Annotated in this window: 47 protein-coding genes, 1 tRNA gene and 5 pseudogenes (2 of these 53 running past the window's edge); 29 read left to right on the top strand and 24 right to left on the bottom strand. The window is 33.9% G+C overall.

Annotated elements, in window-relative coordinates; all coding sequences use genetic code 11:
• From GKR88_16040 to GKR88_16060, 5 genes and pseudogenes are all read right to left on the bottom strand, one after another.
• Nucleotides 1–718, bottom strand: a pseudogene (locus tag GKR88_16040) (IS3 family transposase); it reaches 447 nt to the left of the window's first position.
• Between the two features lie 258 nt (nucleotides 719–976).
• Nucleotides 977–1,543 carry an IS3 family transposase gene (locus GKR88_16045; GenBank protein ID QMU65641.1) on the bottom strand — a complete coding sequence of 189 codons (567 nt, stop codon included), beginning with the start codon at nucleotides 1,541–1,543 and terminating at the stop codon, nucleotides 977–979.
• A gap of 11 nt (nucleotides 1,544–1,554) precedes the next feature.
• Nucleotides 1,555–1,767 carry a hypothetical protein gene (locus GKR88_16050; protein QMU66755.1) on the bottom strand — a complete coding sequence of 71 codons (213 nt, stop codon included), beginning with the start codon at nucleotides 1,765–1,767 and terminating at the stop codon, nucleotides 1,555–1,557.
• A 750-nt stretch (nucleotides 1,768–2,517) separates the two neighbouring features.
• Nucleotides 2,518–3,537, bottom strand: coding sequence for an RluA family pseudouridine synthase (locus GKR88_16055; protein QMU65642.1), 1,020 nt, complete (start codon nucleotides 3,535–3,537; stop codon nucleotides 2,518–2,520).
• A 12-nt stretch (nucleotides 3,538–3,549) separates the two neighbouring features.
• On the bottom strand, nucleotides 3,550–4,101 hold the full coding sequence (locus GKR88_16060; GenBank protein QMU66756.1) for a PASTA domain-containing protein: 552 nt from the start codon (nucleotides 4,099–4,101) through the stop codon (nucleotides 3,550–3,552).
• A 361-nt stretch (nucleotides 4,102–4,462) separates the two neighbouring features.
• Between GKR88_16060 and GKR88_16065 the strand changes: the two genes are divergently transcribed.
• From GKR88_16065 to GKR88_16095, 7 genes are read left to right on the top strand one after another with little or no spacing between them, the layout of a single operon-like run.
• Nucleotides 4,463–5,437 (top strand): D-alanine--D-alanine ligase, encoded by a 975-nt coding sequence (locus GKR88_16065; protein QMU65643.1) that lies wholly within the window; start codon nucleotides 4,463–4,465, stop codon nucleotides 5,435–5,437.
• Nucleotides 5,438–5,442: 5 nt separating this feature from the next.
• Entirely contained in the window at nucleotides 5,443–5,916 is a 474-nt protein-coding gene (gene coaD / locus GKR88_16070; protein ID QMU65644.1) for a pantetheine-phosphate adenylyltransferase, read from the top strand.
• A complete protein-coding gene (locus tag GKR88_16075; GenBank protein ID QMU65645.1) occupies nucleotides 5,900–7,204 on the top strand; it encodes a GHKL domain-containing protein in 1,305 nt (434 codons plus the stop codon). The genes coaD and GKR88_16075 overlap by 17 nt, the downstream gene beginning before the upstream one ends.
• Nucleotides 7,201–8,949 carry a hypothetical protein gene (locus GKR88_16080; GenBank protein ID QMU65646.1) on the top strand — a complete coding sequence of 583 codons (1,749 nt, stop codon included), beginning with the start codon at nucleotides 7,201–7,203 and terminating at the stop codon, nucleotides 8,947–8,949. Before GKR88_16075 ends, GKR88_16080 begins: the two co-directional genes overlap by 4 nt.
• A gap of 19 nt (nucleotides 8,950–8,968) precedes the next feature.
• Nucleotides 8,969–10,741, top strand: coding sequence for a T9SS type B sorting domain-containing protein (locus tag GKR88_16085; protein QMU65647.1), 1,773 nt, complete (start codon nucleotides 8,969–8,971; stop codon nucleotides 10,739–10,741).
• A 53-nt stretch (nucleotides 10,742–10,794) separates the two neighbouring features.
• Nucleotides 10,795–11,259, top strand: a complete 465-nt coding sequence (locus GKR88_16090) for a 2Fe-2S iron-sulfur cluster binding domain-containing protein (protein ID QMU65648.1) — start codon at nucleotides 10,795–10,797, stop codon at nucleotides 11,257–11,259.
• Nucleotides 11,256–13,445, top strand: coding sequence for a molybdopterin-dependent oxidoreductase (locus tag GKR88_16095; GenBank protein ID QMU65649.1), 2,190 nt, complete (start codon nucleotides 11,256–11,258; stop codon nucleotides 13,443–13,445). The genes GKR88_16090 and GKR88_16095 overlap by 4 nt, the downstream gene beginning before the upstream one ends.
• Before the next feature lie 33 nt (nucleotides 13,446–13,478).
• On the opposite strand, the pseudogene GKR88_16100 reads toward GKR88_16095, so the two are convergent.
• Both GKR88_16100 and GKR88_16105 read right to left on the bottom strand, forming a co-directional pair.
• Nucleotides 13,479–13,784 (bottom strand): annotated as a pseudogene (locus GKR88_16100) (transposase).
• A gap of 202 nt (nucleotides 13,785–13,986) precedes the next feature.
• Nucleotides 13,987–14,604 carry a hypothetical protein gene (locus GKR88_16105; protein ID QMU65650.1) on the bottom strand — a complete coding sequence of 206 codons (618 nt, stop codon included), beginning with the start codon at nucleotides 14,602–14,604 and terminating at the stop codon, nucleotides 13,987–13,989.
• A gap of 62 nt (nucleotides 14,605–14,666) precedes the next feature.
• Here GKR88_16105 and GKR88_16110 point away from each other — a divergent pair, with 62 nt between their 5' ends.
• Entirely contained in the window at nucleotides 14,667–15,197 is a 531-nt protein-coding gene (locus GKR88_16110; protein QMU65651.1) for a TraM recognition domain-containing protein, read from the top strand.
• A gap of 127 nt (nucleotides 15,198–15,324) precedes the next feature.
• Here the strand turns inward: GKR88_16110 and GKR88_16115 are convergent, their stop codons facing one another.
• Nucleotides 15,325–15,717 carry a hypothetical protein gene (locus GKR88_16115; GenBank protein QMU65652.1) on the bottom strand — a complete coding sequence of 131 codons (393 nt, stop codon included), beginning with the start codon at nucleotides 15,715–15,717 and terminating at the stop codon, nucleotides 15,325–15,327.
• A 464-nt stretch (nucleotides 15,718–16,181) separates the two neighbouring features.
• Between GKR88_16115 and GKR88_16120 the strand changes: the two genes are divergently transcribed.
• A complete protein-coding gene (locus tag GKR88_16120; GenBank protein QMU65653.1) occupies nucleotides 16,182–16,487 on the top strand; it encodes a hypothetical protein in 306 nt (101 codons plus the stop codon).
• A 227-nt stretch (nucleotides 16,488–16,714) separates the two neighbouring features.
• Nucleotides 16,715–18,292 (top strand): resolvase, encoded by a 1,578-nt coding sequence (locus tag GKR88_16125; protein ID QMU65654.1) that lies wholly within the window; start codon nucleotides 16,715–16,717, stop codon nucleotides 18,290–18,292.
• Here GKR88_16125 and GKR88_16130 read toward each other — a convergent pair.
• The 3 genes from GKR88_16130 to GKR88_16140 form a co-directional block, all read right to left on the bottom strand.
• The gene (locus tag GKR88_16130; protein ID QMU65655.1) at nucleotides 18,287–18,748 is read right to left on the bottom strand and encodes a DNA repair protein; all 462 of its coding nucleotides are present in this window, start codon (nucleotides 18,746–18,748) and stop codon (nucleotides 18,287–18,289) included. The two genes, GKR88_16125 and GKR88_16130, sit on opposite strands and share 6 nt — an antisense overlap.
• 311 nt (nucleotides 18,749–19,059) lie before the next feature.
• A tRNA-Met gene (locus GKR88_16135) sits at nucleotides 19,060–19,134 on the bottom strand.
• Nucleotides 19,135–19,226: 92 nt separating this feature from the next.
• The gene (locus GKR88_16140; GenBank protein QMU65656.1) at nucleotides 19,227–20,318 is read right to left on the bottom strand and encodes a hypothetical protein; all 1,092 of its coding nucleotides are present in this window, start codon (nucleotides 20,316–20,318) and stop codon (nucleotides 19,227–19,229) included.
• 479 nt (nucleotides 20,319–20,797) lie between these two features.
• Here GKR88_16140 and GKR88_16145 point away from each other — a divergent pair, with 479 nt between their 5' ends.
• From GKR88_16145 to GKR88_16170, 6 genes and pseudogenes are all read left to right on the top strand, one after another.
• The gene (locus GKR88_16145) at nucleotides 20,798–21,679 is read left to right on the top strand and encodes a GTPase Era (protein ID QMU65657.1); all 882 of its coding nucleotides are present in this window, start codon (nucleotides 20,798–20,800) and stop codon (nucleotides 21,677–21,679) included.
• Between the two features lie 71 nt (nucleotides 21,680–21,750).
• Nucleotides 21,751–23,061 carry a ribosome biogenesis GTPase Der gene (locus GKR88_16150; GenBank protein ID QMU65658.1) on the top strand — a complete coding sequence of 437 codons (1,311 nt, stop codon included), beginning with the start codon at nucleotides 21,751–21,753 and terminating at the stop codon, nucleotides 23,059–23,061.
• A 284-nt stretch (nucleotides 23,062–23,345) separates the two neighbouring features.
• Nucleotides 23,346–25,112, top strand: coding sequence for a GAF domain-containing protein (locus GKR88_16155; protein QMU65659.1), 1,767 nt, complete (start codon nucleotides 23,346–23,348; stop codon nucleotides 25,110–25,112).
• Between the two features lie 27 nt (nucleotides 25,113–25,139).
• Entirely contained in the window at nucleotides 25,140–25,511 is a 372-nt protein-coding gene (locus GKR88_16160; GenBank protein ID QMU65660.1) for a transposase, read from the top strand.
• Nucleotides 25,511–26,368 carry an IS3 family transposase gene (locus GKR88_16165; protein QMU65661.1) on the top strand — a complete coding sequence of 286 codons (858 nt, stop codon included), beginning with the start codon at nucleotides 25,511–25,513 and terminating at the stop codon, nucleotides 26,366–26,368. The genes GKR88_16160 and GKR88_16165 overlap by 1 nt, the downstream gene beginning before the upstream one ends.
• A gap of 41 nt (nucleotides 26,369–26,409) precedes the next feature.
• Nucleotides 26,410–27,051, top strand: a pseudogene (locus GKR88_16170) (GAF domain-containing protein).
• Between the two features lie 30 nt (nucleotides 27,052–27,081).
• On the opposite strand, the gene GKR88_16175 reads toward GKR88_16170, so the two are convergent.
• The gene (locus GKR88_16175) at nucleotides 27,082–27,225 is read right to left on the bottom strand and encodes a hypothetical protein (protein ID QMU65662.1); all 144 of its coding nucleotides are present in this window, start codon (nucleotides 27,223–27,225) and stop codon (nucleotides 27,082–27,084) included.
• Entirely contained in the window at nucleotides 27,225–28,424 is a 1,200-nt protein-coding gene (locus GKR88_16180; protein QMU65663.1) for an HD domain-containing protein, read from the bottom strand. Before GKR88_16180 ends, GKR88_16175 begins: the two co-directional genes overlap by 1 nt.
• Nucleotides 28,425–28,846: 422 nt before the next feature.
• Here GKR88_16180 and msrB point away from each other — a divergent pair, with 422 nt between their 5' ends.
• Genes msrB through GKR88_16205 form a run of 5 tightly spaced genes read left to right on the top strand, consistent with a single transcriptional unit; the run spans nucleotide 28,847 to nucleotide 36,350 of the window.
• Nucleotides 28,847–29,299 carry a peptide-methionine (R)-S-oxide reductase MsrB gene (gene msrB, locus GKR88_16185; protein QMU65664.1) on the top strand — a complete coding sequence of 151 codons (453 nt, stop codon included), beginning with the start codon at nucleotides 28,847–28,849 and terminating at the stop codon, nucleotides 29,297–29,299.
• The gene (gene msrA / locus GKR88_16190; protein QMU65665.1) at nucleotides 29,296–29,832 is read left to right on the top strand and encodes a peptide-methionine (S)-S-oxide reductase MsrA; all 537 of its coding nucleotides are present in this window, start codon (nucleotides 29,296–29,298) and stop codon (nucleotides 29,830–29,832) included. The genes msrB and msrA overlap by 4 nt, the downstream gene beginning before the upstream one ends.
• Before the next feature lie 24 nt (nucleotides 29,833–29,856).
• On the top strand, nucleotides 29,857–31,413 hold the full coding sequence (locus GKR88_16195; GenBank protein ID QMU65666.1) for a YdiU family protein: 1,557 nt from the start codon (nucleotides 29,857–29,859) through the stop codon (nucleotides 31,411–31,413).
• 18 nt (nucleotides 31,414–31,431) lie between these two features.
• Nucleotides 31,432–32,652, top strand: a complete 1,221-nt coding sequence (locus tag GKR88_16200; GenBank protein QMU65667.1) for an alpha/beta fold hydrolase — start codon at nucleotides 31,432–31,434, stop codon at nucleotides 32,650–32,652.
• A 17-nt stretch (nucleotides 32,653–32,669) separates the two neighbouring features.
• Entirely contained in the window at nucleotides 32,670–36,350 is a 3,681-nt protein-coding gene (locus GKR88_16205) for a phosphoesterase (GenBank protein ID QMU65668.1), read from the top strand.
• Between the two features lie 324 nt (nucleotides 36,351–36,674).
• Here GKR88_16205 and GKR88_16210 read toward each other — a convergent pair whose 3' ends face one another.
• From GKR88_16210 to GKR88_16230, 5 genes are all read right to left on the bottom strand, one after another.
• Nucleotides 36,675–37,628, bottom strand: a complete 954-nt coding sequence (locus tag GKR88_16210) for a hypothetical protein (GenBank protein ID QMU65669.1) — start codon at nucleotides 37,626–37,628, stop codon at nucleotides 36,675–36,677.
• A gap of 577 nt (nucleotides 37,629–38,205) precedes the next feature.
• Nucleotides 38,206–39,066 carry an AraC family transcriptional regulator gene (locus GKR88_16215; protein ID QMU65670.1) on the bottom strand — a complete coding sequence of 287 codons (861 nt, stop codon included), beginning with the start codon at nucleotides 39,064–39,066 and terminating at the stop codon, nucleotides 38,206–38,208.
• A gap of 27 nt (nucleotides 39,067–39,093) precedes the next feature.
• The gene (locus GKR88_16220; GenBank protein ID QMU66757.1) at nucleotides 39,094–39,885 is read right to left on the bottom strand and encodes a hypothetical protein; all 792 of its coding nucleotides are present in this window, start codon (nucleotides 39,883–39,885) and stop codon (nucleotides 39,094–39,096) included.
• A 115-nt stretch (nucleotides 39,886–40,000) separates the two neighbouring features.
• Nucleotides 40,001–40,330, bottom strand: coding sequence for a MerR family transcriptional regulator (locus GKR88_16225; GenBank protein QMU65671.1), 330 nt, complete (start codon nucleotides 40,328–40,330; stop codon nucleotides 40,001–40,003).
• A 185-nt stretch (nucleotides 40,331–40,515) separates the two neighbouring features.
• Nucleotides 40,516–41,484 (bottom strand): peptidoglycan DD-metalloendopeptidase family protein, encoded by a 969-nt coding sequence (locus GKR88_16230; protein ID QMU65672.1) that lies wholly within the window; start codon nucleotides 41,482–41,484, stop codon nucleotides 40,516–40,518.
• A gap of 162 nt (nucleotides 41,485–41,646) precedes the next feature.
• Here GKR88_16230 and alaS point away from each other — a divergent pair, with 162 nt between their 5' ends.
• Nucleotides 41,647–44,277 carry an alanine--tRNA ligase gene (alaS, locus tag GKR88_16235; GenBank protein QMU65673.1) on the top strand — a complete coding sequence of 877 codons (2,631 nt, stop codon included), beginning with the start codon at nucleotides 41,647–41,649 and terminating at the stop codon, nucleotides 44,275–44,277.
• A gap of 52 nt (nucleotides 44,278–44,329) precedes the next feature.
• Nucleotides 44,330–45,281 (top strand): annotated as a pseudogene (locus GKR88_16240) (GSCFA domain-containing protein).
• Nucleotides 45,282–45,294: 13 nt separating this feature from the next.
• On the opposite strand, the gene GKR88_16245 reads toward GKR88_16240, so the two are convergent.
• The 3 genes and pseudogenes from GKR88_16245 to GKR88_16255 form a co-directional block, all read right to left on the bottom strand.
• A complete protein-coding gene (locus tag GKR88_16245) occupies nucleotides 45,295–45,588 on the bottom strand; it encodes a rhodanese-like domain-containing protein (protein ID QMU65674.1) in 294 nt (97 codons plus the stop codon).
• Nucleotides 45,589–45,598: 10 nt separating this feature from the next.
• The gene (locus GKR88_16250; GenBank protein ID QMU65675.1) at nucleotides 45,599–47,347 is read right to left on the bottom strand and encodes an aromatic amino acid hydroxylase; all 1,749 of its coding nucleotides are present in this window, start codon (nucleotides 47,345–47,347) and stop codon (nucleotides 45,599–45,601) included.
• A gap of 361 nt (nucleotides 47,348–47,708) precedes the next feature.
• Nucleotides 47,709–48,798: pseudogene (locus GKR88_16255) on the bottom strand (IS4 family transposase).
• 231 nt (nucleotides 48,799–49,029) lie between these two features.
• On the opposite strand from GKR88_16255, the gene GKR88_16260 reads away from it, so the two are divergent.
• Nucleotides 49,030–50,082, top strand: coding sequence for an IS110 family transposase (locus tag GKR88_16260; GenBank protein QMU65676.1), 1,053 nt, complete (start codon nucleotides 49,030–49,032; stop codon nucleotides 50,080–50,082).
• Between the two features lie 353 nt (nucleotides 50,083–50,435).
• Here GKR88_16260 and GKR88_16265 read toward each other — a convergent pair whose 3' ends face one another.
• The gene (locus tag GKR88_16265; protein QMU65677.1) at nucleotides 50,436–50,834 is read right to left on the bottom strand and encodes an ankyrin repeat domain-containing protein; all 399 of its coding nucleotides are present in this window, start codon (nucleotides 50,832–50,834) and stop codon (nucleotides 50,436–50,438) included.
• Between the two features lie 216 nt (nucleotides 50,835–51,050).
• Here GKR88_16265 and GKR88_16270 point away from each other — a divergent pair, with 216 nt between their 5' ends.
• From GKR88_16270 to GKR88_16285, 4 genes are all read left to right on the top strand, one after another.
• Nucleotides 51,051–52,568: a 2,3-bisphosphoglycerate-independent phosphoglycerate mutase gene (locus tag GKR88_16270; protein QMU65678.1), complete on the top strand. Its 1,518-nt coding sequence runs from the start codon at nucleotides 51,051–51,053 to the stop codon at nucleotides 52,566–52,568.
• Nucleotides 52,569–52,578: 10 nt separating this feature from the next.
• The gene (locus GKR88_16275) at nucleotides 52,579–53,103 is read left to right on the top strand and encodes a thioredoxin (GenBank protein QMU65679.1); all 525 of its coding nucleotides are present in this window, start codon (nucleotides 52,579–52,581) and stop codon (nucleotides 53,101–53,103) included.
• 215 nt (nucleotides 53,104–53,318) lie between these two features.
• The gene (gene map, locus GKR88_16280) at nucleotides 53,319–54,137 is read left to right on the top strand and encodes a type I methionyl aminopeptidase (GenBank protein QMU65680.1); all 819 of its coding nucleotides are present in this window, start codon (nucleotides 53,319–53,321) and stop codon (nucleotides 54,135–54,137) included.
• A 94-nt stretch (nucleotides 54,138–54,231) separates the two neighbouring features.
• Nucleotides 54,232–55,038 (top strand): methyltransferase domain-containing protein, encoded by an 807-nt coding sequence (locus tag GKR88_16285; GenBank protein ID QMU65681.1) that lies wholly within the window; start codon nucleotides 54,232–54,234, stop codon nucleotides 55,036–55,038.
• Nucleotides 55,039–55,051: 13 nt separating this feature from the next.
• Here the strand turns inward: GKR88_16285 and GKR88_16290 are convergent, their stop codons facing one another.
• The gene (locus tag GKR88_16290; GenBank protein ID QMU66758.1) at nucleotides 55,052–56,032 is read right to left on the bottom strand and encodes an FAD:protein FMN transferase; all 981 of its coding nucleotides are present in this window, start codon (nucleotides 56,030–56,032) and stop codon (nucleotides 55,052–55,054) included.
• 131 nt (nucleotides 56,033–56,163) lie between these two features.
• Between GKR88_16290 and GKR88_16295 the strand changes: the two genes are divergently transcribed.
• Nucleotides 56,164–57,009, top strand: a complete 846-nt coding sequence (locus GKR88_16295; protein QMU65682.1) for an OmpA family protein — start codon at nucleotides 56,164–56,166, stop codon at nucleotides 57,007–57,009.
• A gap of 108 nt (nucleotides 57,010–57,117) precedes the next feature.
• Here the strand turns inward: GKR88_16295 and GKR88_16300 are convergent, their stop codons facing one another.
• Nucleotides 57,118–57,671: the 3' portion of an acetyl-CoA carboxylase carboxyltransferase subunit alpha gene (locus tag GKR88_16300; protein QMU65683.1), read on the bottom strand. The gene runs 400 nt beyond the window's last position; 554 of the gene's 954 nt are visible here — the last part of the coding sequence; its start codon lies beyond the right edge, outside the window; its stop codon occupies nucleotides 57,118–57,120.

Here is a 57,671-nt window from a genome sequence, read left to right on the forward strand (position 1 = left end):
CCATCCTTGTGCAGTCTTTAAATAGGTAATATCAGAAACCCATTTCTGTGCAGCAGCGGTAGCTTTAAAATCTCTATCCAATACATTATCAGCTACTGGATATTGATGCTTAGAATCTGTCGTGACAACAAATTTCTTTTTACGAACTGCTTTAATCCCGTGTTTTTTCATCAATCGTGCTACCCTAGACCTAGATACTTTAAACCCTTTAGCTTTGAGTTCCTCTGTAATTCTAGGACTTCCATAAGTAGATTTACTTCGCTCACAGATACGGTGAATCTCAGAGAGTAGCATACGATTTTTTCCATCTCTATCTGATGGAACATAATTCTTACTCCTGTAATAACTGTTTCTACTAATTTTAAAAATTTTACACATCTTCCCAACCGGATATTCTCTACTGTAATCTTTGATAAATTTCAATACTTCCGATCGCTCTTGGAGAAGATGCTCACGGCCTTTTTTAAGATATCCCGCTCCATGGTAACATCCTTGAGCTGTTTACGTAATCGCTCTAACTCTTTCTGATCTTCTGTGAGTTGTTGACGCCATTACCGCTAAAAGCTAAATCAGGACGCTGTTCTAATTCTCTACGCCATCTGTAAATAAGATCTGCACTGATTCCCAATTCCATGGCAATCTGCTTTGTGTTACCTCGTACATTGCTTAATTCTACTGCTTTAATTTTAAACTCTTTACTGTATTTTCTTCGTTTCATATGGTTAAGTTATTTTAGATAAAATTAGCTTAACTCTTTGTCACTCTAAATGTAGCAAGTCCAAAGTTTCTATCCATTCAAAAATGGAGAGTTCTGTTTGAGATTTTGTTGATAATTGTGCTTGTATACCCATTCTACTTTTAAAGACTTAAAGAAAGATTCTGTTCCTGCATTATCCCGGCAATTTCCTTTTCTGCTCATAGATTGCTGAACTCATCCATTATAGTTTTTTAGAATATTTCTAAAACATTCACTGGGTTACTGACTACCTCTGTCAAAGTGAAATATGAGTTTTTTAGTTATAGGATTATTGGCTACAGCCATATTCCAAGCTTTTACAAAGGTGTCTTCTTTGATTACGTTATCGCTTAAAGACCATCCTACTATTTTACGACGGTATAAATCAATAATAACGGTTAAGTACAACCAGCCCTGTTTGGTATGGATATAAGTAATATCACTTACCCATACTTGATTTTTGCGTTTAACTTTAAAATTTTGATTTAGTAAATTAGGCGATATGAGGTAATTGTGTTTTGAATCTGAGGTAGCCTTAAATTTACGTGTCCTTACAGCATGCAAATGATTTGCTTTCATAATATGGGCTACAGGTGGTTTTGATACGTTATAGTCTAAAGCTTCTAATTCTGTTTTTATTCTTGGAGACCGATAACTGTGATGACTCATTTCAAATATAGCATGTATTTCGATGGACAGCTTTTGGTTCTCTAACCATAATTTACTAGTACCTGAGCTTAACCAATTATAATAACCGCTTTTACTTACACCTAAGATTTGACACATCTTTTCAACAGGAAATTTCATTTTATGCTTTTTTATAAATCTAAATTTTTCCTGTCGCTCGTTGAAAAGATGCTGATCGCCTTTTTTAGAATATCACACTCTAATTCCATATCTGGTAATTGTTTCTTTAAACGAGCTATTTCTTTTTCCTCGTCTGTTTGCTTGGGATTACCCTTTCCCGGAAAACTATTTTTGCCATACTTTTTTTCTTCTCTACGCCAACGAAATAGAACCGAATAAGGAATATCTAATTCCTGGCAAACCTGTTTTACATTGCCGCGGGCATAACTGTAATTCTACAGCTTTTTGTTTAAATGTGGGACTGTAATTACGTTTTTGTTTTTTCATAATTCAAAGTTAATTACGTTAACTCTAAATCTCGCTCCTTTATGTCCAGGCTAATGTAGTAAGTTCACATATTCAAAAAACTAAAAAAATATACTCAAAAATCGATTATATTATAAATGAGACCTTTGCAAAATTGATTTGGCAAAAAAGTTCAACGCTCGAAGAAAATTTTGAATCGGAATAACCTGTTGGTTTTGAGAATTTAAAATTTTCGAGAAGGAAGAAATTTGAAGCCAAATCAATTTCAATACGGAATATACCACTATTTTGCAAAGGTCTCAAATTATGATTTTTTCAAAGGGATTTATTTTTTCTTTTGACTACACGCTGTACGATTATAAAAACAAAGCATTAAATCAAAGAAATAGATTTGATATAGCTAGGCTTCACATTTTCATACCGAAAGGAAAATAGTGCATGGACGTATAAAGTTTTCTCAAACAATCTTTTCAATACCGGTTTTAAAAGGAATAGCTCTTTTTCTGAATATTTAATATCAGATACAAAAACTTTCATATTACTTAGAGTCCTAATGTTAGGAATTAGCTATAATTTGTAATTATCCAAGACAATAATTTTTCTTTTTATATATAAGAGCGAATATAAATAAGGTACATCAGGGTACTGTTAATCCTTGCATAGGATAATTATTCTTTAAAATGTTCTGCATACATACGCCATTTCTCCAAACAGGTTTTCATATCTTCGGGAATTTCAGAATCAAATTGTAAGAATTTTCCGGTAATAGGATGTGTAAATCCCAGTGTTTTTGCATGCAATGCCTGTCTGGGCAACACGTGAAAACAGTTTTCTACAAATTGTTTGTATTTGGTAAATGTAGTTCCTTTTAATATTTGATCTCCACCATAACGCTCGTCGTTGAAAAGCGGATGCCCGATATGTTTAAAATGAGCGCGGATTTGATGTGTTCTTCCGGTTTCCAATTTGCACTCAATGAACGTTACATAAGTCAACCGCTCTATAACTTTAAAATGTGTAACGGCGGGTTTTCCATACTCGCCGTCAGGAAATACATCCATTTGTAGCCGATTCTTAGGATTACGTCCGATATGGCCTTTAATGGTACCTTTATCTTCTTTAATATTACCCCAAACTAAGGTATAGTATAAACGCTCGGTAGTCCTGTAAAAAAACTGTTTAGCTAAATGTGCCATAGCAGCATCTGTTTTGGCAACTACTAACAGACCACTTGTGTCTTTATCAAGGCGATGTACCAAACCCGGGTAATGATTGCCGTTAACAGGTAAATTTTCTATATGATTCATAAGACCATTTACCAAGGTTCCCGAATAATTTCCGTGACCGGGATGTACCACCATTCCTGGCGGCTTATTTACAACAATTAGAGATGCATCTTCAAAAACAATATCCAGAGGGATATCTTCCGCGACCAGTAAATTCTCATGAGGGGGATAGAAAAAAACCACACGGACAATATCATTGGGTTTTACTTTATAATTGGATTTTACGGAAACTTCATTTACCAGAATATTACCGGCTTTTGCAGCGAGTTGAATTTTATTTCGGGTGGCATTTTCTATAAAATTTATTAAAAATTTATCAACTCGCAATGGTGCTTGTCCTTCACGAGCTGTAAAGCAATAATGTTCGTATGCTTTTTCGTTGTCTAATTTCTCTTCATTCACTTTAAAATAGTGCTATCTTTTTCCGTCGCCTAAAACTAAATCTATAGTTGAGTTTTTAGGTAATTTTACTCCCGGATTTAATTTTTGACCATTATACCTTAGGCCACGAACTACATCTTTTCCAATATCATGAACAAAATAAAATTCCCCTATGTTGAAACCAATAGATTGTAGCTGTGTCATTGCCTGTCTTTTGGTACGTCCGTTTAGATCGGGAATCATAATATCTCTGTATTTGGAAGGATTTATGACCAAATAAATTTTACGTTTTTCTTTTACAAAATCACCTGCTTCGGGCAATTGTTCCATAACAGATTTAGCAGGATAATTCGGATTATATCTGCTGGAGTCCTGAATGATATAGCCCAGATTCAATCCTCTTAAAGTTACCTGCACTTCTGCTAAAGAAGACCTGTTTAAATCCGGAACTTCTATTTTTTGATCGTGATTTGTCGTATAATTCAACCATCGTTGTAGCATAAAAATAAATAATATAAAGCACCCGATAGCAATGCCTATTTGTATAAAAAAAGATTTACTTTTTAAAAATACAGTCAAATTCATATCATAGGTATATATAGAGACCTTTGCAAAATAGTGATATATTCCGTATTGAAATTGATTTGACTTCAAATTTCTTCCTTCTCGAAAATTTTAAACCCTCAAAACCAATGGGTTATTCCGGTTGAAAATTTTCTTCGGGCGTCGAACTTTTTTGTCAAATCAATTCAAAGGTCTCATATATTGAACTTGTTTAAACTTTTTGAGTTTGCTAAAAACTTCTAATTTTCGCCTAAACCCCAAAAGTCTAAATGAGTTCATTGAGAATGTAGCAAATGTACAGCAAAAATAGGAGATATTAATTTTTGATTCTGTACAAATTCAGAAGATTTTTTTAATTAAGTTTGTATAAATCTCTGTCTTTATGAGCAAAAAGAATATTGCTATCGTTATGGGAGGATACTCCTCCGAAAGTAGCATATCCGTTAAAAGTGGTATGGTTGTCTATAATTACCTGGATAAAAATAAATACAATCTTTATAGTGTTCTGATTTTAAAAGCAGGGTGGTTTGTAGAAACAGAAACAAAAAAATACTCAATAGATAAGAATGATTTTTCGGTAGTTATTGATAGAGAAAAGATTATTTTTGATTGTGTTTTTAATGCCATTCACGGAAGCCCGGGCGAAAATGGACTATTATCGGCATATTTTAATCTAATAGGGATGAGACATACATCGGCTCCTTTTTATCAAATGGCGTTGACTTTCAACAAAAGAGATTGTCTGAGTATAGTTAGTGCATATGGCATCCCTACTGCGGTTTCTTATTACTTAAATAAAGGAGATGAGATACAGGTTGATAAAATTATCGAAAAAGTGGGTTTCCCTTGTTTTGTAAAACCCAATCATGCAGGTTCAAGTTTTGGCATCTCTAAGGTATATAAAAAAGAAGAATTGATTTATGCTATAGAAAAGGCATATCAAGAAGATTCCGAAATTTTAATCGAATCTTTCTTAAACGGAACAGAGGTATCAGTTGGAGTGATTTCTTATAAAGAAGAAACTATCGTATTGCCTATTACCGAAATTGTGCCTGAAAATGATTTTTTTGATTATGAGGCAAAATATGAAGGAAAATCACAAGAGATTACCCCGGCCGGAATAACTGAAGATACCAAGAAGAAAGTAGAAGCAGTAGCTAAAAAAGCCTATCATATTCTAAACATGAGCGGATTTACACGATCCGAATATATTTTAGTAAACGGTATGCCGCATTTTATAGAAATGAATACCGTTCCCGGTTTTACTGAAGAAAGCATTTTGCCACAGCAAGCAAAAGAAGCAGGTATTAGTTTAACCGAACTGTTTGATAATGCCATTAAAATGGCACTAAATTAACTTATATGAAAAAAGCAGTTTTCCCCGGTTCATTTGATCCGATTACTTCCGGACATGTGGATATCATAAAAAAGGCTGTTTCGTTATTTGATAAGATTGTGATTGCCGTTGGAATCAATTCTGAAAAAAAATATATGTTCTCTACAGATCAACGAATAAAACTTATTGAGGATACTTTTTCTGCCGAGAAAAAAATAGTTGTAGATACATACAGGGGACTAACAGTTGATTATTGTAAATCTATCAGTGCGCAATTTATCGTTCGCGGATTAAGGAATCCTGCTGACTTTGAATTTGAAAAGGCAATTGCGCAAAGCAATAGAAAACTTTCGGGTATAGAAACCGTATTTTTACTGACCAGCGCAGAAACCTCATTTATTAGCTCGTCTATTGTAAGAGATATTATACGTAATGGAGGTAATGTTGCTTCTTTTGTTCCAAGCTCTGTAACTAACCTAACACATGTTAAAAAAATATAATAGTGTAATGCTTATCAATAGAATAAAAGAACCTGCTAAACTAGAACCTTATCTTATTAAAAACTATGCACAAATCTCTTTACTAGTTGCAGTAGGATCATGTGTTTATGGGATGATTATCCATTATTATAACGCAAACGCTGTTGAACCAAAATTCAGTAGAGAAATTTTTTCATTGATTTTCCTAATATTAGCAGCACTTTATTTAACTAAAATAGAGAAAGTGCTAAAATACTATGAGCATTTTTTCTTTGGATTAATTTTCTTATTTATCCACTACCTTATCTATATAAGTTATCTTAATAATTTTACCGTAGATTATTTATTAGGCACATATATAACCATATTTGGTTCTCTTTTGATGCTTAATTCCAGAATGTTGATAATTATTTTTATTAGTTTGGAGTTTATCCATATTGTAGAAAAAGTATTCAGGTCAAATATGGATATAATATCTACAAGTGCAGTTATTACCTCTATGGGAACTATCTTGCTATTTTCTTTCTTTATGCTAACCGCAAACTTAAGACAAAAGAAAAAGCTTAAAGATGTAAATAATGAATTGGAAGAAAAAGTAAGCTTGAGGACTAAAGATTTGGAAAAAAGAGCTAATGAACTCCATGAAAAGAACGAAGATTTACGGGATTTTGTTTATGTAATTTCACATGATTTAAAACAGCCTCTAAAAAATATTGTTACGCTTTCCGACTGGTTAATTGAAGAAAATACGGGAACTATAAATGACAAATTAAAGTTAATAAAAACACAAGTATCTCAAATGTATCTACTCATAGAAGGAATCCTGGATTATTCTTTACAAAACAAAGTATACGGAAAAATTACTATGGTAGATATAAACAAGTTGGTCAAAGAATTAATTACATTAAATACGGCTAATTGTGTCATTACCATAAAGAATAAACTCCCTAAAATTCCTTTTAATAATTCTCAGATGATACAAGTATTTCAAAATTTGATACAAAATGCTATAAAATATAATGATAAGAAAGATATACGCATCGCTATAGATTATCAGGAGCAAGAAGAAAATCATCTATTCTCGGTAGCTGATAACGGGATAGGGATTGAGAAAAAATACTATAACAAAATATTCGGATTATTTGAAAGGCTGGAAGTAAATTTTGACGAAAATTCTACAGGTATCGGATTGGCATTGGTAAAAAAAATAATTACCAAAAACAATGGAAATATTTGGGTGGAAAGTGAATTGAAAGTAGGAACTACTTTTTTCTTTACTCTATCTAAAAATAATAATGTGAACGTGTGAAAAAAATAACTTTTTTTCTAATTCTTCTGAATCTCCTCTCCTGCGAGGAACCAAAGAAGGAAGAACAACATCATTTGATAACACCATTTGAAAAATCCAGCGGAACTGAAACCTCTGAATATAAAGACGTTATTTTATATTATACAAAGTTAGCCGATACGTATCGTGAAATTTCTTTATTTGAGATAGGGCAAACAGATTCAGGAAAACCGCTGCATTTAGCGGTTTTTAATGCCGATGGCAAAATCAATTTAGGTGATTTTAAATCAACACAAAAAAATAAGTTATTAATAAATAATGGAATTCATCCGGGAGAGCCGGACGGTATAGATGCTTCTATGCTGATGCTGAGAGATATAGTACAAAATGATGTGCTGCAAAAGAAATATCAAAATACATTAATAGCGGTTATTCCGGTTTATAATATAGGAGGTGCTTTAAACAGAAATTCATATACAAGAGCAAATCAAAATGGCCCAAAAGCATATGGTTTTAGAGGCAATGCAAGAAACTTTGATTTGAATAGAGATTTCATCAAACAAGATACAAAAAACGCTGCTGCATTCGCAACTATTTTTCATACGATAAACCCGGATGTATTTATTGATAATCACGTAAGTAATGGCGCAGATTACCAATATGCGATAAGCCATTTATTTACACAGCATAACAAGTTAGGAGGGAATTTGGGAGTGTTTTTGGAAACACAAATGCGGCCTGCCATGGAAGTGTCATTGGCTAAAAAAGGCATTTTAATTACACCCTATGTAAACGTATGGGGCAGTACCCCTGAAAAAGGATTTTCGCAATTTTTCGACTCTCCAAGATATTCAACAGGATATACGGCATTGTTTAACACCTTAGGACTGATGGTAGAAACCCATATGCTAAAGCCTTATAAAATAAGAGTGGCACAAACGTATGAACTAATGCTTTCCGTATTGAACTTTACAGAAGAAAATTCAACAGCAATTAAAGAATTGAGAAGTAAAGCTACCCAAGAGATTTTAGCTAAAGAAACTTATCCGATTACCTACCAAACCGATAAAGAAAGCCCAACAATATTACAATTTAAAGGATATGAAGGTTCCTATATAAATAGCGATGTAACTACTGGAAAACGATTGTTTTACGATAGGACCAAACCGTATACAAAACAGGTAAGCTACTATAACAACTTTACAGTTACTAAAGAAATACGCATTCCAAAAGGATATATATTGCGACAAAGCTGGCATAGGATTATAAGTCGATTGGAAAATAATCAGATAACGTATACTCGTTTTAAAAAAGATACGATTGTAGAAGTTGAAGTACAACATATAGCAGACTACAAAACCCGAACTAAGACATACGAAGGACATTATTTACATTACGATACTTCCGTAAGTACATCGAATCAAAAGATACATTTTACAAAAGGAGATATCTACATTTCCACAAATCAAAAAGGAATCAGGTATCTTCTGGAAACTCTGGAAGCCTCAGCAACAGATTCTTTTTTTAACTGGAATTTTTTCGACACTGTTTTACAGCAAAAAGAAGGATATTCTTCTTATGTTTTTGAAGAGATTGCAGCGCAATTTTTAAAGGGGCACCCGAAAATAAAAAAACGTTTTGACAACAAGATAAAAACAGATATAAATTTTGCCGGAGACCCAAAAGCTCAGCTCAATTTTATTTACAAAAAAAGTCCGTATTATGAAAAAGCTCATTTAATGTTGCCGGTTTTTAAAGTGTATTAGCTATTTAAAAAATGGTACAATGAGAGTATTTTTTTTCTTACTAACGTTTTTGTGCTTCCTGAAAACAAATGCTCAGGATGTACAATTATTTAAGCAGTTTGGAGGTCGTATAGATTTTACCATGATAGGCAACACATTGAATACACAGGAAAACGGATTCTTTGCTCCATGTATTATCAATACACAATCCGATGCCACATTAGCATTGCAACCGAATGATACTATCAGAGCAGCTTATTTGTATTGGGCAGGTTCAGGTTCGGGCGACTTTCAGGTAAAGCTGAATGACAGTATTATTGACGCAACAAAAATCTTCAGAGATACATTAGAAACGTGGAATTTGGAATTTTTTTCTGCTTTTGCGGATGTAACCGAACAGATAAAAGCCGAGAGAAACACTACTTATACACTGTCGGAATTGGATTTAACTTCTGTAATTGCTAATTACTGTTTTAACTCAACAAACTTTGGAGGGTGGGCAATTGTAATTATTTACGAAGAAGATAGCCTTTCTTTGAACCAAATAAATGTATATGACGGATTACAGCACGTACCATCTGCGTTGTCAATTCAATTAGATAATTTGAATGTAATTGATAATGATGGTGCAAGAATCGGATTTGTCGCCTGGGAAGGAGATGCGGGTCTCAGCGTAAATGAATCTCTGTTAGTCAATGGAAACCTTATCTCCAATCCTCCGTTAAATCCGGTAACCAACGCTTTTAACGGAACCAATAGCTTTACAAATCAGAGTAATTTGTTTAATATGGATATTGACTTTTATAATATTCAGAATAATATTGCTATTGGAGATAATTCGGCAACAGTAAGCCTCACGTCCGGGCAAGATTTTGTAATGATTAATACCATCATCACAAAACTAAACAGTCAATTACCGGATGCAACGGTAGACATTAATAATGTGGCGGTTACTAACTGCAACGAACGAATGGTTACGGTTGATTTTACGGTACATAACCGAAATAGTACGGCTGCTTTACCTCCCGGGACTGAAATTTCAGTCTATATAAATGATACACTTGCGGAAATCTTAGCTACCCAAAATGAAATACTCATTAATGGCTCGGAAAATAATACACTGATACTGACAATTCCGGAAAATGTACTACCGGATTTTGAGATTAGGATGGTGGTTGATGAACAAGACCTGATTTTAGAACTTGATGAAGACAACAATTCGGATATTTTTAATATCAATTACCCTCCCGCTCCGGATATAGTAGAACTCGAATTACTAACCGTCTGCAATAAAGGTTTTGAGACAGGTGATTTTGACTTGACTGCAATTACAAATTTTTTAAATCAGAATTATCCGAGTAATACCGTATTTAAGTGGTATCCTACAGAAGAAGATTTGATAAATGATACTAATGAAATTAATGCATCATTTATCTACAATAACACTGCTAATCCGCAAAGATTGTTTATAAAAACAGAAAATGGCACTACCGGATGCTTTAGCACCAATACCATACTGTTACAGATAGAAAATTGCCCACCTATGGTATATAATCTTTTTTCACCTAACGGAGATGGTATCAACGAAGAATTTACCATAGAAGGACTTAAAAATATTTTTACCCGATATCAATTATTAATTTATAACAGATATGGGTCGTTGGTATATAAAGGGAATAACAATACACCAAATTGGAAAGGAACCCATTTGAATACAGGTAAAGAACTCCCGGTAGGGACTTATTTTTATACACTCAACTTAAATGATAGCACATATAAACCAATTACCGGTTGGGTGTATTTGAATAGGTAAAAAGAATCCTTTGTATGGTTTTAATAACTTTAAGCATCTAAAATTATTTTTTTATGCAAACACTTTTAATTAATGGAAAATCGTATGAAGTAGATGTTCCGAGTACTCATATGCCCCTGTTATGGGCTCTTAGGGATTTAGTAGGGCTTACCGGAACTAAATTTGGTTGTGGAGTTGCACAGTGCGGTGCTTGTTCGGTTATGGTAGATGGCATATTGGTAAAGTCCTGTAGTATGCCTTTGAGTTTTGCCATAGGAAAAGAAGTCATGACGATTGAGCATACAACGCCTACGATGGCTCTTGTACGTCAGGCGTGGAAAGAGCTAAATGTACCACAATGTGGTTACTGCCAGCCCGGGCAAATTATGGCAGCTACTGCATTATTGGATGCAAACGAAAGTCCTTCAGATGAGGATATTGATGTAGTTATGAGTGGGAACATTTGTAGATGTGGAACGTATATACGTATCAAAAAAGCAATTCATGAAGCAGTAAAACTCAGAAAGCAAACACAATGAAAAGAGCTATCAGCAGGAGAAATTTTATTAAAATGTTTGGGTTGGCATCGGGAGGTATATGGCTAGGCTGTAATTTTTCCGAAGGAACTGTAATAAATGTCTTAGAAGATGGTGTTTCTTTTGTGCCTAATCTGTTTGTACAACTTCAAAAAGACGGAACGTTGACAATAGTGGTTACCCGTTCTGAAATGGGACAGGGGATCAGGACCTCTATGGCATCTGCCATTGCAGATGAACTGGAAGCGGATTGGAAATATGTGTCAATTAAACAAGCAACAGGCGATGCAAAATTTGGAGACCAAAATACGGATGGTTCCCGAAGTATAAGAACACTGCTGACTCCCATGCGAAAAATGGGAGCAATGGCTAAAGAAATGCTCCTTTCAGCCGCAGCAAAAAAATGGAAGATAGCAACTGCGGATTGTAAAGCCGAAAATCATTTTGTAATAAATAAAGTTACCCATGAGAAGCTATTTTATGGTGATCTGGTGGAAGCTGCCAGAGATATCGAAGTCAATGTTGAAAATGTCAAGTTAAAAGATAAAAAGGATTTCAAATATATAGGAAAAGCGTTGAAAAGCTTTGATATTGATGATTTCATTCGTGGAAAAGCTGTTTATGGAATGGATATCCGGTTACCCGGCATGAAATATGCAGCTATTGCACGCTGCCCTGTTACTTTTGGAACCGTAAAAACCTTTGACGAAAAAGATGCCCTGGCAATTAAAGGAGTAGAAGATGTAGTAGTACTGGAAAAAAGCAGTGGCCCATTTGGCGTTTTAGGAGGAGTTGCCGTAGTGGCCTCCAATACCTGGTCTGCTTTTCAAGGAAAAAACAATATAAAGGTGGAGTGGAATTTAGGAAAAAACAGCTCCTATGATACTACAAGATTCAGGAAAAAGATAATCGAGAGAGTTCATCGTCCGGCAAAAGTAACCCCCGGCTCAACAGGTAACGTATTCAACGCTTTTTCCGATGCCGAAAATGTAATAGAAGCTACCTATGTAATACCTCATTTGGTACATACTCCTATGGAAGTCCCAAATGCGACAGCTCATGTAAAAGACGGGACATGTGAAGTTTGGGCACCTACTCAAGACCCGCAAACTGCCAGAACGGAAATAGCTGCTAATTTGGGAATCGATAAAAAAGATGTTACGGTTAATGTTACTTTTCTGGGAGGCGGATTCGGAAGAAAATCGAAACCGGATTATGTGGTGGAGGCAGCCATTTTATCGCAAAAAACAAATACTCCGATCCAGGTAATCTGGTCTAGAGAAGACGATATAAAGCACAGTTATTATCACGCCATAAGTGCACAATATCTAAAAGGTTCCATTGATAAGAACGGAAACGTTTCCGGGTGGTTACACAGAACTGCTTTTCCGTCTATTGTCTCTACATTTAAACCATTGTCTGATTATGCGTCCGGTTTTGAATTGGCCCAAGGATTTAACAACAACCCTTTTCAAATTCCTAACGTACGGCTGGAAAATGCAAAAGCAGAAGCACATGTCCGGATAGGGTGGATGCGCTCTGTGTGTAATATTCATCATAGTTTTGGTGTAAACTCTTTTGCCGATGAATTGGCTGTAGCAGCAAAAAAAGACCCGATGCAATTCAAACTTGATTTGATTGGAAAAAACAGAATTATAAAAGGCAGGAGTCAGTATCCGTTTAATTCGGCCCGGTTAAAAAATGTGATCAACGAAGTAAAAAGAATGTCGAACTGGAGCAAAGCATTACCGGAAAACTATGGAATGGGGGTAGCATTTCATTATAGTTTTTACAGCTATGTGGCTACTGTTGCAGAAGTGTCAGTTATTCATAATAAATTAAAAATTCATCATATATATTCGGTGCTGGACTGTGGGTTGTACGTAAATAAAGATTCAGTAATAAATCAAATGGAAGGTGCTGCCGTATTTGGAATGTCTATCGTTATGTACGGAAAAATCACTGCAAAAGATGGTGCGATTGAACAAAACAATTTCTTCGATTATCAAATGGCACGGATGGAAGATGTTCCTAAAATGGAAATTGTCATTATCGGAAATGATGAAACACCCACCGGAGTGGGAGAGCCCGGCGTACCGCCTATTGCTCCGGCAATAACCAATGCCATTTTTGCCGCAACGGGAAAACGTATCAGAAGCTTACCTCTGTCAGATCATGGGCTGGTTTAATCCGTATTCTGAAAAGGTTTTTATAAATTTTACCTAAATACATGACAAAAATTTTGTCAAGTTAATATTGTTTTGATTTACATGGTTTAACAGCACAGAAGCGATATAATCCAGTCCATATTTAAAAATACTTTTGGCCATTCTTCCGTGTTTTTTTATTTTGATAGGGTTTAGTTGATGTAAATATATACCTACTTTATAACAGCACACAAAAGCGATCATCACAAGTAGAACAAGTTTTTCAATACGCTTTATGTCTTGTAAATGTGTATTTTCAATATCAAAGCCACTTGATTTGATAGCTTTAAAACACCTTTCTATCAGCCATCTTTCTTTGTACTGAGGTTGAAGTAATAGATTCAATATCGAAAATTTAAATGCAGATTCTTCACGAAAATACAGATTCTTCTCAGAAATTAATAATGAACTACCTCTGACTTTTTATTTTTAACTCAAAATGAGGTGAAATGTACTCAAAAAGAGTAAACTGGAGATGCCAACGATACTTCTCGATATGTTTTACATCCAAAAACTTTCTGGTTTACCTTATTCTGATCAGGTCGGTAGGTGCTGTGCTTCCTCCACTACCACCGTATATGACTTCAAATAACCGGTATTTCCAGTCACTACAACCACACTCGCTAATTGCTTTAACGCCAATATTCAATTGCCCGCTATAATATGGCTTCACATCTTTGTAAGCAGTATCGTTAAAACTTCTAACCTGGCTATTTGGTATTTGCCATTCAAAAGTAAGATTAAAAGGTTGGTTTATGTTATACATCAATGTTGAATAAGTAGCTTTTAACTTTGTCCATCGACCAGAATAAAAATTATAAGATCCTATTTTTTGAATACTTACTTTATCACTATTTGGTAAACCAACCCAAACTCCTGTTGTTTTTTCTATGTTTGCTTCAGGAATACGAACACTAACAAAGCCTGCATTTTCTATATAACCAAACTTAGGAGCAACGGTAATTGTGTTATAATTTTGCGAAATTATTTCTATGTTAGAAGATACTGTCCAATTAATTGCACCAATACAAAATAAAGGAACATCTATACTATAGGTATTTGTTTTATTACTACATACGGTTGCATCTCCAATCAATTCAGTACCAGGCAAAGATACTGATGACTGTTGTGGATTTCCCATAATTTCTGCTGTTAACCAGCTAACATTTTCGTTGGTTAAATATATATGCTCTTCATTTTCTTATGGAAACTCCCAAATCGTATCAAAAGGACGTCTACGTGCTTTTAGATGAGGGAGGGAACTTGACACTACCCTCATTCGATACATGGATTACTGTTCTTAGAAAAAGGCGCGTCTCTCTAACGCTAATCTGCCAATCTCTCTCACAGATCGAGGCTCGATACGGCAGAGAAAAAGGGGTAACCATTATCAGTAATTTATGCAATCAGATCTATGCCCCTGGTATGCCACTCTCCACAGCACAGATGCTGGAAAAACTTTTGGGAACAACCACGGTAGCCTACCGTCAGCCGTCGAGAGATAACTGGGAGTTTCAAGAGAAAAACAGACAGTACACCGCTAGGAATCTCTTTACTGCTGATGAGCTTCGAAGGCTTGAACACCCTTTATTTATTACAGGCAATCAAAGAGCAACACTGCTTAAAAATATAAAGCCGTATTACAAGGATTTTTGGCTAAAAAGAAGGGCGAGAATGAGCATGCCTGATCTGGAATTTGCTTCACTTTCACCCTGTGAGTTTTTGGAGGTATAATCCATTTTTAAAATACCGATTCTATATATCAGCGTATGATCAAAACACAGTCCTCTGTGTTTTTTTAATAAAAAAAATCCGCCCACAACAAAATCGCTGTAGACGGAAAAGTAAAGCTGGGAAAACATTAAGCCTCGCCATCAAAAGAAAAGCTCAGGATATCGTTTTCCACACTCTCACGATAGGACTTCATTTCCGATTGTATCACTTGCACCAGTTTTTTCAAAATACTGGTATTGGTAATACGCATCTTCTCATCATGTCCTGAAAAGAAAATAACATACTCCTGTGAGCCATCGGCTTCTATCAGGAACGTTTTCATGTCGTTTTCTTTGGTCTTTACCGCAGAGTATTTTTGTACAAGAATGCGTAAATGCTCCAATCGGGAGATACGCTCTTGCACGGTAAAATCGGTGGGAAGCCTTTTGTTAAGAGCTTCCGACTTTTTTGCAACATTTGTTGCTCCTTTTTGAGTAGCCACTCCATTTTTTGGGGCTACTGTTTTTGTTTGTGTTGCCATGACTGACGTTTTTTTGTTTTGTGAAACATTAAATACCTCCAAGGGCGTTTCTTAGAATGATTTTGATTCCAAAAAAACCTGTTGAAGTGAAAAACAGGCTATCATAAAACCATGTTTTTTACAAGGGGCAAATCTGAGTTTCACCACTATTTAATAGGGATTTCATAAAAGTTTAAAGTTGTTTTTTAAAGGAATCCATGCTAGTATGGATTCTTGCGTGAAAAAATATTCACGCATTTTTTATGGCTTCCATAGCTTCGATGGGAGGCGTATTTCTTAACCCCTTTTTTATGAAACACCACCCGTTATATTCCCACAGTGAACGTGGGAATTTGCTTATTTTAGGGTGTACATTTCCCTTTTGATAATTGCTGTTTTAGTACTTTCTACAATCGGCAATCTCGAAGATGTCAAAGAATAAATAAAAAGTTCACATCTTTTATTTCTCTTAACCCATCTGCCCTATGTATAAATTACTCAACCCTAAAAACGAGCGTGGGGATTATGCCTTTAAAGGCAAGGAAATTGTTACCCGTGGCTGTAATTTAAACGTCTTGCAAAAAGACATTGACCATATCAAACGTCAAATCAGAGAGTATACCAAAAAACACACTCGTGATTACATTCTTTATTTTAGAAACGAACATGGAGAAGAAGTTCATGCTGTAGACAATATCTCACTCGGTGAGATAGAGGAGGAAAAACAAAAAGCAACTCCCAAAGAAGAGATTCAAGGACACAATTATTACGAACTCAAATATTGGGGATAACACAATTGTATCTTCTACGGATAATGCTATCCAAGAAATCTTAACATCCATAGCACCTTACGATGATTATGATCGGCTCAGGGCTCTTTTAGGGTGTCCTGAGTTTTGCGATCAGCAAATGGAAGATTTGCTAAAACATATGCAAGCATTGGCTGATCTACTGGTAGAAGATTATTTGGCAAGCCTGCCAAAGGGTGCTAAGATCACCTATAAGTAACCCTTGTTCTATGCAAAAAGCCCTTATTTATTGCCGAGTATCTTCTGAAGATCAAAAAAAGAATGGTCATGGACTGGAAAGCCAGGAAAGTAGATGTAGAAAATATGCTAAAGAGAAAAAATATGTGGTAGAAGAAGTATTTAGTGATCAAGCCGTCTCAGGAGGTCTGTTTGAGCGTAAAGCCATGCAAGAACTCCTTGGATATCTCAAATGGCACAAACAAGAACATTTTGTGATTATTTTCGATGATCTTAAACGGTTTGCCCGTGATGTAGAGATTCATATTAAACTAAGGCGATTGATTCAAACTTATAACACGACTGTAGAATGCTTAAATTTCACCTTTGAGAACAGTCCGGAGGGACGATTTATAGAAGTAGTCATCGCCGCTCAAGGACAACTGGAACGGGAGCAGAACCAACGACAAGTGATTCAAAAGATGACCGTTAGAATGGAAAAAGGCTATTGGTGTTTTCAACCGCCCGCAGGCTACCATTACAAAAAATGCAAGGTACATGGCAAACTTATCTCGCCTAAGTCAAAAGAGGTAACGATCATCAAACAAGCTTTAGAAGGTTTTGCCCATGGAAGGCTGTTGAATCAAAAACAAGTAGTGGCTTTTTTGGCTAAAAAAGGTTATCGGGGTGGCAAGCCCATCCATCTTTCTACAGCTAAAGCCATGCTACAGCAATCCTTGTATGCAGGTTATTACGAGTATCCCAAATGGAATATTGCATGGCGAAAAGCAAAACATAAAGCTATTATTTCTCTTTCTGTTTATATGAGAATACAGGAGCGATTGAGTGAAAAAATGATAGTAACAAAAAAAAGCGATACGCCTGATTTCCCGCTTCGTGGGCTTGCTAGTTGTTGCTATTGCGGAAAACTTTTTACATCAAGTTATTCCAGGGGAAGAAATAGGTACTATCCACTCTACAGTTGTAATGATAAAAATTGTACTGCCAAACCCAAATACATTGCCAAAGAAAAATTAGAAATGGATTATATTGATTTACTGGACACCTGTAAAATACAGCCTAACTGTGCATATGTATTAAAAGGAATGCTTATTGGTAGCTACAAAAAACAGATTGATGAGATTTCAGATGATCGAATTGATATACAAACCAAAAAAGAAGCTCTTGAAAAGCAAATTGAAACATTGACTGACAGAATCAGTAAAACATCCGATGAATTTTTGATTGTAAATTATGAAAAGAAAATTAATCAGTTGTATGGAAAGCTAAAAGAACTGGAAAAACCCACCCAAACCAAAGAGATTAATATCGACATCGGAACCGCTACTCAAAAAACCATTGAACTATTAGAAAATCCAGCTATTTATTGGAAAGAAGCAGATTTACAACGAAAAAAACTCCTGCATCATATCGCTTTTTCTTCTGCGTTACCTTATGGTAAAAATGAAGGCTTCGGAACCGTCCGAAAGACAGTCCTGTTCTCGCTTAAAGAGCAACAAGACAGGGGCAAGTCTTATCTGGTGCGCTACCTTAGAAAAAACTGGAACCAGATTTTAAAAGAAATCCAAAACATTCAATGGTTTTTCAAATGCCAGAAGAGTTTATCATAAGTCTCCATGATCTGCAAAACTGTAATACTCATTTTCTGTAATAATGATATGGTCTAAAACTGTGATGTCAAGAAATTTACCTGCTTTAGTAATTTTCTTAGTAATTTCATAGTCAGCTTTGGAGGGAGTTAGATTTGAACTTGGGTGATTATGACAAAGTGCAATTGCCTCTGCCGATGCCAATAATGCACATTGAAATACAACTTTAAGATCAATCACAGTTCCTGTAATTCCACCAATACTTAGTAAGTAGTAACCCAAAACCAAATTAGCTCGGTTGAGCAGAATAAGGTAGGCATGTTCTCTGTAATTAATTTGCTCTTTGGGAAAAATTTCTCTAATACACTGTTCTAAATCTTTAGAATTGGTAATTTTCGTGTTGGTCATAATTTTTTGTTTTGAATAACTCAGTTTAATTTCTCCTACAACAGATTTTTCAAAAAATAAATTTTCCATTTTAATCAATACTTTTTTGATGAATACTGAGCAAGACCAAAAAATGAAGGGCTAAATCCCACAGGAAGCAATTGGAATAAATCTTATGCCGAGAAAATTTCTGTGGGATTTTGACCAAGTTTATCTTGGCTCAGTAGCTCTCAAAAATGTTTGAAGGGAAAGTTTTATATGGATCAATATGAAAAATCGGAATGTTTTGGGGACTCAAATCAAACCAAAAAAGACTATAATAAACAGCTATTTGTTGTACCTATATTGTACCCAAAAAGAAAAAGACAGTTACTTTTTATCGTAACTGTCTCATTTTCAAGTATCGGGAGTTGGACTCGAACCATCAACCTTCGGGTTATGATCCCGACGAGCTACCTACTGCTCTATCCCGCGATTTGGACTGCGAATATACGTATTTTTAACATTTTATAAACCAAATAAAAGCCTTGATTTTACTTAGAGTTCAGTGAATGAATGTCTTAGAAAACTAGTAATACATACAGAAACTCCCTTCCGTAATTTCATAAGTACCTACACCCCCTAAAACAGGTAAGGCTGCAAATTCAAAAGTACCCACAATAACTCCCGCAGTAATGCTATGCTGAATGATGGTAATCGTTCCTTCACCACTATGAAAATCATTTGAGAAAGGTGTATAATCACTCGACGGTAAATCAGGAAAATTATTAAAACTGTAGGTTCCGGAAGAAATATTTGGGTCCATTCCAATAGTAATTGATCTGTTATCGGCATCCCGAACACTAAATGCCAGAGAACCAAAATTTCCATCATCCACCAAAAAGATCACGTCTACAAATTCTTCTCCATCTACCTTCGCAAAAAACTCATTTCCTTTTTCGAAAGGAATATCTGAAAATTGTCCGTTTGTAAACTCTTTTTTTTCTCCATTATTATGTCCTGTAAAACTAAAAGTTCCAGATATCCAAGAATTTGCATAATCGATCTCGGTAATCGTTATTTCACCTTCAATTTGAGTCCCATCAGAAATAGATTCCCAAACAACAAGATTGTTAAATTCAGTTGTATATCTAACAGCATTCGTTCGGTCATTTAAATCTGTCAATCCAAATTGATAGGTACCAACCCCGGCTTCATTCAATTCAATTTCAACTTTTTCACCATCTGGTCCACGAAAAGCTTCAATGGTAATTTTTCCTCCTGTAATTGTTCCGCTAGCTCTATCCGAAAAGAAAGTTTGTCCATCAAAATCGACTTGAAAGAAAGAAGAGAGTTGACAATCTCCTAATCTCTCTAATATGACACTCAAATCTTCTGATTCATCACCACATAATGCAATCTGATTTGCCAATGCACTCTTGTAAGCCAAACACAACGCTGTGTAGTTTTCTGCATTGACCATGTTCTCAAAATCATCTGCTGCATCGTCTGTACCATCATTTGCCGATTCACAGGTAACTTGCTCTCCGTTGAAGTTTAAAAAAGGATCCGTAAAGCAAGTTATAAATACCAAGCACATACTTAAACATAAAAATATATGCTTATCTCTATGTTTCCCCAATATGCGTTCAAACCCTTGTAAAACCTGACTTTTCATCAAAAGAGAAGAATTATTCTAATAATGATATTGTCGTAAAGTTAGGAATAGCAAGGCTTCTAAGTCGGCTAAAAGTTATTAGGGAATCTAACGGACAAGCATATAAAAATAATAAGATCTTGTTTCCTAATTTCTTCATCTCATGAATACCAACGTGTTTTAAACTCTATTATTTGATCTAATCACAAACCAACCAAAGTTATGCTTTTTTTATAACTTTTCAACAATTCACACCTTTAGGCACAGGACAAACGCGTTAAGAATACTGTATTGATAATCAGTTTTTTTTAGTTTTTTTATCCCAGAACATTTATGATGATCTTCAAAAATGGACAATTAGTAATGGTGAGTTTAAAGAATAATGAGTCAAACTATAAGTTAGATGCCAATTTTTTAACATAAAGATAATTTTATTGCTATATTCATAAAAGTTTAATGCGTTTACCCTGCCTTTAGACACAAAAAGAATCTATCTTTGTGGCATGACACACAAGGCGGGATTTGTAAATATTATTGGAAATCCTAATGTTGGAAAATCAACATTGATGAATGTTCTGGTTGGCGAAAATCTTTCTATCATTACTTCCAAGGCACAAACGACCAGGCATCGAATTTTAGGGGTCGTAAATGGAGAGGATTACCAGATTGTTTTTTCTGATACCCCGGGAATCATCAAACCTGATTATCAGCTTCAAGAGTCTATGATGGATTTTGTGAAATCTGCTTTTGAGGATGCTGATGTCTTGATCTACATGGTAGAAGTAGGAGAAAAAGAATTGAAGAATGAAGAATTCTTCAAGAAAATTATCAATAGTAAAATTCCAGTGATTCTCTTATTAAATAAGATTGATAAGTCAACTCCGGAAGAAGTCAAAGAAAAGATCGAGTATTGGCGAGAAAAAGTTCCGAACTCTTTTGTTTATGTGATCTCAGCATTGGAAAAATTCAATGTAGAATCTGTTTTTTACAAGATCATAGAATTACTTCCTGATGCTCTTCCCTTCTATCCGAAGGATCAACTAACCGATAAGCCGGAACGCTTCTTTGTAAATGAAAAAATACGAGAACGTATTTTAATACATTATAAAAAAGAAATTCCATATGCTGTTGAAGTAATGACAGAAGATTTTATAGAGGAGGAAACCATTATTCGAATACGTTCCGTAATTATGGTAGAGAGAGATACTCAAAAAGGGATTATTATCGGGCATAAAGGAGCAGCTATTAAACGTGTAGGTGCAGAAGCCAGAAAAGATCTTGAATATTTTTTTGACAAAAAAGTCTATTTGGAGCTTTTTGTAAAAGTCAATAAAAACTGGCGATCCAACGACAATGAATTAAAACGTTTCGGATACAATACTTAGACTCGAATACCCTACAATTCTTCTTACAAATAATGAGTTCCAAAATAGTATCTTTGCCCAAATTCTAATACATGAACAATATCGTTGCCATTGTAGGAAGACCAAATGTCGGTAAATCAACACTCTTTAATCGTTTCATCCGTAAGAGAGAAGCAATTGTAGATGCTGTTAGTGGGGTTACCAGAGATCGACATTATGGCAAATCTGACTGGAATGGAAAAGAGTTCTCTGTAATTGATACGGGCGGATATGTAATAGGGTCCGATGATGTTTTTGAAGAAGAAATCAGAAAGCAAGTTCAACTGGCCATAGAAGAGGCTGACATTATTATTTTTGTAGTGGACGTGGAAGAAGGAATTACTCCGATGGACGCTGAAGTTGCCAGAATACTCAGAAAAGTTGAAAAACCCGTTTTTATTGCTGTCAATAAAGTTGACAATGCCATGAGAGTTGCCGATGCAGTTGAATTTTACAACCTGGGATTAGGTGATTACTATACCATATCATCTATTAACGGAAGCGGTACAGGGGAAATTTTAGATGCAATTACAGCCATCATGCCCGAACCTGAAGAAGTTGATGTAGAAAACGAAAGGCTACCAAGATTTGCAGTGGTAGGAAGGCCAAATGCCGGAAAATCTTCTTTCATTAATACATTGATTGGGGAAGATAGAAATATTGTAACTGATATTGCAGGAACTACAAGAGATGCTATTGATACAAAATACAACCGTTTTGGTTTTGAGTTCTATCTGGTAGATACAGCCGGAATCAGAAAAAAATCCAAAGTAAAAGAAGATTTGGAATTTTATTCTGTAATGCGAGCTGTAAGAACCATTGAATATTCGGATATTGTCATTTTAATGGTAGATGCTTCTCGCGGTTTTGAAAGTCAGGATCAAAATATATTCTGGCTGGCAGAAAAAAATAAAAAAGGAATTGTTATTTTAATCAATAAATGGGACTTGATAGAAAAAGAAACCAACACCATACGTGATTTTGAAACAAAAATAAAAAAACAAATCGCTCCTTTTACAGATGTTCCTATCATTTTTATTTCTGTTCTAAATAAACAACGAATCTTCAAGGCTATTGAAACAGCCGTTGAAGTTTTTGAAAACAGAAAAAGAAGAATTACTACCGGTAAATTTAATGAAACCATGTTAGAGATTGTAAAAAATAATCCGCCACCAGCAACAAAAGGCAAATTCATTAAAATTAAATTCTGTATGCAACTGCCTACCAAAACTCCACAGTTTGTGTTTTTCTGTAACCTCCCTCAATATGTAAAAGAGCCTTATAAAAGATACGTTGAAAATCAGCTAAGAGCACATTATATTTTTTCCGGAGTTCCTATTGTCATTTACTTTAGACAAAAATAAATGTTTTGAATTCTCTTAAAACTATTCAGTCATATAATTATAAAACCCAAAAAGTAAGGTTTTTACTAAAAATTGACCAATATTTTGATATTCCTTAAATTTGTATTTGAATATTCATTTAAAAGAAATCATTAGAACATCTTTTAAATATTTGAATCTTTAATTTTTTTTAATTCATTAAATGGCAATATAGGATATAACATTAGAGCCCTTTAACAGGTATCCAAAAAACATAATTAAATTGATAACGGACCATCAAAAATTTGTAATCGTAAAATGACAGTATGAAAATAGTCACATCTAATTTGAATGAAAATATGGAGTTGCCCTTACAACTTACGATTTCCTTTCAAAAAGTTTTTTCGCTATTCAAAAAGTATGCATCAGAAGAGTTTAGTAATCATCCTTATCACAAATCTTCTTTGGAAATAGTAGAAGATTTCAAAAATTACCCCGAAGAACTCATAGAAGGCTTTTCAGATTTTTCTTTGTTAGAAAAATACCAAGACCAAATAGATTTATTGTTAGATCCTTTATTTCCGGAACTACTACTTTTAAATGAAATTAAAGCAGCAAGTATCCCTTTTTCATTTACCTCATTCAAATTTACAACTCGTTTTGAACAAATCTTAAATAATGCCGGGGAACATTATAAATTAAGTTTAAGAAATTTTGAAGAAGATACAATGTATATTATGGCCTGTACTTTTATAATGAATCTCTATTATGGGTTTTCCATTGACTTAAAAAGGCCTTTCTTTTTCGATATTCCTGATAAAAATTCAGGTATTACAAAACATTACCGAACAGCTTTTAACGGAGATTTTTCAGAAATAATTCCTACTAAAAATGCACCAAAGATCACTGAAGAAGATTATAGAGAGCTATTAGATAATTTTGAAAACATAAAAATCTGGAAAGAAAAATTTCCCCCTGGCAGTTATATTTTTAAAGGATTTGGCATCATGAATTTATTTGATGTAACTGCTGATGAAATTATTTCATCTATAAGAACAAATCTATTAAGAAGTAGTGATAATTTAAATGAAGAGCTACAACACGACTTACGTGAATTTTTTGAGATTAAAGATCTGATGTTAGGTTTTTCTATCTTTACTATTGAAAATGGCCTAAATCAGCTACGGGTAAAGATGTCTGAAAGTACGCTATTTACTTTTATGTCTGAAATTTCTTGTTCAAATCATTTTTGTCATCATATTGTAGGAAAAATATTTAATCAATATGAATCCGTTGCTATTTCAGATGTGGAAATGTACGGACAAAAACACGGTCATAATCCCTTTTATCATCAGCTTCATAAGGTCGGGATAGGTAGTATTATATTAATACCTGTTAAAGCCTCAAATAATAAAGATCTTACCATTATTGAAATTGCTTCGCCCAGACCATTTGAACTGAATTCGATCAATCAAAATAAATTAAAAGATATCATATCTGCTTTTGAAATTGCCGTAGAGAGATTTATAGAAGAGCAACAAAATGTGATAGAGGCTACCATACAGGAACATTATACGACTATACATAGTTCCGTAAAATGGCGTTTTATTGAAGCTGCTGAAAAATATCAAAGAGAATTACAAGAAAAAAATCAGGACATAAAACCCGATCCTGATGAAATTATTTTTGAAAACGTATTTCCGTTATATGGGCAATCAGATATTAAGGGCTCCTCATTGGCAAGAAATAATGCTATTAAAGAAGATTTGGCCACACAGCTTATGCTAACAATTAATGTATTGAGTGAGGCCTATAAAAAAGAAAAATTGCCCATTTATGAAGAACTTACTTTTAGAGTAAGCGAATACCTGAATGAAGTAAATTCCGGATTAAAAGCCGGTGATGAAATCAGCATATTAAACTTCTTAAAACGAGATATTTATCCGGTATTTAAACACGCAAAAAGAAATCATAAACCTTTGAGAAAAGAAGTTGACAAGTACATGGAACGTCTGGATGATAATTTGCATGTTATATATGAAAAACGAAAGAATTATGAAAACAGCGTTACCATGTTAAATGACCCGTCCTGAAATATGTATACAAAAAACAACAAGTATATGTATAAAAATGATGGATATGTAAGACGTTATAGTGAGAGTTTTAAACTCAAAGTATTAGCAGAACTTACCAAAGGAAACCATTCCAAAAGACAAATTGCCTTAACTTACGGCATACAATCTAGTACGATAAACGTATGGATTAAAAAATATGACCGTAAAGATTTAATGAACACCCGTGTAACCGTGCAAACAGACGACGAATTATCCCGTATTAAAGCCCTTCAAAAAGAGCTAAAACAACTCAAAGATCTTCTTATTAAAAAGGATCTAGATAAACTTGTGAATGATAGTTATCTTGAAGTAGCTGCTGAAAATCTTGGCTATAAAAATGTTGAAGAATTAAAAAAAAACTTAAACATAAAGCCTTAATGAAAATAGCACCGATTAATAGAAAAAAAAGAAGGTACGCCATCGCTACTATTTGTAATGCTTTCGAGTTAAAAAGAGATGCTTATTACAAATATCAAAAAAGGTTTGTTCTTAAAAAACAAATAGAACAAAATGTAATAATGCTTGTTAAAAAAAGCAGGAAAACATTACCCAGAGAAGGTACTAGAAAGCTAATGAAATCCTTACATAATGATTTTAGGAAACAGAATATAAATATAGGTAGAGACCAGTTATTTAGAATCTTAAAAGAAAATAATTTGTTAATTAGAAGGAAAAAATATTCTTCTAAAACAACCAACTCTTACCATCGTTTTTATAAATATAAAAATATCATAAAAGACCTGATCATTAATAGACCTAACCAAGTTTGGGCTTCGGATATTACCTATATAAGAACTATAAATGGATTTTGTTATTTAGCACTTATTACTGATATGTATTCAAGAAAAATAGTAGGCTATGATATTAGTGATAGTTTAGAACTTAAAGGCTGTGTTAGAGCTTTAAATAAAGCTATTTATCAAACTAAAAATACCGAAGAAATCATACATCATTCTGATAGAGGAATACAATATTGTAGCAATGTTTATACTCAAATTTTGAAAAGAAAAAAGATACAAATCAGTATGACCCAAGAAAATCATTGCTACGAAAACGCAATGGCCGAAAGAGTTAACGGAATTTTAAAAGATGAATTCTTCCTCGACCAAACATTTACAAATATCAATCACGCCAAAAAAGCAACAAAAAATGCAATCAAATTATATAATAATAAAAGATTACATTTATCTTTAGATTATAAAACACCTAATTACGTGCACAAAAATGTAGCATAAATTTTAATAATTAACTGTAGCCCTATTTTAGGACGAGACAAAATGATAAATTAGCCAAATACATAGATAAGCAACAAATAGAGGCTCAAAAAATGTTTCCACATTATTTTGAGCGTTATAAAACTGATGGTGTTGAGTATAATATATATATTGGACAATCTCTGGTTAAAAATAAATCATACGATCCGCTGTATTTATATAATCTGCGCCTGTGGCAATTACAGATGATGTGCCAAATAGAAAATGTCGCACATACAGCGAGGAAAGAAATGGAGCACGATTTACAAGTAGCTTCATTAATATTGGTACACAGCAATCCGTTAGCTATTAAATTTAGAATGGATGAAAAACAATTTGATGTGGACGGAGCCTACAATATCCGATATGAAATTATCAAAAAGCGTATTGACAAAGCACATATCAAAGGCAGTAATGAGCGCTTAACAACTCCCGGAAAGATTGCAATTGTATACTCTCAGGATAAAGATGCCAAAGAATACCTAAAATATATAAAATTCTTACAGTCTAAAAAACGATTAGGGGTTATTGAAAAATTAGAACTCGAAGATTTACAAGGAGTCTCTGGACTAAAAGCACTACGTGTAGAAGTAGTATATTATGACGATTTTGATGAATCTCATACGATTACTTTACAAGATCTGATTAAAGAAATAGAAAATTAAAAAACATATATTGAACTCATTTAAACTTTTTCAATTTGCTAAAAAATTACTGTTTTCCGCTCTGTTTTTGTCTTTTTTTCCTTCCGTAGCGCTGCTATGCAACTCAAAAAAGCCTTCAACAGCCCTAAAAACTTCTAATTTTCGCTTAAATCCAAAAAGTTTAAATGAATTCATTATTGTGTGCCCTGCATCTTAAAGGCAACTGCAAAAACAATTATAGAAATCACGATGCCTATAATGAACACGGTATAAGTAATTCTTAATATTTTATATTTTTTATCCAAAACCTTTCCCAAAAAATACAAATCTTTTTTCATAGAAGAATATAAATAATCTCTGTCTTCCATCATTTCTCCCATTGCCCATTCAAAATCATCCAGACCCATTTTATGAAAGTTACCGAAAAACAATAAGTTCACTTTTTTATTTCTCACATCTTCTTTCGTAAACTTTCCACTAGTTATGTTAGGGCGAGTTGCCAAGACAGACAAAATCATAGAAGCAACGGTAAATAACACGAAAATTATGGTAGGGAAAATCAAGTACTGATTAGACGGATTATCCAACTTAGACACTAAGTTAGAGAGCACTAATGAAACAATAATCGCATTAACGGACAGTAAAATATTTGCCTTTGTATCTGCAATATCACTTAACGTAATGTGATTTCGTAATGTAACCCGAAACATTGTCTCAATGCCCCGTTCCGGCAATTTTGCTTTCTTCTTTTTTAAAGCCAACTCCTCAGCTTGTTTCTTTACTTTTTTATCTTCTTTTTCCTGTTTTGTCAGAGATTTAAAAAGCAGCGCCAGATTTTTATCTTTTCCAGATTGCCAATTTTCCAAAGCAAAATCCGTATAAAAACGATGGTGCTTAGTGAAAAACGAAATATTTTCTTCTATCCAAGCTGTATTTTTATATGTTTTTCCTAATATATTTTCCCATTCGTGTCTCAATAATTCACTTATTTGAGAATAGTTTTTATCTTGAAAATGAGAACAATCGGCATCTTTAATTATTTTTTCAGACAAAGTGACAGGTTCATATCCCATTTTAGTTGCCATGATTAAAGAAAATACTTCATCCTTAAAATCATCAGAAACCAATTGTTGTTTTAAAAAATCTTTAGCAATCTCAACGCTTTCCTCTTCATGATTATCCTTACTTTTTGTGTAACCCGTATCATGGAACCACGCAGCAATAATTAATTTTACAGCACTGTCTTCAGTTACTTTTTCGCCTTCAATAATCTCTTTAGTGGCAGCAACTACACGTTGTGTATGGCTTAAATTATGGTACATAAAATCATGTGGCAACATATCATTTAATAATGACGAAACAAATTTTTCTGTTTCTAAAATGAGTTCTTCCATAAAGTAAGTATTTTTGCTAAAGTAAAAATAAATTTTTTGATAAATTGAATGCCGTTTAGAGACCTAAAAGAATCATTAGAACATTTTCTCAATTTTTGAATTTTTGATTTTTTGATTTTTTTAATTCATTGAGACCTTTGAATTGATTTGGCAAAAAAGTTCGATGCCCGAAGGAAATTTTGAACCCGAAGTAACCCATTGGTTTTGAGGATTTAAAATTTTCGAGAAGAAAGAAATTTGAAGCCAAATCAATTTCAATACGGAATATATCTCTATTCTGAAAAGGTCTCTCATTACTAATAAAGATTATTAAGTGTCATAACCAACAATCAAATCTAATAATTTACACTTGTAATAAATTAAGGGATATAGCGTCTAAAGTTAGACTCATAAATGAGTAACTTAGCTCAAAATAGTCTATTATGATTACATGGAAAAATATTATTCATTATACCACAAAAGAAAACCTCACTCCCACTCACCGTATTGAAAAATCAAATGATGAGTGGAAAAGCATATTAACCCCTGAGCAGTATAGAATTACCCGCTTAAAAGGAACCGAAAGGCCTTATACCGGGCAGTTATGTTCTATCTTTGATGCAGGAGTTTATCAATGTGTATGTTGTAAAGCCGATTTATTTGATGCCTCTATTAAATATGATTCAAGCTCAGGCTGGCCGAGTTTTACACAACCTATTCGGGAAAATGCCATTCAGTATTGCAAAGACACATCTCATGGAATGGTCCGTGTTGAAGTATTGTGTAATACTTGTGACGCGCATTTGGGACATGTATTTCCCGATGGTCCGGAGCCTGGCGGACTGCGCTATTGCATCAATTCGGAATCAATGATTTTAAAAAATAATATGTCATGAACAAGAATATACAAACAGCAACTATCGGTGGCGGATGCTTTTGGTGTACAGAAGCTATTTTTTTAAGAGTAAAAGGAGTAGAAAAAGTTGTTTCCGGATATGCCGGTGGAAATGCTCCCGGAAAACCGGCATACAGAGAAGTTTGTACCGGGCTAACCGGACATGCGGAGGTCATTCAGATTCGTTTTGATGCGGATATTATTTCTTATGAAGATATCTTAATTATTTTTATGACCACACACGATCCCACGCAATTAAACAGACAGGGAGCGGATATAGGGACGCAATATCGTTCTGTTATTTTTTATCACGATGCACAACAAAAAGCAACAGCACATAAAGTCTTATTGGATTTGGCTTCTTATTTTGACAGCCCTATTGTAACAGAGATAAGCGCATTACCTACATTTTATAAAGCTGAAGATTACCATCAGGATTACTATAGTAATAATCAGGAACAAAGCTATTGCAGCTTTGTCATTACACCAAAATTACAAAAACTGAAAAAGCACTATGCCGATAAATTAATTTAAGATTTCTGTTAACCTTTAAAAACGTTGAACCTCAATACCGTACATCATTTTACAAACCTGTTACCTGCTGATCCAAATCCTGAAAATACAAGAAGGCAAGTATCGGAAACTTGTTTTTCATATGTGATGCCTAAAAAAACAACCGCTCCAAAACTCATTCATGTATCGGATGAAATGATGAATGCGTTGGGAATCTCGGAAAAAGATGCCAAATCAAAAGCATTTTTAGATGTAATGACAGGAAATAAAATACTTCAAAATACAAAACCCTTTGCTATGTGTTACGGAGGACATCAGTTTGGGCATTGGGCCGGGCAGCTGGGAGACGGTAGGGCGATCAACTTAACAGAAATCGAGTATCATAACAAAATATGGATGCTTCAATTGAAAGGAGCTGGAGAGACTCCATATTCAAGGACAGCAGATGGTTTGGCAGTACTTCGATCTTCCATCAGAGAATATTTATGTAGTGAAGCTATGTATCATTTGGGCATCCCCACTACAAGGGCTTTATCATTAAGCTTGTCCGGAGATGATGTTTTGCGTGATATCATGTATGACGGAAATCCCGCTTATGAAAAAGGAGCTATCGTATCCAGAGTAGCTACATCCTTTTTACGTTTTGGGAGCTACGAAATTTTTGCAGCAAAAAACGATATAAAAAATTTAAAATTACTCGTCGACTATACCATAGAGAACCTTTTTCCCGAGTTGGGAATACCTTCTAAAGAAACCTATCTCTCTTTTTTTAAAGAAGTTGTCAGGCGTACTTTAACCATGATCATTCATTGGCAACGTGTGGGGTTTGTTCACGGAGTCATGAACACGGATAATATGTCTATTTTAGGATTAACCATAGATTATGGTCCGTATGGTTGGTTAGAAGGCTTTGATCTTAGCTGGACACCCAATACAACAGATAAAGAACATAAAAGATATCGTTATGGAAATCAGCCTAATATTGGACTATGGAATCTATATCAATTGGCAAATGCATTATATCCTTTAATTGGAGAAGCAAAACCGTTAGAGGATATTTTAGAATGGTATAAGGCTAATTTTGAGAAACAATCTTTAGAGATGATGCGCTCTAAATTGGGTTTATACACTAAAGAGGAAAATGATGCTAAACTCATTAAAAAATTGGAAACTATATTACAGTTAACCGAAACGGATATGACTCTTTTTTTTAGAAATTTGTCAAAGGTGAAAAAAGAAAAAACAACTCGTATAAATCTTATTGCAGATGCTTTCTATGAAGATTCTATTTCAGGTGAATTAACTCAAAAATGGGAAACCTGGTTAAAAACATATCAAGAAAGATTACAAAAAGAGATTGTGAATGATAGTGAACGTCAATTGAAAATGAATACGGTAAACCCCAAATATGTACTAAGAAATTATATGGCACAATTAGCCATTGATGAAGCTGAAAAAGGAGCATATACACTTATTGATGAATTATTTCAGTTATTGAAGCATCCGTATGACGAACAACCAAGTGCTGAAAAATGGTATGCAAAAAGGCCCGAATGGGCAAGAACTAAAATAGGCTGTTCCATGTTATCTTGCAGCTCATAATATCTAAAAACAGAAAAAATGAAAAGTAATAAGCTAACCATAAAAAATAGAAAAGGGTTCATGTTAAATGCTTTCTTAGAGTTGCCGGCCAATCAAAAGCCTAATTACTATGCTATTTTTGCGCATTGTTTTACTTGCAGCGCAAGACTGTCTGCAGTTAAAAATATCAGTCGATCGATCGCGAAAGCAGGTTTTGGAGTTATTCGGTTTGACTTTACAGGTTTGGGAAGAAGTGAAGGAGAATTTGCAGATAGTTATTTTTCTGCCAATGTAAATGATTTAATCGACGTACACCGTTTTATTACCAAACAATACAATGCGCCCTCTTTATTGGTTGGACATTCTCTGGGGGGTGCTGCTGTTTTGGTAGCTGCATCTATGTTAAATGATATTAAAGCTGTTGCTACAGTAGGGGCTCCTGCAAGTGTAAGCCACGTAAAACATTTATTTTCTCACGATATCAATAAAATTCCGGACCAAGGAAATATAGAAGTAAACATTGGCGGAAGACCCTTTAATATTAATAAAGATTTTGTAGAAGATTTTGACAAAACAGATTTACCGGTAATTGTTAAAGAGCTTCGTAAACCTCTGTTAATTATGCACGCTCCTTTTGATAATACAGTTGGTATTGAAAATGCTCAAAAATTATATCAATATGCACATCACCCTAAAAGCTTCGTATCACTGGACGGAGCAGATCATTTATTAATGAACTCCAAAGATAGCAGATATGTAGGAGATGTTATCGGTACATGGGTACAGCGCTACTTCCCTCAACGAGAAAATCAGTTACTGGATATGGAAGAAGAAAAGCTGGTAGGCCATTTAAACATAGCGGAAGATAATTTTACAACCTTCATACAAACTAAAAATCATACCTTAATTGCAGACGAACCTATCGGAATCGGAGATGATTTCGGCCCATCACCTTATGAACTTTTAAATGCTTCCTTGGCGGCCTGTACGGTGATGACTTTAAAAATGTATGTTCAAAGAAAGCAATGGGATTTAAAAGAAGTTTTTGTATATATTACCAATTCTAAAAAACATAGTGACGTTATGGAAGCAGAAGAGAACAAAACAAAATATTTAGATCACATTAGTAAAAAATTAAAATTTATTGGTAATTTAGACACTCATCAAAAGCAACGCCTAAAAGAAATAGCTTCTCGTTGTCCGGTACATAAAACCTTAGAAAAAGGTGTTGTTTTTCATACTGAAATCATAGAAACATAAGCAATTAACCAAGCTTTATGAAAACTTTTAAAAAAATAGTATATTCTATCCCTATATTATTGATCTCTGCGTGTGCTACATATAAAACTCAATTTGCGAAAAGTAATATAGTTACTCCAAATGTATCTAAAAAAATAGCATATACTTTTTATCTGATTGGAGATGCCGGCAATGCTGACATAAATTCTTCTACAAAAGCATTAGAAAAACTACGAAAAGAAATGAACCGGACAGATAAAAATGCTACCTTATTATTTTTGGGTGACAATATATATCCTTCGGGGGTCCCGGAAAAAACATCAAAGGAATACACATTGGCAAAGCATCGAATTCAAACTCAAATTGATATCGCCAAAGACTTTAAGGGAAATACCTATTTTATTCCCGGAAATCATGACTGGTATCACGGATTAGATGGTTTGAAAAGACAAGAAAAATTGATTGAAAAAATAGTAGGTAAAAATACTTTTTTACCCGAGAATGGCTGCCCTCTGGAACGTGTAAAAATTGCCAAAGACATTGATTTGATTATTATTGACACACATTGGTATCTGACCAACTGGGACCATCACCCTAAAATGAATGATAATTGCGAGATTAAAACCAGGAAAAAATTCTTTGACGAACTGAAAGGGCTCATTAAAAAAGCAAGAGGAAAAACAACAATTATTGCCATGCACCACCCTATGTTCTCACAAGGTCCTCATGCCGGAAATTATTCTTTTAAGAGCCATATGAGTCCCATACCTGTACTGGGAACTTTAAAAAATATAGTAAGAAAAACGACAGGAGCTTCTAATGCTGATATACAAAACAAAAAATACCGGGAATTAAAAAAAAGAATTGTTGCCCTCTCTCAAAAAAATGAAAAAATCATTTTTGTTTCCGGACACGAACATAGTTTACAGTATATAGTCCGGGATAATATTCCGCAAATTATTAGCGGTTCGGGTGCTAAGGTAAGTCCTACAAAATTATCTAGCGGAGGAAAATTTGCTTACGGACAGCAGGGTTATGCTAAATTACTGGTGTATGAAGATGGTTCTTCTAAAGTATTTTTTTATGCGATAGATAACCAAACAGCTATTTTTGAGAGTGATGTGTTACATACCAACAGAACACAAACAGCAAACCGGTATCCGGCAGATTTTCCGAAAACAAAATCCGCATCGGTTTATACGGCAAAAGAAACTTCCAAAGGAAAAACGTACAAGTTCTTTTGGGGAGAACGTTATCGAAAATACTATCATACAAATGTAAATGTGCCTACGGTACGGTTAGACACGTTATTTGGAGGATTGACACCCGTTAGAAAAGGTGGTGGAAACCAATCCAAATCATTGCGATTAAAAGACAATAACGGGAGGCAGTATGTGATGAGGGCTTTGCGTAAAAATGCTTTGCAATATCTCCAGTCAGTTGCTTTTAAAGACCAATACATCGAAGGGCAGTTTGATGACACATATACACAAAATTTATTGTTAGATGTCTTTACAGGATCACACCCGTATGCTCCATTTATCATAGCACCTTTAGCTAATGCAGTAGGCATCTATCACACAAACCCTGTACTATATTATATTCCTAAACAAGAACGCCTGGGTATATATAACCATGAATTTGGAGATGAATTATATATGATCGAAGAACGGGCTACATCCGGTCATGGAGATAAAAAAAGTTTTGGTTTTTCTGATAAACTAATAAGTACGGATGATCTTTTAAAAAAAATACATACTAATGAAAATCATCTTGTAGACGAAAAAGCATATATACGAGCACGTTTGTTTGATATGCTAATTGGAGATTGGGATCGCCATGAAGACCAATGGAGGTGGGCCGTTTTTAAAGAAGGTAAAAAAACAATATACAGACCTGTTCCAAGAGATAGAGATCAGGCATTTTCTATTATGGCCGATGGAACCCTTTTGAGTTTTGCTACTAAAGTAGTTCCAAAAGCATCCTTATTACAGTCATATAGTGAAGAATTAAAAGATGTAGTTGGGTTCAATATAGAACCTTATCCGTTAGATATGGCCATTATCAATACATCTGCAAAATCCGATTGGGACCAACAGGTACAACACATCGTTACAAATCTGACAGATGATCGTATAGAGAAAGCTTTTATTTTATTTCCAAAAGAAGTACGCGATAAAACAATTGATGAAATAAAACAAAAATTAATAGGACGAAGAAAAAACCTACAGAAAATTTCCGACACGTATTTTAAGCATTTAAACAAATTTCAGATAATTAAAGGAACTGATAAAGATGACTGGTTTGATATAGAACGATTTCCCGATGGAAAGACAAAAGTAACAGCATATAGAATTAAAAAAGGTAAAAAAGGAGTTATTTTTCATCAAAAGACATATCAAAAAGAGCATACGAAAGAGCTTTGGATTTACGGGTTAGATGATGACGATATGTTTGTAGTGCGTGGAAAAGGGAACCACCTTATTAAGGTGAGAATTATCGGTGGGCAAAATAAAGATACTTATAACATCATTAACAGGAAAAAAATAATTGTATACGATTTTAAAGCCAAAAAAAACATATTTACTATCAATAAGGGCAAAAAACGGGTAACCAACGACTATAAAACGAATCTATACGATTATAAAAAATTAAAAGACAGGCTACATAAATTTATGCCATCTATCGGTAGAAATCCGGACGATGGTATTAGAATAGGGGTTGCAAATAAATTTATTGCAAACGATTTTGAAAGAAACCCTTTTACCTACAAATATACTTTAGCAGCTAACTTATATTTAGCAACAAAAGGCTATGATATCAGTTATACCGGAGAGCTTGCCCATATTACCGGAAAAGCAAATCTGGGGTTTGATGCTACTTTTACCAGCCCTAATTTTGCAAATAATTTTTTTGGTTTTGGAAATGAATCTCTAAACCCGGAAGCTGATGAAAATGACGGATTAGATGTAGGTCTGGATTACAATCGTGTAAGAATAAGACAGTTTCGTTTTGGAACTTCTTTAATTTGGAGAGGTGATTTGGACAGTAAAGTGCGGTTGGGTATTAGTTACGAAGCTGTCAAAGTAGAAAAAACAGCCGGCAGGTTTGTAGCTAATACTCCTGAATTACCCGCAACTGTTTTTAATAATCAAAATTTTATAGGAAGCGAGTTGAGTTATTATTACAAAAATACGGATAGTGAAGCTTTTCCTACTCTGGGAATGGAAACTGATCTTAGATTGGGGCATACTTTTAATACCGGTACTTCTAAAGGATTTGTTTATTTTACTCCCTCCATTGCTTTTAATTACCCTTTAGCAGCTAATAAAAAAATAGTATTTGCCACCAAATTGGGCGGTCATATCAATCTTAATAACAATTTAGAATTTTATCAGGGTGCTAATTTAGGGGCTGATAATGGTTTAAGAGGCTATCGAAATCAGCGATTTATTGGGAAAAGAGCCTTTTACCAAAGCTCTGATATCCGTGTAAATATCAAAAAAATAAAAACGGGTTTAGTTACAATAATTTTAGGTATATATGGTGGTTTTGACTATGGTAAAGTATGGATAGACGATTATGAGACAAGAAACTGGAATACTTCTGTTGGTGGTGGAATTTTCTTAAATGCTGCTGAGATGATTTCAGCCGGAATCTCTGCTTTTAACAGTAATGATGAACTGCGTTTGTCTTTTGGCTTTGGATTTGGGTTTTAATTCACAACATAACTAAGAAGTTGTAGAAAATAGATTGTATGTAGAAAATTTTTATAGCATTGATTTTGTTTACTCTGATAAAAACAAAACAAAGGGTAGAATTTCTTTATTTAAAAAAATCTACCCTTTGGAGACCTTTGCAAAATAGTGATATATTCCGTATTGAAATTGATTTGACTTCAAATTTCTTTCTTCTCGAAAATTTTAAATCCTCAAAACCAACAGGTTATTCCGGTTGAAAATTTTCTTCGGGTGTCGAACTTTTTTGTCAAATCAATTCTGCAAAGGTCTCCTTTGTTTTATTTTTTGCTGAACATACGTTAATTACTGTCGACTGGCAGTTCCTGTCGGATTTGAAGCAGCAGCATTATTATTCATTACAAGATTCTCTAAGCCCGCAGTTGCCGGAACATCATGTATCAAGGGTTTTAGAGTAAAAGGATTAGGACTGTTATCCGGGTTAGGTTCAACAGTTATAACTATTCTTTTCCCTCTTAAGTCAACAGGGGTAGTTACTCCTGCCGGAAGGTTTTGAATAAAATCTTCTCCGGGATAGTTAGGCCCTGAAGCTACATTACCGTTAAACCCTGTAGCCAAAGCAGGGTCAGCATTATTATTAACATCTCTATCAGAATACGAATCTCTTCGGCTTACATTATTAACCTCACCATCGGCAAAAACACCGGTAGATAATGGAGTCCCATCAACTACAGCCCAGCCTTCATAATTCCACCCTGTAGGCAATTCCGGTAAATTAGTACAACAATCCTGAGTTGTTCCGAATATATTCATAAACCACCAAACTCCAGCCTGGAAGTTAGTTGCTCCGTCCCCATCATCAGTAGGAGCTCTTAATACATAAGTTGCAGTAGCATTTGAAAAATCTGTTCCGACAGCCGAAGCATGTCCAATAGATAGACTGGCACTATTGCCAGAGAAGTCACCTGCCAAAATATGGACATCACTTGGAGCCGGATTACTATCAGGGCTTGGTTCTATTGTCAGGACAAAAGCGGAAGCATTATCCAGATTAGATGTACTTACTGCAAAAGATGTTTGTGATAAGTTCCCACTGGCATCTACATTAAAAATACCCGATGAAACAGGGCTCCCATTTACAATTAACCAGCCTTCATACGCATAGCTACTCCCTAAGTCTTCCAATCCTGAAATATTCAAGGTTAAGTTTCTTGTTGTTGGTGTAGCATCATCTTTTTTACAGCTTCCAAGTAACAAAATTCCTGTCAAGGAAATTGTTAAAAAAAATATTTTTTTCATATTTAAAAATTGTTAATATTATGCCTACTTCTGTTTAAAGTCTGTTTTCAGCTTATTCCGACTTTTCAAAAAATTTAAGACCTCTTCAATTATACCTAATTAGCTATCCTACTATTGTATTATTCGGGCTTTCTATAACTATTATTAAATCAATCGATACCATTTCTTGAAACAGTTTTTTCTGATACCTTATAAAGGTAAAGGAATTATATTTAATAAAATAAACTTAATTCTCCTCTTTTCGCATTCGAAATAATAATTTCGGCATTAGTCGAAGATATTGCTACTAAATTACATACATCACTTATTTAAGTAATTACTATTTTAACGTAGGTCTTTGAATTTGAACAAAGTTTGTAATTGCTCAAATCAACACTCATACTACCCAAATTAATAATGATAAACATATCAGTAAATTGAAATCTATTTGCAAGTAATTTTCTAATACCTAATTAGTTATTTTAAGTTAAATTATACGGAAGTAAAATTACCTATATCTATAAACTACCGGATATGGATTACATAACTATTTTCAATCTAAAACTTTGAAAAAAGTCCAAAATAATATCAAAAAAGTTTATTGCATATAATATTTAGGAGAAGCCCCGTATTTAGATTTAAACAACCGGCTAAATGTAGTTGCATTTTCAAAGCCACATTTATATGCAATTTCTTTTATACTAAATTTTTCCCCCTCTATTAATTTTAGTGAGTGTTCTAACTTCTTATTTTTGATCCATTTTGAAGGAGTAGTGTTGTATATTTCGGAAAATTTTCTTTTGAAACTGGAAAGACTCATATCACACAAAAAAGCAAGATCTTTCAAATCAAGGCTGTTTAAATAATTATTATTAATCGTTTTTCTAAATTTAAAATCATTTCCAATAACAGGGTGCATCATACGATAAATATCTTTTGATAAATTACTGTATGACAAATAATGTATAAGTTCTTTCGTTTTAATATCAATTAAATCTGTCTTTTTTCTGGATTCATAATTTCCTCTGTATAAAAGAGAAATACTCTCTGCAAATGATTTTATTAAAAGGCAATTTTCAATTATTAAAATATCTTTAACATTTGAATGAGAAAGTGAATGATCAGCAGCATATACGTTTTTTGAGTAATACTCTTCTAATAGTTCTCTTTTTAAAAATACAATATAGGCTTTGAAATTATTATTCACCGACAGGCTTTCCGACATAATATATGGTCCTTTATTTACCACTGCCAAATTATCTTTATATACCCAAACCGTATCACCTGGAGATTGAAATTTTATGACTCCTTCAATAACATATACACAAAAAAGTTCATTTATATTTAACTGAATATCAGTAATAGAATCTAATTTATGAAAATATTCAATACACATTCCATACGTTCCTTCTATCGTTCTAAATTTTGGATAATCTATAAAATAATCAGGAAATTCCATGCTCTAAAATAGTTATGATGTAAGTTTTTAATCAATTATAAACCCATATAATTTTCCTCCTTCATTTTTGAAACGTTCATCCGCAATCCTAATAATGGTATCGTTTTTAAAAGTGACGGATTCTTTTTGCGAGCTATGCTCAAATAGGTATTCTTTAGCATTTCCTGAAAAAAAATCATCACCCTTAAAATTACTAAAAATCCAAACAGATTTATGATTGAGTAATACTACCTTTTTCCCCTCCTTGCTAATGTCAGCTCCTGTAATCTGACAATCTCTCTCGGAGCAAGTTGTAAAATTGGAAATTAATTGAGCTTTTACTTTGCCATACACGCTATTTGCAATAGTGTCTCCGGAATTTAAAACTTTATATAGAAAGGTCCTTCCCATTTCTCCTTTCACCCTGCTCTTCGTAAAAATATAAAAAAAACCATTCCACTCAAAAAAAGCTTCGGCATCATAATATCGCTTCTTCTTTTTTGGCGGGAATTTCTTCTGTTCAGGGTAATAAAATTGAGTTTTTGTCACATTAATTTTTTGGTTGCCATATAAATCTGAATGATTGATTTTCAAAATGGTTAAATCTTTTCTTTCATTGCTGTTATTTCCAAAATCACCTATGTAAATATTTCTTTGACTGTCTTGAGTAATGTCCTCCCAATCAGTATTCTTTGCATTCATTGTTAGCTCTTTTAAAATTTTTCCTTCTTCGGAAACCAAATATAACAGTGGACTATTCCCACTATCATTTAGCATCCAAAAAGCGTTTTCTTTTTCAGAATATTGAATGCCGGAAACTTCTTTTAGCACCTTTGGCAAATGTGCTTTAAATTCTAATCCACCATAATGAGTACAATTAAAAAGAAAATAAAAACTAAAAAAGAAAACAATATTTTTCATATCCAATTCATTAAGGGCATTATTTTCTACTATTTTAGAGCTGATTCTTAATCTTGATTAATTCGGCTTTCACTTTTTCCAAACTGTCTATAATTTCATGAATATTTGCCATACGCTTTGGGTTATCTTTTAATTTACTCTTAGCTCCTTCTAAGGTAAACCCTCTTTCTTTAACCAAATAATAGATCAGTTTAAAATTTGAAATATCTTCCGGAGTAAATAAACGATTTCCTTTTGCATTCTTTTTAGGTTTTATAATATCAAACTCTTTTTCCCAAAAACGAATTAGAGAGGTATTCACCGAAAAAGCTTCCGCCACCTCTCCTATCTTATAATATCGTTTTTCTGGTAAATCTATAAGCATGATTTTGAATCCTAGAACTTAATTGACTTAAAAATGAATCTTATCATTTTTTTACTCATATACCCCGTCATCATAAAAAGTAGATTTTATTTTCAGGAAAATCATTGAGTGTTAACCTTTTTTATCTCTTTGAAAGGTGTTGATTTTTAACTAACAAAGTATATTCTGTTATAAATACATTTTATTCAATCAAATGACTGCCCTTCTTCTTCAGCAGCAATTTGCATAGCCAAAAATTCTTCCGGAGTCAGATCTCCATAATAGTAATAAACCGGATTCACCGCTTTTCCGTTTTTATGTACTTCATAATGCAAATGAGGAGCCACCGATCTTCCCGTATTGCCTACATAGCCGATTAAATCACCTCTTTTGATTTTTTTACCTCTTCTGGTTGCAATTTTACTCATGTGTGCATAAATTGTTCTGTAGCCATATCCATGATCTACATACACTACTTTTCCAAAAGTCGGGCTGCGTTTTGCCGCACTCACCGTTCCATTACCGGAGGCATATATCGGCGTTCCTTTGGGTGCCGTAAAATCCATTCCTCTGTGAAACTTTCTGATTTTTAAAATAGGGTGCATTCTATATTTAAACCCTGAAGCCATACGTGCCATATCACCCTTTTTAATTGGCAAAATAGCAGGAATAGAAGCCAACATGGTTTCTTTTTCTTTTGCTAATGCAACAATCTCATCTAAGGATCTGGATTGTACAACCATTTGTTTTGATAAAATATCAATATCTTTTGTCATTTCTATGATTAAATTTGAATTGTCAAATCCATCTAAATACTTATACCTGTTTACTCCTCCAAAACCAGCTTTTCTCTGCTCTTCAGGAATGGGATTTGCCTCAAAGTACGTCCTGTAAATATGATTGTCTCTTTCTTGTAATTGTGCCAGAATTTTAGAACTTTCTTCTACTCTTTTTTTCAACAACTCATAATTTAACTTTAAGTTTTCAAGCTCTCTCTTATCAGCTAAGTGGCTTGGTGTCATTAAAAACTGGCTCAACCCTATAAACCCAAATAACATCAACAAAATTACAGTAAATGTAATCAGAACAGCACTCTTATATATATTGCTTTTTTTCGTTTTTATCCTTCTGTAAGATAAAGTCTCCGAATCGTAATAATATTTTACTTTTGCCATACCACTAAATATTCTATTTTTGTCTCTTCAAACTGATGAAGATTATACAATGGTTTCCATCTGAAAATTACAAATCTACAAAATGTTTTATAACTCTTGTAGTTAGTAGTTTTTTAAAGCAACAAATTAAGTTCGTTTTTAGTAGAAAAGACAATACGGCATATGAAATCCCAGGAAATTCGTTCACGTTTTTTATCTTTTTTTAAAGAAAAATCGCATGCTATTGTTCCGTCGGCACCCATGGTATTAAAAGACGATCCCACGCTTATGTTTACCAATTCGGGAATGGCTCCTTTTAAAGAGTATTTTTTAGGAAATAGCACGCCTCAAAAAAAACGTGTTGCCGATACTCAAAAATGTTTGCGCGTTTCCGGAAAACACAATGACTTGGAAGAAGTAGGCTATGATACCTATCACCACACCATGTTCGAAATGTTGGGGAATTGGAGTTTTGGCGATTATTTTAAAAAAGAAGCTGTTTTCTGGGCCTGGGAGTTGTTAACCGAGGTATTTGAAATTAATAAAGATTCGCTATATGTAACTGTTTTTGAAGGAAGCACAGATAAAGATAATCTTCCCAGCGATCAGGAAGCATACAATTTTTGGAAGCAGATTGTCTCCGAAGATCGAATTTTAATGGGTAACAAAAAAGATAACTTTTGGGAAATGGGAGAGCAAGGCCCTTGTGGCCCTTGTTCCGAAATTCATGTAGACATAAGGTCAAAAGAAGAGCAAGTTGCTTTAGACGGAAAGACATTAGTCAATAAAGATCATCCTCAAGTAGTAGAAATATGGAATTTGGTATTTATGCAATACAACCGAAAAGCTGACGGGACATTAGAAGATCTACCCGCTAAACATATTGACACCGGAATGGGTTTTGAACGTTTATGTATGGTTTTACAAGGTGTAAAATCCAGTTACGATACAGATGTTTTTATGCCTTTAATCAGAGAGACCGAGGCGATCTCTAATATGAAATATGAAAAGTTTGAGGAGATTGATATTGCTATGCGTGTGATTGTAGATCATGTTCGTGCTGTTGCTTTTTCTATTGCTGACGGGCAATTACCCGGCAATACGGGAGCAAGTTATGTAATAAGACGAATTTTACGGAGAGCTGTCAGATATGGGTTTACATTTTTAAACAAAAAAGATCCTTTTATCTATCGATTGGTAGATATTCTTTCTAAAAAGATGGGAAAAGCATTTCCCGAGCTGAAATCTCAAAAACAACTGATAGAAAATGTCATCCGAGAAGAAGAGTACTCTTTTTTAAAAACCTTGGAAAAAGGGTTAACCTTATTAGATGCTGTTATTGATAATGAATCGGGAAGCTCCAAAAACAGTTCTCAAATTTCAGGAAAAAAAGCTTTTGAACTATACGATACTTATGGGTTTCCTATTGATCTTACGGCGCTCATTTTAAGTGAAAAGGGTTGGTCTGTAGACAAAATAGGATTCTGTGAAGAAATGGAGAAGCAGAAAGAACGTTCTCGTGTTGCCAGCGAATCTTCTGCGGATGATTGGACTATTTTGATAGAAAACGATGCAGAAGAATTTGTGGGATATGATACCTTAGAAACCCCTGTGAAAATTACTCGATATAGAAAAATATCTTCTAAAAAAGGAGGTAATCAATGTCAACTGGTTTTTAATATTACTCCTTTTTATCCGGAAGGGGGCGGCCAAGTTGGAGATAAAGGTTATCTAAGAGATATTCACGGAGATATTGTATATATTCTTAACACCAAAAAGGAAAATAACACAATTGTCCACTTTACTGAAAATTTGCCAAAACACCTGCTTGAATCTTTCACTGCTGTTGTTGATAAAAAACAGCGAGAGAGGACTTCCGCAAATCATACAGCCACGCATCTTTTACATCAAGCTTTACGGGAAGTGTTGGGGGCACACGTAACCCAAAAAGGAAGCGCTGTACACTCTAAATATTTACGTTTTGATTTTTCTCATTTTGCAAAATTAACCGTCGAACAATTACGTGATGTAGAGAATTTTGTCAATGCCAGAATTGAAGGAAAGCTCCCTTTGGAAGAAAAAAGGAACACTCCGAAAGAGCAGGCTATTACTGAAGGAGCTATTAGTTTGTTTGGTGAAAAATATGGAGATACGGTGCGCTCTGTCCGTTTTGGCCAATCTATTGAATTGTGCGGAGGAACGCATGTTCAAAATACGGGAGATATCTGGCATTTTAAAATAAAGTCAGAAGGAGCTGTTGCTGCCGGAATCCGCAGGATTGAAGCGGTGACTACAGATGCAGTAAAAGATTTTTATTTTGAAAACAACAGGGTATTTTATGAAATGAAAGATATGTTAAACAATTCAAAAAATCCCGTAAAAGCCTTACAAGCTTTACAAGATGAAAACAATTCCCTAAAAAGACAAATAGCTAAATTACTAAAAGACAAAGCTAAAAACCTCAAAGGTGATTTAAAAAATAAGCTCACGGAAATTAATGGCATTCGGTTTTTGGCGACTCAAGTAGATTTAGATGCAAACGAAATTAAAAATTTAGCATTTGAAATGGGAGGAGAACTGGATGATCTATTTTTGTTATTCGGGTCTAAAAATAATGATAAAGCTATGCTAACCTGTTATATTTCCAAAGAATTAGCTACGCAAAAAAACTTAAATGCAGGAGTCATTGTAAGAGATTTAGGAAAATACATTCAGGGTGGTGGTGGTGGCCAGCCGTTCTTTGCTACCGCAGGAGGAAAATATACTGACGGAATTGAAGAAGCATTATCAAAAGCCAAAAGTTATTTGGTATAATATTCAGAGTAAATACTACCTTGTACTGACTTTACAACTCTGAATTATAGATATAAAACTTCAAACCAACGTACCGCTTTCCGGAGAAATAAAAAATCCTATTACATACCATTCAAAGATTTTTTTGTCAGGCTCTTGTTTTTCGGAAAGTATCGGAAAAAAACCGGAATACTTCAAATTTCAGTCAAGTCAGAACCCTGCTGGAATTTTATTTCACCCGAAAGCAATAGAAACGCTTATTATAAATGCTATCAATGAAAAACAATATAATGATCAAGATATATTCTTCCTACATGAAAGGTGGTGCTGTTTTGATGTGCATTCCAAATTAAATTCTTCCGATAAAAAAGATATTTTACAGTTTATAAATAATGCTATAAAATCAACCTATCAACTCCTGAATAATGCCACTCATATTATTTTTACTTTGGGAGCATTCCTGGATATATCGACATACTGAGTCCGACAAAATAGTTGTAAATTGCCATAAAGTACCTCAAAAAGAATTTTTAAAAGAACTCCTTTCCGTAGAAGATATTGTTGCAAGTTTACAAACGATAATTGCATCCATTAAAGGCATAAACAAAAATGCCTCCATTATTTTTACAGTATCATCTGTTCGTCATTTAAAAGATGGATTTATAGAAAATCAATTGAGTAAATCGCACTTAATTGCTGCCATTCATCAAGTAGTTGATATTGAACACGCGATTTCTTATTTCCCTTCCTATGAAATTATGACGGATGAGCTTCGCGACTAACGCTTTTATGCTGAAGATATGCTACACCCTAATGCAATTGCCATCCGTTATATTTGGGAACGTTTTATAGAAACATGGATTGCGGCAGACACAAAAAATACGATGTTACAAGTTGAAAAAATCCAAAACAGGCTTACTCACCAACCTTTCCATTCAAATTCAGAAGCATATCAACAGTTTTTAACTGCTTTACAAAGTGATATCAAAGGACTTCAAAAACAGTACCCGTTTATTACTTTTTAAAGCGTTAAAAATATTAAAGATATTTGGCTACATTTTGCCAAGGCCCGCCATTGATAATATCCATACCGTGTTTTGACAAAAATTCTTTGGCAGCACCACTTCTACCTCCGCTTTTACAGACCGCTATAATAGGCTTTCGATATGCTTTTATAGTTTCCACATGTTCGGGAATTTTATCTAAAACCAAATGTTTAGCTCCTTCAATATGGGCTTCATCCCATTCCATTTGTGTCCTGACATCCAAAATAACAGCTCCTTTGCTCAGGTATTCTTTAATTTTTTCCGAACTGCTATTTTTGTTAAACATATTCTCCTTTTTAATTAGTTTTCAATAATTCCAAACCATCGTTAATCAGCTTACCAAAAGATGTTTCTTTTTTTAGTGTATGCAAATACTGCAAAATCGAGGTTTTACAGTCGAAGTTCTTTACCAATGCCAATTCATACAATTCCAAAGGAAGTAGCCAATCATTTTTGAATTTAGTCTTTAATATCTTAAAAATTGACAACAGATTTTCTTCCTTTACCCTTCCCGTTTCTCTATAGTTTCTAACATCGCCATATAATTTATATAGTGCTATTTCATCAGGCCTATATGAAATTTTTGTCGTTTTTGTTTTTGAGACCTTTCCCAGATTTTCAAAAGAATTCACATCTGCCGGACCGGCATACGCAGAAATAACTTCTTTTCCTATAGCCATATCATATATTCCCCATTCCGGTTGAAATAATATCTTATTTCCATAAGAAACCGTACAGTTTGCAAAAGAAATTAACAAAATCTTACCTTTTAAATCTCTGGTTCCTGTGATTGCTTTACCAACCACCTTAATTCCACTTTCAAAATCCAAAACAATATCTTCTCCTTCATAAATTCCATAAGCTTTTAAATCTCTCGGGCTCATATTTTCAATAGCAAGGTTAATTCCTTTTAACTTACCAACCGGGCTTCCAAAACCATCTTTATGATAAGAAATTCCATGACCGGTTAATTCTTTATCCCTACTTGCCAATGCAGTAGGGCCGGTTGTTTGGAAATAAACAGGATGGTTATTTTCATCGGCAATTACATTCGTAAAAACTCCCGAAATCTGAATACCGGTACTTAACTCTATGGTTCCTAAATTCTTAGAAGCTATTAATTTTTGGGTTCCTTTTAAACCGCCGGTTCTGATAGCCATGGTATTTGCAAATTCCTCTAAAACCAAGCTTAAATACGCAAAATCCGGAGTTACAAACAATTGAGGTTGGGGTTTGGTAATATCAAAATTCACATGAGCTGCTTCAATGGAATACGGTATTTTTTGAACTTCGGGCTGTAAGCAATTTTTACTTTCTCCTATTGAAGACAAAAGGCCTGCACCGTATATTCCAGGATCATCTGTAGTGCCAATTAACCCATACTCTACGGTCCACCAATGTAAATTTCTTATTTGAGCCATTTCAGAGAGTTCACCCATGTGGTTTTGCAAGAATGTTACCTTGTCTTGTGCTTTCTTAATTTCAGAAGCTTTGGCATTCGGGTTCTCCTTTAGAATAGATAATAACCTGATTGCCTCATATATTTCGTAGTCTTCGGCCGATGAAATGGCTTTGCTTCCTATTTCTCCAAACCTCCTCAAATACTCTGCATATTCAGGGTTGGCAATAATAGGAGCATGGCCGGCAGCCTCATGAATAATATCCGGAGCAGGTGTATATTCTATATGCCCTATGGTACGCATATCGGATGCAATCACCAACACATTGTATGCCTGAAATTCCATAAATGCATTAGGGGGGATAAATCCGTCCACCGAAACAGCAGCCCATCCAATCTCTTTTAAAATTCTATTCATTCCTTCCATTCTCGGAATAAACTCAGGTGAAATACCTGTCTTATCCAAGCCTTTTTCATAAGATGTATGCGCTACCTTTGATAAAAAATCTATATTCATTCGCATTACATACCTCCAAACAGCCTGGTTTTGAGGTGTATATTCATCGTACGGTTGTTTTACGATGAATTTATGCAGATGCTTTGGAAGTTTTCCGGTAACTTCGTTCAATTCAAAATGAGCATTCATTAAAAAAAGAAACTTTATGGTATGGTAAATTTACATTTTTTTAATGAGCTTACAAAAATGCAATATGTAACATTTTTACAATACAACCGATTGATTATTTATAACCTCAAATCTATCTTACTATGAGTTTCGGCGGAGCTGTAGAAGCTATGATTAGCAGCTTAAAAACAATAAAAGAACTAGATCCAGTGCTTATAAAAAGCTAAAGGAAAATAAAGCTTCCCATACTTCTAAAACCTTATTACACATTGAAAAAAGCCAGTCCGGCACAATTAAAAAAATTCGGAAAAATATACAAAGAGAACAACAAATTACTTTTCGTAAAAGTTAACTGTACCGAGCATTTTTTTAATACTTATACCTAAGTACATGACAAAAATTTAGTCAAGTTCATATTGTTTTGATTTACAGGGTTTAATAGCACAGAAGCAATATAATCTAATCCATATTTGAATATGCTTTTAGCCATTCTTCCATGCTTTTTTATTTTGATAGGCTTAATCTGATGTAAATATATACCAACTTTGTAACACCATACGAAAGCCATCATTACAAGCAGTACTAATTTTTCAATACGCTTAATATCTTGCAGGTGTGTGTTTTCAATATCAAAGCCACTGGCTTTCATTGCTTTAAAACACATCTCTATCTGCCATCGTTCTTTGTATTGTTCAAAGGCCTTATCAGGAGCGTTGAACGATACAATGATTAAGAAATCAGGCTTTCCATTTTTTGGGTACAACTTGCATCCGGAAAGGAAACAAAGCTGACCATTAACACGTACAATTTTAGGATAATACACAAACTCATTGATCTTATGTGGATTAAACAAGTGAAATACTTTGATGGTTTTGTTCTTATCAGGAAGCTCTACCTTAAAGTTGTTTCGAATGCGGATATAATATTTGATTCCATTTGTATTCAAGAAATCCAACCAATGATTACCTACAAACTCTCTATCGGCTACAATGGATTTAATAACATCTTTGCCAAAAAGTCTTATGAAACGATTCACAAGATCAATACGCTCCTGACTGTTAGAGTTCCCTGGCTTATCTAACATAGTAAATAACAAGGAAGGCAACACCTTTATAGACAACTCCCAACATAAAAATGTTGATGTTGGTCTGACCAAACTTCCAATTGGTCCTATCAATACTCAAGATCAATCCCTCTTGCTTAGGAAGGAGACTAAATATAAGACGAGCGATCAAATCTCCATCCAACGAATAATCAGCAATAAATCTTTGAATACGTCTGAGTGATGACTTCGAATCTACTGAGGTCTCAAAAGCGTTGGCTACCTTTTCAAAGGTAACTGTCTGTACCTTACAGAGGGCGATAATGAAATGTGATATGAGTTTGATTCTTGCCAAATTGATCTTACCTTGGAAATGAGAACTTAAAACTGAATTTAATTCACTACTTTTAGTGGAAGCATTGGTTTGTATATTTAAAGCATATTACAAAAAGCGATTATATTGTGTAGTAAGACTAACAATTAATCGTTGAGAGTAAGAGAAGTTGTGGTTAGGTAAGTACTCACTATACCGTAAAAAAGCAATGCTCTACTCTCTTTAATATTCTTTAAAATCAGAACAGTACTTAATGCTACACTCAAGTAAGCAAGTATAAGAAACAAGCATAGATTGAAAGAATAGGATTAATTAAAACCTCAATTTATGAATATTATAAAATATGGTATCGGAATAGATATCTCTAAATCAACATTCACAGCAAGCATTTGTACTTTACAAGACGATTACAGTTTACGTTTTGGTGATTCCTGTGAATTTGACAATGAAAAAAAAGGGTTTAACCAATTTTTAAAATGGGTAAAGAAGCAAACCATTAAAGGGATAGAAGCGTTTTATATAATGGAAGCTACAGGAGTTTATTATGAACATTTAGCATATCATTTATATTACCTTAAAAAACCTTTACATGTAGCACTTCCATCTAATACAAAACATTATTTTAAAAGCTTAAATGTTAAATCAAAAACAGATAATATTGATAGTAAAATCCTAAGTCAATTTGCCTGTGAGAGAAAACATAATCCTTGGAATCCACCAAAAGATATTTATTTAAGACTAAGAGCTATAACACGTTATTTAGAACAGCTAAAAAGCCAGAAAACGTTAATTAACAATAGAATACATAGCAAAGAGCATAGTTATGCAGTTCCAAAAGAAATTATAAAACAAGAATATCGTTTACTTAAAGAACTAGAAAAATCAATTTCAATTTGTGAAAAACAAATAGAAGTTTTAGTTCAATCAGACGATGAACTTTCCTTAAAGGTAGATAAGTTATCCAGTATTAAAGGCGTTGGGTTTACAACAGTAACTATAATCGTAGCAGAAACTTTAGGCTTCGAATATTTTTATAATAAAAAACAAGTTACAAGTTATGCAGGTTTTGATGTCGTATATAGAGATTCTGGCAGTAGTTTAAATGGAAAAACACGAATATCTAAAAAAGGAAATAGTCACATTAGGAGAGCTTTATATTTTCCTTCATTAGTAGCTGCAAGACATAATAAGGAAATGAAAATATTCTACGATAGAGTTGTTAAAAAACGTAATATAAAAAAGATAGGGTCAGTTGCTGTAGCGAGAAAATTACTAGAATTAATGTACATACTTTGGAAGACTGACCAGTATTACATAGAAGATTATAATCAACAAAAAACAGCTTCAAAAAAATCTGAAGCTGTACTGGATATTTTCTAATTAAGAAAATTCCTTTATGAAAGTAAATTTATAAAAAAATCAATTAAAATGTTTGGATTTTAAAACAGTACCTTTTTTCATTAGAAAAATGAGTGATGTTATTCTTCTAATATACTGAAAATCAATGCTTTATTTTAATTATTTAACATTTAATTTACTGATAATCAATTAATTATATTTTTTGTCATGTACTAAATACTTATACAGTTTATAATTGGCTTTGTAAAGTCGAGTGAGTGAGTGATTTTTTTCTTACCTGAAAATATTCAGCAAAAATGAATAATACCAGAATAAAAAAGAGGTTGTCAATACTTAAACAGACAACCTCTTCCTGAAATTTTTTATTTTACTCGCTAAGATTTACTAAGTGCATCCTCAAGAACTTTTATAGCGTCTACAGCTTTAGATCTCTTAGCTAAATCCATAGCAGTCAATCTACTTCTATCTGATTTAGTATTTAGTTTTGCTCCGTTTTTGATGAGAAGCTTGGCAATCTTTGCACGGTTATGCCTGGCTGCAAACATCAGAGGTGTTAAACCATTCGATTTTGCATTAACATCTTCCCCGGCATCAATTAAAGATTTTACGGCTTCATAGTTCCCTATCTGAATTAATTTACAAAAAGCATTCACCTTAAAATAAGAAGTGCTAAGTTCTACATTATTTTTCTTGGCCAACTCATTTGGCACTATTGCATTTGCCATACTGAATGCAAAAAAACATACGATAATTGGTACAATTAATTTTTTCATATTATTAAGATTTTAGTGATTAAATACATGTTAGCAGACTGTACAAAAAAGAAAATGTTTCACTAAAAGTTTTTAATTAACAACCGTTTAACAATTCTTTAATACAAACGAATAACCTTCTTTAAAAAAGTGTTAATGAAATCGTTTTCGGAGATTTTTTTAACATCATTATTTCTCACAATAAAGCTTTGTATCTTTATCGCTTAAATTTTCATCATGTCCGGAAAAGCAATTTTAATGATATTAGACGGTTGGGGGATTACTCAAAATCCAAAAGTATCAGCCATTTATAATGCTAAAACACCCTTTATTGATTCCTTATATGATGCATACCCTTTTGCCGAATTAAGAACAGACGGCAAGTATGTTGGACTACCCGAAGGGCAAATGGGAAACTCTGAAGTGGGTCATATAAATTTAGGAGCAGGTAGAATTGTATATCAAAACCTGGCTAAAATAAATATTGCTGTAAGAGAAGGTACAATAGCTAAAGAAAAAGAATTAGTAAATGCTTTTGAGCATGCCAAAAAACACCGTAAAAATATACATTTTTTAGGATTGGTTTCCAATGGAGGAATTCATTCACATATAGATCATTTAAAAGGTTTGTTGGATGCTACTGCGGATTTCAATTTAAAAAATGTTTTTGTACACGCATTTACCGACGGAAGAGATTGTGATCCCAAATCGGGAAGCTCTTTTATTAAGGATTTACAGGATTATATGCATAAAACCACCGGGCAACTGGCTACTATTATCGGGAGGTATTATGCAATGGACAGAGATAAACGCTGGGAACGTATTAAATTAGCCTATGATGCTATGGTACATGGAGTGGGAACTCTTTCCACAAAAGCAGAAGATAGTATTTTAAAAAGTTATGAAGCCGGTATTACGGACGAATTTATAAAGCCAATTATTATGGCAGATGAACATCATCGGCCTAAAGCTACCATCCAAGATGGGGATGTAGTTATTTTCTTTAATTTCAGAACAGACAGAGGAAGGCAATTAACGGAAGTACTATGCCAAAAGAATCATCCTCAAGACAGTATGCAAAAACGTTCTTTATATTTTGTTACCATGACAAATTATGATGAAACCTTTCAAAATATTAATGTTATTTATGATGATGATCATATAGAAAATACACTGGGAGAGGTTCTGGAATGTGCAGGTAAAACTCAAATCCGGATTGCTGAAACGGAAAAATATCCACATGTTACCTTTTTCTTTTCCGGTGGCAGAGAGAAAGAATTTATTGGGGAAAAAAGATTGTTATGTCCTTCGCCTAAAGTAGCCACTTATGATTTAAAACCTGAAATGAGTGCTTATGAAATAAAAGAGGCAATTATACCTGAACTGGAAAAAGGCGAAGTAGATTTTGTCTGCCTAAACTTTGCCAATGGAGATATGGTTGGCCATACAGGTGTATTAGAAGCTGCTGTAAAGGCATGTGAAACTGTAGATATATGCGTTAAGGACATTATAAATACTGCCCTAAAAAATGACTATACTACTATTTTGATTGCCGATCATGGAAACTGCGAAACAATGATAAATTCGGATGGAACACTGCATACGGCACATACAACCAACCCGGTTCCCATAATTTTAATCGATAAGAAAATAAAGAAAATAAAAAATGGTATCTTGGGCGATATTGCTCCTACCATTTTAGATATTATGGGTATTGAGCAACCTGAAGAAATGACACAACATTCACTTATATAAAACGAATCGTATGAAAAAAACTCTATTTATAATCACTGTTTTAATTACTTTTTCATTAACAGCACAAGAAAAGAGCATTGCAAAAAAAGATCAGGATGGGAACTTAATCGGATATATAAAAAAAGTTTCTCTTTTAGATAAAAGTTATAGCAAGTGGTTTACAAAAAACTACGATGCTTATAAAACAGATAAAAAGATCATTCGGAAAATTAAAAAAAAACTTAAAAAGTATACCATAAAAGGGTTCTTTGGAACTTGGTGTGGTGATAGTAAAAGAGAAGTCCCCAGGTTTTATAAAATTTTGGAAGAAGCAGCATTTGATATGAACCGCCTCGAAATGATTGCTTTAAACAGAAGTAAAAAAACACTTGATAGCCTTCAGAAAGGATATGATATTATACGGGTACCCACCTTTATTTTTTACAAACACGGAAAAGAAACGGGGCGTTTTGTAGAATATCCCGTAGAAAGCTTAGAAAAGGATATGCTAAAAATACTGACCACTGAGACTTATAAACATTCGTATCAGGAGTAATTATTCATTTTTTGTTGCTTTCCGAATATGACAAGCTTTAATTTACCTTAGAATTTAAAGTATCTTTCTTCTGTAAAAAACTAAATTTTGGTTAAAAAATACAAAATTTAGCTTCACTTCAGTAATCACTTCGTTAGTGCATAAATTTTTTTTATTTGTTTTTTGTGAATTTTCAAATGAAAAAATTCATGTATTTTTGTGCTTTATTTAGATATATGATAGTTGTAAAAACCAGAGAGGAAATCGAATTGATGCGTGAAAGCGCACTCGTAGTTTCCAAAACACTGGGGATGCTCGCCAAAGAAATAAAACCGGGCGTAAACACTATCTATTTGGATAAACTTGCTGAAGATTATATTCATTCTCAAGATGCAGTTCCCGGTTTTTTAGGCTTATATGATTTTCCAAACACCTTATGTGTCAGTCCAAATGCTCAGGTTGTACATGGCATCCCTAACGACAAGCCGTTACAAGAAGGGGATATTATCTCTATAGATTGCGGGGCTGTTAAAAATGGTTTTTACGGAGATCATGCGTATACTTTTGCTATTGGAGAAATTGCTCCGGAAACTGAAAAATTATTAAAGGTTACAAAAGAAAGCTTATATATTGGAATTCGCGAATTAAAAGCCGGTAACCGTGTAGGCGATGTGGGTTTTGCTATCCAGCAATATTGCGAAAAGTATGGTTATGGGGTGGTTAGAGAATTGGTAGGGCATGGTATAGGTCGTACAATGCACGAAGACCCGGAAATGCCCAACTATGGCAAAAGAGGCAGAGGTAAAAAATTAGTAGAAGGAATGGTAGTTGCTATTGAACCTATGATTAATTTGGGAACACATAAAATCCATCATTTAAATGACGGATGGACTATTGTAACAAAAGACAGAAAACCCAGTGCTCATTTTGAGCATGATGTTGCCATTATTAATGGAAAACCGGAACTGCTCTCCACATTCAAATATATTTATGATGCTTTGGGTATTAAAAGTGAAGAAGAAGAAACTTTTCAACAAGTGTATCAGGAAGTTTAACAGTGTCAATCGCGAACTGGTAAATGAAATGGCAATATGAGTTATGAAATTGAATCAATGCCATAGCTGAAGTAGAAATGAAATAGATAAGAAATTGAACTTTTCCAAAATCATATTGCAAATAATTCCTCGTCCTTTCTTAATTAAAATAAGTTATTGGATTCGACCACTTGCGGCTTTTTATTTAAAAGGGGAAAAGTTTACGGATCCAATAGACGGGAGAAGTTTTCGAAAATTTCTGCCTTATGGTTACCATATGCAAAGATCAAATGTACTTGCTCCGGGTACTTTATCTTTAGAGCGCCATCGTCTTTTGTGGTTATATTTACAAAACGAAACCCATTTTCTTAAATCTACTGGAAGTTCAGGTAGCATCGACGATTCCGGTTCTAATAAAAACGCTAAGCTAAAAGTTTTACACATGGCTCCGGAACAGTGTTTTTTAACACGTTTTAAAAAGTTAAATCACGACTACATTACTGCGGATTTATACTCTCCTATTGCAGACATTAAGGCGGATATCACGGATTTACCTTTTGAAAACAATACTTTTGATGTTATCTTTTGTAATCATGTACTGGAACATATTCCGAATGATACCAAAGCCATGCAAGAGTTATATCGTGTTATGAAACCCGGAGGTTTTGGTATTTTTCAGGTGCCACAAGATTTGAATCGTGCTGTTACATTTGAAGATGGGTCTATTACCGATCCAAAAGAACGCACTAAAATTTTCGGACAATACGATCATGTAAGAATTTACGGTCGCGATTATTTCGACAAGCTCCGATCTGTTGGTTTTAAAGTAGATCAAGTAGACTATACTCAAAAAATAACAACAGAGTTCGTAGAAAAATACCGACTCATGAAAGGCGAAATTTTACCTGTGGTTTATAAATGACTGTTTTAGAACCCTATCCTCCTGAATTGCTAGTCCATGCTTTTAATGTTCCTTTATCATCAACATAAATCAAAATAACTTTTAATGCAGGTTTTCTTTCTAAAAAAGCTGTTGTTTTTTCCAGACCCATTGCCATAAAAGCTGTTGCATATGCATCTGCATCTGCGCAATCCAAACCTGTAATCACAGTAGCTGCAAGTAAATTACTTTCAGTAGCATAACCCGTTTTCGGATTAATAGTGTGTACATACTTTTGTCCGTCTTCCGTAATCCTGTATTTTCTGTAATTTCCGGAACTCGCTACGGTTTTGTCTGTTAGTTCCAGACGTGTGTAAGCATTACGAGAACCGTCTGTATTCGGATTCTCTATTTCCACTTTCCATAATTGACTGCCAGGTTTCATTCCTCTGACTCTGACCTCACCACCAATTTCTACCATATAGTTCTTAATTCCTTTACTTTCTAAAAACCGACCCACTATATCTATTCCATAACCCTTTGCAATTGAATTGAAATCAAAATATATTTCTTTATATTTTTTTACTACTGTATCATTTTCAATACGTACTTTATTAAACCCAACAAATTTCATTAAGTCTGAAATCTTTGCAGTATCTATGTTGTTCAACGGTTTTTTAGGGCCAAACCCCCATGCATTTACTAAAATGCCGACTGTTGGATCAAAATATCCGTCCGTTTCCTTATAAATACGTGCTGATTTTTGAAATACTTCTTTAAATAAGCTATCTGCTATAATATTTTTTTCTCCTCTGTTGATCCTCGAAATATCAGAGGTATACATATAAGTAGATAATGATGTATTTACTTTAGTAAATAAATTATCAATTTCTATTTCATAATTTGTAGTGCTATAATAAATTATAGAATAGGTAGTCCCAAAAACACTTCCTCTTAACTTTACAGGTTCCTCTTTTGCGCACACAATAAGTACACAACAGATAAGAGTCATCATTAAAAAACGAGTAATATTCATCATTAAAAATTTATGATGTAAAGGTAGTCTTTAAAATCCTCATAAAAAGCTCACAAATAATTGTTAATCCATGCTTTTGTATATACATTTTATTAACTTTGTAGCTCTTTTAACTAAATTCTATCATAGAAATGAGAAAGGTATTACTTCTGGTTGTAATAATTATAATTACAGCTTCATGTGTTTCAAAAAAAGAATATGCTAATTTAGAAGCAAAACACAAAAAAGCAAAAGATGAGTTAGTGGCTGTAAAAAATAGCTTAACAAAATGTTTAATTGAAAAAGAAAAATGCCAAAATCAAATAGCTAACCTTGATAATACGATTGCAGAACTCAAAAAGGATAAAGAAAAAACATTAGAATATGTAGATAATTTAACGGTTTTAACTAAGGGAGCTAACGATAATATTAAAGAAACCTTAGCACAGTTAAGTAAAAAAGACAAATATATCAATAGGATCAGAGCTGCAGCCTCCAAAAAAGATTCTTTAAATTTAGTGGTTGCATTTCATCTAAAGAAAGAGTTAAAAGAGGGTATTGATGATGAAGACATAGAAATCAATGTAGAAAAAACAGTGGTCTTTATTTCTATTTCTGACAAATTATTATTCAAAAGCGGAAGCTACAATGTAACAGACAAGGCATATTCCGTGTTAGAGAAAGTTGCTACTGTAGTCAACGATCAACCGGAAATGGATGTAATGATTGAGGGGCATACGGATTCTACACCCATTAAGAATGATATTATTGAAGATAACTGGGATTTATCGACTAAAAGAGCTACTGCCATTACCAGGATTTTACAATATAAATACGGTGTGGAGCCCAATCGGTTGATTGCTGCGGGCAGAAGTAGCTATATTCCTTTGGCTCCTAATGATACTCCTTCCAATAAATCTAAAAACAGAAGAACAAAAATTATCATTTTACCTAAAATTGGCCAGTTTTTTGACCTGCTAGAACAGAAAGCCGAATAATTAAAAGATCAAATCCGCTTCGTTTTCTGTTTAATACAAAAGCTTATCAGAGAAAAGTTGTTCTTTAAACACTTAAGAGTGGGCAGCACCATAAATGATATATCGTAATCAACCTTTATAAATGCCCATTTCCGCATATTTCTCCATACGCTTATTAACCAAATCTACTACGGGAAGTTCTTTTAATTCGTTATAAGCTACTACTATAGTTTCTTGTACTATTCTAAAAGCTCCTTCTCTATTAGAGTGTGCCCCTCCCAAAGGTTCTTTTATCATTTCATCAATTAATTTTAGCTTTTTCATGTCATCACCGGTAAGTTTGAGTGCTGCTGCCGCTTGTTCTTTATATTCCCAACTACGCCACAAAATAGAAGAACACGATTCCGGAGAAATGACAGTATACCAGGTATTTTCCATCATAAATACCTTATCTCCGACTCCTATACCTAAAGCTCCGCCTGAGGCTCCTTCTCCAATAACAATGGTAATAATTGGAGTTTTTAACCTGGTCATTTCAAAAATATTTCTTGCAATAGCTTCTCCCTGGCCTCTTTCTTCTGCCTCTAAGCCCGGATATGCTCCGGGTGTATCTAATAAAGTAACTATCGGTATACTAAACTTTTCGGCCATTTTCATCAGACGCAATGCTTTGCGATATCCTT

This window comes from Flavobacteriaceae bacterium, assembly GCA_014075215.1.
In the GTDB taxonomy this organism is placed as follows: domain Bacteria; phylum Bacteroidota; class Bacteroidia; order Flavobacteriales; family Flavobacteriaceae; genus Polaribacter.

Bases quoted from the DNA above. Each gene is read 5' to 3' on its own strand.
- GKR88_16130 (QMU65655.1), bottom strand. From the start codon at position 18,748: ATGGAAAATTTATTTTTTGAAAAATCTGTTGTAGGAGAAATTAAACTG.
- coaD (QMU65644.1), top strand. From the start codon at position 5,443: ATGAAAAAAGCAGTTTTCCCCGGTTCATTTGATCCGATTACTTCCGGA.
- GKR88_16245 (QMU65674.1), bottom strand. From the start codon at position 45,588: ATGTTTAACAAAAATAGCAGTTCGGAAAAAATTAAAGAATACCTGAGC.
- GKR88_16125 (QMU65654.1), top strand. From the start codon at position 16,715: ATGCAAAAAGCCCTTATTTATTGCCGAGTATCTTCTGAAGATCAAAAA.
- GKR88_16250 (QMU65675.1), bottom strand. From the start codon at position 47,347: ATGAATGCTCATTTTGAATTGAACGAAGTTACCGGAAAACTTCCAAAG.
- GKR88_16165 (QMU65661.1), top strand. From the start codon at position 25,511: ATGAAAATAGCACCGATTAATAGAAAAAAAAGAAGGTACGCCATCGCT.
- GKR88_16230 (QMU65672.1), bottom strand. From the start codon at position 41,484: ATGGCAAAAGTAAAATATTATTACGATTCGGAGACTTTATCTTACAGA.
- GKR88_16275 (QMU65679.1), top strand. From the start codon at position 52,579: ATGAAAAAAACTCTATTTATAATCACTGTTTTAATTACTTTTTCATTA.
- GKR88_16295 (QMU65682.1), top strand. From the start codon at position 56,164: ATGAGAAAGGTATTACTTCTGGTTGTAATAATTATAATTACAGCTTCA.
- GKR88_16075 (QMU65645.1), top strand. From the start codon at position 5,900: ATGTTAAAAAAATATAATAGTGTAATGCTTATCAATAGAATAAAAGAA.
- alaS (QMU65673.1), top strand. From the start codon at position 41,647: ATGAAATCCCAGGAAATTCGTTCACGTTTTTTATCTTTTTTTAAAGAA.
- GKR88_16225 (QMU65671.1), bottom strand. From the start codon at position 40,330: ATGCTTATAGATTTACCAGAAAAACGATATTATAAGATAGGAGAGGTG.
- GKR88_16115 (QMU65652.1), bottom strand. From the start codon at position 15,717: ATGGCAACACAAACAAAAACAGTAGCCCCAAAAAATGGAGTGGCTACT.
- GKR88_16210 (QMU65669.1), bottom strand. From the start codon at position 37,628: ATGAAAAAAATATTTTTTTTAACAATTTCCTTGACAGGAATTTTGTTA.
- GKR88_16270 (QMU65678.1), top strand. From the start codon at position 51,051: ATGTCCGGAAAAGCAATTTTAATGATATTAGACGGTTGGGGGATTACT.
- GKR88_16260 (QMU65676.1), top strand. From the start codon at position 49,030: ATGAATATTATAAAATATGGTATCGGAATAGATATCTCTAAATCAACA.
- GKR88_16110 (QMU65651.1), top strand. From the start codon at position 14,667: ATGGAAACTCCCAAATCGTATCAAAAGGACGTCTACGTGCTTTTAGAT.
- GKR88_16160 (QMU65660.1), top strand. From the start codon at position 25,140: ATGTATAAAAATGATGGATATGTAAGACGTTATAGTGAGAGTTTTAAA.
- GKR88_16105 (QMU65650.1), bottom strand. From the start codon at position 14,604: ATGGGAAATCCACAACAGTCATCAGTATCTTTGCCTGGTACTGAATTG.
- GKR88_16215 (QMU65670.1), bottom strand. From the start codon at position 39,066: ATGGAATTTCCTGATTATTTTATAGATTATCCAAAATTTAGAACGATA.
- GKR88_16265 (QMU65677.1), bottom strand. From the start codon at position 50,834: ATGAAAAAATTAATTGTACCAATTATCGTATGTTTTTTTGCATTCAGT.
- msrA (QMU65665.1), top strand. From the start codon at position 29,296: ATGAACAAGAATATACAAACAGCAACTATCGGTGGCGGATGCTTTTGG.
- GKR88_16150 (QMU65658.1), top strand. From the start codon at position 21,751: ATGAACAATATCGTTGCCATTGTAGGAAGACCAAATGTCGGTAAATCA.
- GKR88_16060 (QMU66756.1), bottom strand. From the start codon at position 4,101: ATGAATTTGACTGTATTTTTAAAAAGTAAATCTTTTTTTATACAAATA.
- GKR88_16205 (QMU65668.1), top strand. From the start codon at position 32,670: ATGAAAACTTTTAAAAAAATAGTATATTCTATCCCTATATTATTGATC.
- GKR88_16085 (QMU65647.1), top strand. From the start codon at position 8,969: ATGAGAGTATTTTTTTTCTTACTAACGTTTTTGTGCTTCCTGAAAACA.
- map (QMU65680.1), top strand. From the start codon at position 53,319: ATGATAGTTGTAAAAACCAGAGAGGAAATCGAATTGATGCGTGAAAGC.
- GKR88_16155 (QMU65659.1), top strand. From the start codon at position 23,346: ATGAAAATAGTCACATCTAATTTGAATGAAAATATGGAGTTGCCCTTA.
- msrB (QMU65664.1), top strand. From the start codon at position 28,847: ATGATTACATGGAAAAATATTATTCATTATACCACAAAAGAAAACCTC.
- GKR88_16200 (QMU65667.1), top strand. From the start codon at position 31,432: ATGAAAAGTAATAAGCTAACCATAAAAAATAGAAAAGGGTTCATGTTA.
- GKR88_16145 (QMU65657.1), top strand. From the start codon at position 20,798: ATGACACACAAGGCGGGATTTGTAAATATTATTGGAAATCCTAATGTT.
- GKR88_16290 (QMU66758.1), bottom strand. From the start codon at position 56,032: ATGAATATTACTCGTTTTTTAATGATGACTCTTATCTGTTGTGTACTT.
- GKR88_16095 (QMU65649.1), top strand. From the start codon at position 11,256: ATGAAAAGAGCTATCAGCAGGAGAAATTTTATTAAAATGTTTGGGTTG.
- GKR88_16045 (QMU65641.1), bottom strand. From the start codon at position 1,543: ATGAAATTTCCTGTTGAAAAGATGTGTCAAATCTTAGGTGTAAGTAAA.
- GKR88_16175 (QMU65662.1), bottom strand. From the start codon at position 27,225: ATGAATTCATTTAAACTTTTTGGATTTAAGCGAAAATTAGAAGTTTTT.
- GKR88_16120 (QMU65653.1), top strand. From the start codon at position 16,182: ATGTATAAATTACTCAACCCTAAAAACGAGCGTGGGGATTATGCCTTT.
- GKR88_16180 (QMU65663.1), bottom strand. From the start codon at position 28,424: ATGGAAGAACTCATTTTAGAAACAGAAAAATTTGTTTCGTCATTATTA.
- GKR88_16090 (QMU65648.1), top strand. From the start codon at position 10,795: ATGCAAACACTTTTAATTAATGGAAAATCGTATGAAGTAGATGTTCCG.
- GKR88_16065 (QMU65643.1), top strand. From the start codon at position 4,463: ATGAGCAAAAAGAATATTGCTATCGTTATGGGAGGATACTCCTCCGAA.